The sequence below is a fragment of the Micromonospora sp. MA102 genome (genome assembly GCF_025460765.1).
In the GTDB taxonomy this organism is placed as follows: Bacteria; Actinomycetota; Actinomycetes; order Mycobacteriales; family Micromonosporaceae; genus Micromonospora; species Micromonospora halotolerans.
On the sequence record NZ_JAMWEG010000024.1, the window covers coordinates 56,564 to 97,599 of the forward strand.

The 41,036-nt window shown below is 73.9% G+C and carries 36 protein-coding genes; 16 read left to right on the forward strand and 20 right to left on the reverse strand.

Features of this window, described 5'->3' with window-relative positions; all coding sequences use genetic code 11:
* Positions 1-160: 160 nt before the first annotated feature.
* A complete protein-coding gene (locus NFX44_RS30660; protein ID WP_262287081.1) occupies positions 161-853 on the forward strand; it encodes a hypothetical protein in 693 nt (230 codons plus the stop codon).
* Positions 850-1,728 carry an NAD(+) diphosphatase gene (locus tag NFX44_RS30665; RefSeq protein ID WP_262287082.1) on the forward strand — a complete coding sequence of 293 codons (879 nt, stop codon included), beginning with the start codon at positions 850-852 and terminating at the stop codon, positions 1,726-1,728. Before NFX44_RS30660 ends, NFX44_RS30665 begins: the two co-directional genes overlap by 4 nt.
* Positions 1,729-1,731: 3 nt before the next feature.
* On the opposite strand, the gene NFX44_RS30670 is transcribed toward NFX44_RS30665, so the two are convergent.
* The 4 genes from NFX44_RS30670 to mfd all read right to left on the reverse strand — a co-directional run bounded on the left by NFX44_RS30670 (position 1,732) and on the right by mfd (position 8,995).
* Positions 1,732-3,351, reverse strand: coding sequence for a DUF885 domain-containing protein (locus NFX44_RS30670; RefSeq protein WP_262287083.1), 1,620 nt, complete (start codon positions 3,349-3,351; stop codon positions 1,732-1,734).
* A 93-nt stretch (positions 3,352-3,444) separates the two neighbouring features.
* Complete coding sequence (locus NFX44_RS30675; RefSeq protein ID WP_262287084.1) at positions 3,445-4,440, reverse strand: nucleoside triphosphate pyrophosphohydrolase; 996 nt, start codon at positions 4,438-4,440, stop codon at positions 3,445-3,447.
* Between the two features lie 2 nt (positions 4,441-4,442).
* The gene (locus tag NFX44_RS30680; protein WP_262287085.1) at positions 4,443-5,258 is read right to left on the reverse strand and encodes a hypothetical protein; all 816 of its coding nucleotides are present in this window, start codon (positions 5,256-5,258) and stop codon (positions 4,443-4,445) included.
* 80 nt (positions 5,259-5,338) lie between these two features.
* Positions 5,339-8,995, reverse strand: a complete 3,657-nt coding sequence (mfd, locus tag NFX44_RS30685; protein ID WP_262287086.1) for a transcription-repair coupling factor — start codon at positions 8,993-8,995, stop codon at positions 5,339-5,341.
* A 164-nt stretch (positions 8,996-9,159) separates the two neighbouring features.
* Here mfd and NFX44_RS30690 point away from each other — a divergent pair, with 164 nt between their 5' ends.
* Entirely contained in the window at positions 9,160-10,068 is a 909-nt protein-coding gene (locus tag NFX44_RS30690; protein WP_262287087.1) for a cyclase family protein, read from the forward strand.
* A gap of 30 nt (positions 10,069-10,098) precedes the next feature.
* Here NFX44_RS30690 and NFX44_RS30695 read toward each other — a convergent pair whose 3' ends face one another.
* Positions 10,099-10,704 carry a PadR family transcriptional regulator gene (locus tag NFX44_RS30695; protein ID WP_262287088.1) on the reverse strand — a complete coding sequence of 202 codons (606 nt, stop codon included), beginning with the start codon at positions 10,702-10,704 and terminating at the stop codon, positions 10,099-10,101.
* Between the two features lie 89 nt (positions 10,705-10,793).
* On the opposite strand from NFX44_RS30695, the gene NFX44_RS30700 reads away from it, so the two are divergent.
* The gene (locus NFX44_RS30700; protein WP_262287089.1) at positions 10,794-11,966 is read left to right on the forward strand and encodes an FAD-dependent monooxygenase; all 1,173 of its coding nucleotides are present in this window, start codon (positions 10,794-10,796) and stop codon (positions 11,964-11,966) included.
* Here NFX44_RS30700 and NFX44_RS30705 read toward each other — a convergent pair.
* Positions 11,960-13,000, reverse strand: a complete 1,041-nt coding sequence (locus NFX44_RS30705) for a S66 peptidase family protein (protein ID WP_262287090.1) — start codon at positions 12,998-13,000, stop codon at positions 11,960-11,962. The genes NFX44_RS30700 and NFX44_RS30705 overlap by 7 nt on opposite strands.
* An 83-nt stretch (positions 13,001-13,083) precedes the next feature.
* Here NFX44_RS30705 and NFX44_RS30710 point away from each other — a divergent pair, with 83 nt between their 5' ends.
* A complete protein-coding gene (locus NFX44_RS30710) occupies positions 13,084-14,139 on the forward strand; it encodes a hypothetical protein (protein WP_262287091.1) in 1,056 nt (351 codons plus the stop codon).
* 124 nt (positions 14,140-14,263) lie between these two features.
* A complete protein-coding gene (gene ppc / locus NFX44_RS30715; RefSeq protein ID WP_262287092.1) occupies positions 14,264-17,050 on the forward strand; it encodes a phosphoenolpyruvate carboxylase in 2,787 nt (928 codons plus the stop codon).
* A gap of 61 nt (positions 17,051-17,111) precedes the next feature.
* Here ppc and NFX44_RS30720 read toward each other — a convergent pair whose 3' ends face one another.
* On the reverse strand, positions 17,112-17,960 hold the full coding sequence (locus tag NFX44_RS30720) for a hypothetical protein (RefSeq protein ID WP_262287093.1): 849 nt from the start codon (positions 17,958-17,960) through the stop codon (positions 17,112-17,114).
* A gap of 55 nt (positions 17,961-18,015) precedes the next feature.
* On the opposite strand from NFX44_RS30720, the gene NFX44_RS30725 reads away from it, so the two are divergent.
* Both NFX44_RS30725 and NFX44_RS30730 read left to right on the forward strand, forming a co-directional pair.
* A complete protein-coding gene (locus tag NFX44_RS30725) occupies positions 18,016-19,194 on the forward strand; it encodes a DNA recombination protein RmuC (RefSeq protein WP_262287116.1) in 1,179 nt (392 codons plus the stop codon).
* 148 nt (positions 19,195-19,342) lie between these two features.
* Positions 19,343-22,651, forward strand: coding sequence for a S8 family serine peptidase (locus NFX44_RS30730; protein ID WP_262287094.1), 3,309 nt, complete (start codon positions 19,343-19,345; stop codon positions 22,649-22,651).
* A gap of 66 nt (positions 22,652-22,717) precedes the next feature.
* Here the strand turns inward: NFX44_RS30730 and NFX44_RS30735 are convergent, their stop codons facing one another.
* Entirely contained in the window at positions 22,718-23,170 is a 453-nt protein-coding gene (locus NFX44_RS30735; RefSeq protein WP_262287095.1) for a hypothetical protein, read from the reverse strand.
* 41 nt (positions 23,171-23,211) lie between these two features.
* A complete protein-coding gene (locus NFX44_RS30740; protein ID WP_262287096.1) occupies positions 23,212-24,198 on the reverse strand; it encodes a 4-hydroxy-3-methylbut-2-enyl diphosphate reductase in 987 nt (328 codons plus the stop codon).
* A gap of 131 nt (positions 24,199-24,329) precedes the next feature.
* Here NFX44_RS30740 and xseA point away from each other — a divergent pair, with 131 nt between their 5' ends.
* Together xseA and NFX44_RS30750 are read left to right on the forward strand one after the other, a co-directional pair.
* Positions 24,330-25,544 (forward strand): exodeoxyribonuclease VII large subunit, encoded by a 1,215-nt coding sequence (xseA, locus tag NFX44_RS30745; protein WP_262287097.1) that lies wholly within the window; start codon positions 24,330-24,332, stop codon positions 25,542-25,544.
* 14 nt (positions 25,545-25,558) lie between these two features.
* The gene (locus NFX44_RS30750; protein WP_262287098.1) at positions 25,559-25,771 is read left to right on the forward strand and encodes an exodeoxyribonuclease VII small subunit; all 213 of its coding nucleotides are present in this window, start codon (positions 25,559-25,561) and stop codon (positions 25,769-25,771) included.
* Positions 25,772-25,806: 35 nt separating this feature from the next.
* On the opposite strand, the gene NFX44_RS30755 is transcribed toward NFX44_RS30750, so the two are convergent.
* Both NFX44_RS30755 and NFX44_RS30760 read right to left on the reverse strand, forming a co-directional pair.
* Entirely contained in the window at positions 25,807-26,646 is an 840-nt protein-coding gene (locus NFX44_RS30755) for a hypothetical protein (protein ID WP_262287099.1), read from the reverse strand.
* 205 nt (positions 26,647-26,851) lie between these two features.
* On the reverse strand, positions 26,852-27,547 hold the full coding sequence (locus tag NFX44_RS30760) for a DUF4245 domain-containing protein (protein WP_262287100.1): 696 nt from the start codon (positions 27,545-27,547) through the stop codon (positions 26,852-26,854).
* A 159-nt stretch (positions 27,548-27,706) separates the two neighbouring features.
* On the opposite strand from NFX44_RS30760, the gene glpX reads away from it, so the two are divergent.
* Positions 27,707-28,738 (forward strand): class II fructose-bisphosphatase, encoded by a 1,032-nt coding sequence (gene glpX / locus NFX44_RS30765; RefSeq protein WP_262287101.1) that lies wholly within the window; start codon positions 27,707-27,709, stop codon positions 28,736-28,738.
* A gap of 14 nt (positions 28,739-28,752) precedes the next feature.
* Complete coding sequence (locus NFX44_RS30770; RefSeq protein WP_262287117.1) at positions 28,753-29,736, forward strand: DMT family transporter; 984 nt, start codon at positions 28,753-28,755, stop codon at positions 29,734-29,736.
* On the opposite strand, the gene NFX44_RS30775 is transcribed toward NFX44_RS30770, so the two are convergent.
* Positions 29,705-30,622 carry an NAD-dependent epimerase/dehydratase family protein gene (locus NFX44_RS30775; RefSeq protein WP_262287102.1) on the reverse strand — a complete coding sequence of 306 codons (918 nt, stop codon included), beginning with the start codon at positions 30,620-30,622 and terminating at the stop codon, positions 29,705-29,707. The genes NFX44_RS30770 and NFX44_RS30775 overlap by 32 nt on opposite strands.
* Before the next feature lie 136 nt (positions 30,623-30,758).
* On the opposite strand from NFX44_RS30775, the gene NFX44_RS30780 reads away from it, so the two are divergent.
* Complete coding sequence (locus tag NFX44_RS30780) at positions 30,759-31,451, forward strand: TetR/AcrR family transcriptional regulator (protein ID WP_262287103.1); 693 nt, start codon at positions 30,759-30,761, stop codon at positions 31,449-31,451.
* Between the two features lie 19 nt (positions 31,452-31,470).
* Here the strand turns inward: NFX44_RS30780 and NFX44_RS30785 are convergent, their stop codons facing one another.
* The 6 genes from NFX44_RS30785 to NFX44_RS30810 all read right to left on the reverse strand — a co-directional run bounded on the left by NFX44_RS30785 (position 31,471) and on the right by NFX44_RS30810 (position 36,839).
* Entirely contained in the window at positions 31,471-32,439 is a 969-nt protein-coding gene (locus NFX44_RS30785) for an NAD(P)/FAD-dependent oxidoreductase (RefSeq protein WP_262287104.1), read from the reverse strand.
* A 103-nt stretch (positions 32,440-32,542) separates the two neighbouring features.
* Positions 32,543-33,202 carry a rhomboid family intramembrane serine protease gene (locus NFX44_RS30790; protein ID WP_262287105.1) on the reverse strand — a complete coding sequence of 220 codons (660 nt, stop codon included), beginning with the start codon at positions 33,200-33,202 and terminating at the stop codon, positions 32,543-32,545.
* 100 nt (positions 33,203-33,302) lie between these two features.
* On the reverse strand, positions 33,303-33,983 hold the full coding sequence (locus NFX44_RS30795; RefSeq protein WP_262287106.1) for a lytic transglycosylase domain-containing protein: 681 nt from the start codon (positions 33,981-33,983) through the stop codon (positions 33,303-33,305).
* A gap of 334 nt (positions 33,984-34,317) precedes the next feature.
* Positions 34,318-35,730, reverse strand: a complete 1,413-nt coding sequence (locus tag NFX44_RS30800; RefSeq protein WP_262287107.1) for a PhoH family protein — start codon at positions 35,728-35,730, stop codon at positions 34,318-34,320.
* 342 nt (positions 35,731-36,072) lie between these two features.
* Entirely contained in the window at positions 36,073-36,501 is a 429-nt protein-coding gene (locus NFX44_RS30805) for a hypothetical protein (RefSeq protein ID WP_262287108.1), read from the reverse strand.
* Positions 36,498-36,839, reverse strand: coding sequence for a hypothetical protein (locus NFX44_RS30810; protein WP_091260344.1), 342 nt, complete (start codon positions 36,837-36,839; stop codon positions 36,498-36,500). Before NFX44_RS30810 ends, NFX44_RS30805 begins: the two co-directional genes overlap by 4 nt.
* A 264-nt stretch (positions 36,840-37,103) precedes the next feature.
* Between NFX44_RS30810 and NFX44_RS30815 the strand changes: the two genes are divergently transcribed.
* The 3 genes from NFX44_RS30815 (at position 37,104) to otsB (ending at position 38,956) form a co-directional block, all read left to right on the forward strand.
* A complete protein-coding gene (locus tag NFX44_RS30815) occupies positions 37,104-37,544 on the forward strand; it encodes a helix-turn-helix transcriptional regulator (RefSeq protein WP_262287109.1) in 441 nt (146 codons plus the stop codon).
* 163 nt (positions 37,545-37,707) lie between these two features.
* The gene (locus NFX44_RS30820; protein ID WP_091314007.1) at positions 37,708-38,061 is read left to right on the forward strand and encodes a hypothetical protein; all 354 of its coding nucleotides are present in this window, start codon (positions 37,708-37,710) and stop codon (positions 38,059-38,061) included.
* 70 nt (positions 38,062-38,131) lie between these two features.
* On the forward strand, positions 38,132-38,956 hold the full coding sequence (otsB, locus tag NFX44_RS30825) for a trehalose-phosphatase (protein WP_262287110.1): 825 nt from the start codon (positions 38,132-38,134) through the stop codon (positions 38,954-38,956).
* A 9-nt stretch (positions 38,957-38,965) separates the two neighbouring features.
* Here the strand turns inward: otsB and NFX44_RS30830 are convergent, their stop codons facing one another.
* Complete coding sequence (locus tag NFX44_RS30830; RefSeq protein ID WP_262287111.1) at positions 38,966-39,736, reverse strand: isoprenyl transferase; 771 nt, start codon at positions 39,734-39,736, stop codon at positions 38,966-38,968.
* Between the two features lie 113 nt (positions 39,737-39,849).
* On the reverse strand, positions 39,850-41,022 hold the full coding sequence (locus NFX44_RS30835; protein WP_262287118.1) for a geranylgeranyl reductase family protein: 1,173 nt from the start codon (positions 41,020-41,022) through the stop codon (positions 39,850-39,852).
* Between the last annotated feature and the right edge of the window lie 14 nt (positions 41,023-41,036).

Below are 41,036 nucleotides of genomic sequence, written 5' to 3' on the forward strand. Positions count from 1 at the left end.
GGGCCGCACCCGGTGACTGAACGCGAGGAAGCGCGCCCCGCGACGGACCCGGGCGCGAATCCCGCCCACCACGGCCGGTGACACGGACATTCCCGGATTCTCCGGCCTCAACCGACAACGGGTTTGCGAGAGGTTGCGTCGATCGACAAGGCTGGGCGGCATGCCCGCCGCCTCGACGACTCTCCGCGTGCTCGCCGCCTCGGCCCTCGCGTCGCTCTCGGTCACCGGCTGCCAGGCCCTCGACGACACCGGGGTCGCCCTCGGACGGGCCGATCTGGTCAACGACCTGACCGCCCGCATGGACCGGGCGCTCGAGCAGACCTGGGCCGCCGACTACCAGCTCAGCGGCGGGCGCACCGCGTCGATCGCGCAGACCAAGGAGCCGCTGCGCTCCTCGTACACCTGGCCGGATGGCAAGATCACGGTCACCCAGGAGGCGGTGACCCGGTGCGCGAACACGGCCGGGCGCACCTCGTGCACGGTGTCGCCGCCGGTGCTGACCGCCGGCAAGCCCTCGGTGGTCGTCTACGGCGAGGTGGGCAAGCTCGGCCTGGTCACCCCGCCCGCGGTGATCCGGCTGCTCACCGACGCGGCGCTCGACCCCGAGGCGACCATCGAACAGAGCGACACCACGCTGGCCGGGCACCACGCCACCTGCGTCGACGTCACCCGGGCCGGCAACCGCTTCGACGCCTGCGTGACCACCGAGGGGGTGCTGGGCAGCTTCACCGGCACCCTCGACGGCAAGCCGGCGGAGGTCACCCTGAGCCGCTACACCGACACGGTCGAGTCGGCCGCCTTCGACGTGCCGGCCGGGGCCGGCGTGGTCGACCGCCGCCAGTCGACCTCGTGACCGACCGGCTCCACCTCCCGGCCGGCCGGAACGGTGCCGTCGCCGGCCGGGCCGGCTTTCTGCCCGCCGCCGATCACGGCCGCCCGCCGCACCCGGACGACCTGGCCCTGGCGGTGGCCGGGCGCAGGCTGCTCACCGGCGCCGACGGGCGGTTCCCCCGGATCGGCGAGCTGCCCGGCACCCTCGACTGGGTGCCGGTCGGCACGCTGGACGGGGTCCCGGCCTGGGCGGCCGAGGTGGCCGACGACACGGCGCTGAACGGGCGCTGGCGCGGCTGGCGGGGCCTCGCCGCCGAGCTGCCCGCGACCTGGGCGGACCTGGCCGGGCGGGCGCTCGCCGTGGTCACCTGGCGGCGTACGCACCGGTGGTGCGGGGCGTGCCGGGCCGAGCTGACCGACGTGCCGGGCGAGACGGCCCGGCGCTGCCCCGCCTGCGGGCTCACCACGTTCCTGCCGCTCTCCGTGGCGGTGCTGGTGGCGATCACCCGCCCCGGCCCGGCCGGCGGCCCCGGCGAGCTGCTGCTGGTCCGGCACGCGTACGGGCCGACGGAGCTGTGGGCGCTGGTCGCCGGGTTCGTCGAGGCGGGCGAGTCGCTGGAGGCGGCCGCCCACCGGGAGGTCGCCGAGGAGGTCGGCCTGACCATCGGGCGGCCCACCTACGTGGACAGCCAGCCCTGGGCGATGTCCGGCCCCGGCACCCTGCTGGCCGGCTTCACCGCCACCGTGAGCGACCTGGCCGCCGAGCCGGAGGTCGACCCGAGGGAGCTGACCGAGGCGCGCTGGTTCCCGGTGGACGCGCTGCCGGCGGAGCTGCCCCCGGCGTACTCCCTGTCGCGCTGGCTGGTCGACGCGGTCGCCGGCGGCGGCCCGCGCTGACGGTCAGATCCCCAGCAGCGTCCGAAGGTGCCGGGGCGGCGGGCAGTCGTGCGCCAGCATGGCGTCGTGCCAGTCGCGCGTCGACACCCCGTCGGGCCGGGCGCGGGCGATGTCGGCCATCTCGCTGTAGCCGACGAAGTAGGTGGAGAGCTGGGTCGAGGTGAGCAGCGCCCGCCGCCACTTGCCGGCCGCCTCGCCCTCCTCCTGGAAGCCGCGCCCGGTCATCAGCGCCATGGCCTCGGCCTCCGGCAGGTCCTCGCAGTGCACGAGCTGGTCGAGCAGCGCGTTGATGGTCATCCGGAGCTGCATCTTGAGCTGCTGGAGCCGGACCGGCAGGCCGCCGAAGCCCAGCCCGGCCATCAGCTCCTCGGTGTAGACCGCCCAGCCCTCGATGAACACACCGGACTCGGTCAACGCGCGGACCCGGGTCGGCCCGGCGTAGCGGCGGGCGTGGGCGAGCTGGAGGAAATGGCCGGGCATCGCCTCGTGCACGGTCAGGTTGCGGATCATGTGGTCGTTGTACTCGCGGTAGAACGACTCGACCCGCTGCGCCGGCCACTCCGCCGGGGTGGGCGCGATGCAGTAGAAGGTCGGCACGTCCGCCGTCTCCAGCGGGCCGGGCGAGTCGCAGTAGGCCACCGCCACGCCCCGGGCGAACTCCGGCATCTCCTGGATCACACACGGGTCGTCGACCAGGCTGACCAGGTCGTGGGCCCGGACGAAGTCGCTCGCCTCGTCGAGCGTGACCGTGGCGAGGTCGACGATGGTGGCGTCGTCCGGGTGCTCGGCGGCGAGCAGGTCCAGCGCCCGGCGGACCGTCTCGTCGTCGGCCGGGCCGCCGACCAGCTCGACGGCCGCCGCCCGGATCTCGGCGGTCACCCGGTCGAGGTTGGCCCAGGCGCGGCGCTGCACCTCGGCGGCGCTCAGCTCGGTGTCGAGGGTGTGCCAGAGCCGCGCCTCCCACCGGCGTCGACCGAGCCGGGGGTCGCGCCCCGGGCCGGCGTCGGCGGCCAGGCCGATCCGCAGCCACGCCACGAACTCCTCCAGCGCGGCGATCGCCGCGGTGGCGGCCGGCTCCACGCGGTCGTGCAGCGCCGGTGCCTCGGCGAGCAGCCCGGGCACCTCGTCGCGGATCAGCGCGGCCGTGCCGGTGAACTGCCCGACCGCCGTCTCGGCGTGGATCCGCGGCATGTCGCGCAGCGTCGCGCGCGCGGTCGCCAGGGCGTCCGGTACGGCCGCCAGCCGCCCGGCCAGGTGGGTCAGGCGCTCCTCGACCGGCGCGTACGGGCGGGCCATGAGGGCGTGCAGCAGCGGGCCGGGGTTGTGCCGCAGCGGGTCCCACTCGTGGCCGCGGATCTCGGTGGCCTCGAACAGGCCCCGGTCGACCAGGCTGCTGAGCAACGCGTGGTCGACCCGCTCCTCGACGTCGAGCGAGTCGGGGTCGATCTCGGAGAGCGCGTCGGCCGCGTCCTTGAGCATCGCCTGGTCGGCGGCGAGGGCGTCGGCGGACAGGTCGGGCAGCCGGTCGTCGTACCGGTGGTCCCCGGCCGAGGTGGCCAGCCCGGGCCGGCTCTCCAGCAACGCCTCCACGATCCGCTCGGCGAGCGGCACGAACGACTCCATGCCGACGACCTTACCGATCTTCCCGCGCCGACCTTCCGTTGATCATGAGGTTGGCGGTACGGAATGCGCGTTCCGGCACCGCTAACCTCATGATCAATGCTCAGGGACGTCGGGCGGGGCGGCGCGTTCGGCGGCCCGGACGGCGTCGGCGTACGCCAGGGTGGCGCGGCGCAGGGCCGCCTCGGGGTCGATGCCGGCCTGCCGGGCGGCGGCGACCGTGGCGAGCAGGCCGGCGCCGAGTCGCGCCTCGGGGTCGACCTGGGATTCCGCCAGCGGCGGGGGGACGGCCAGGCCGACGCGGCCGGCGCGGTCCAGGACCTTCGCGGCCAGGGCGAGCGCGGGCTGGCTCAGCGCGATGCCGTCCAGCACCGACTCGCGGGTCTTCTCGGCCCGCTTGATCCGCTCCCAGTTCGCCTCGATCTCCTCGATCGAGCCGGCCTGCGCACCGGAGAAGACGTGCGGGTTGCGGCGGACCATCTTGTCGACCAGCCCGCCGGCCACGTCGTCGACCGTCCAGCGCTTCCCCTCCGGCAGGTTCTCGGCCAGCCGGGCGTGCAGCAGCACCTGGAGCAGCACGTCGCCCAGCTCCTCGCGGAGCGCGTCGGTGTCGTCGGCGCTGATCGCGTCGTACGCCTCGTAGCACTCCTCCAGCAGGAACCCGGCCAGGCTGCGGTGGGTCTGCGCCCGCTTCCACGGGTCACCGCCCGGTGCGGCGAGCCGGTCCATCACCTCGACGGCGTCGAGCAGCCGGGCCCCCGGCGGGTCCCACGAGCCGTACATCAGCTCCAGCTCGGCGAGGCCGGGCTGGCGGGCCAGCCGCAGCCCCAGCTCACGGGCGAGCGCCTCGTCGCCGGCCGGCCCGGCCAGCCACACCGCGCTGCCGTGCGCGGCCGCCGCGTCGAGCAACGCCTGGGTGGCGCCCTCGGTCACCACCGTGACCTCGGCGCCCGTCGACCGGACCGCCGTGGCCAGTTCGCTCTCGGCGCCGGCCAGCACCGGCGCGGAGCGGACGACGTCCCAGGCGGGCGCGGTCATCAGGCCGGCGGGCAGCCGGGGCGAGGTGACGAGCAGGACGATGCGCGCGGTCATGCTCAGGGCGCCACCGACGCGCTCGGCTCGGCCGAGCCCGGCTCGGTCGACTCCGACTCGGTCGACTCCGGCTCCGGGGTGGAGATGTCGGTGACCTGGTCCGCGCCGTCCACGTACGGCAGGTCGTAGAGGTTGACGTTCTGCGACTGGATCTGGAGCAGGGCGGGCACGGCCAGGGTCGGGTAGCGGGGGTTGACCCGGACGTCAGCCCGGTCGACCTGCTCCTTGAGCGCCTCGCTCAGGCCCACCACCGCCGAGACCTGGGGCGCGATGGAGGGGTCGGAGAACGCCTGGCGCTGCTGCTCGGTCGACCAGCCGGGACGTGCCACGTTCGCCTTCACCAGCGCGTCGTAGACGGCGGCGGTGTCGGCGTCGGAGAGCTCGGCCTTCGGCAGCCCATGGCCCAGCGCGTTGAAGACGTCGTACCACTCGGCGGCGAGCTTCGCGTACTCGGTGTCCGGGACGCGCAGCGCCTGGCCGATGTCGGCCGGGCTGATCTCATCGGACACCTGGAGCTTCTTGTCGGCGACGATCCGCTTGCCCAGGTCGAGGCCGACCAGCAGGTTGACCACGTCCTGGCCGTCCAGGCTGAGCTGGCGCAGCTCGGCCGGGACGGTCTGGCCCTGCTCCTCGGCGGCCTTGACCACCCCGGCGTACGCCTGCGCGGCCTCGTCGCGGATGGCGTTGACCCGGTCGATCGAGTAGCTCGTGTCCCCGACGTACGCGGCGACGCTCGGGGCGGACCGCCCGCAGGCGGCGAGGGAGAGTGCAGCGAGGGCCGCGACGCTGGCGGCGGCGATGAGACGGCGAGCACGCATGACGGCCACTCTCTCACGCCCCGGGGCCGGCTGTGACGCCGCCCACCTCACCGCGCGCCCGCCCCGCCGGCCGCGCCGCGTCACCTTCCGCCCGCCATCGCGGGGCTGGCCGAACCGGCCAGCGCCGCGGGCTCGCCCAGGACGTCGGAGAGGAGCTGGGCGCACCACTCCAGCAGCGCCTGGTCGCGCAGCGGCTCGCCGCCGACCCGGCGGGTGCTCGGCCGGGGCACGCTGACCTGGTCGAGCGCCTGCTTGTAGACCGAGTCCGGGTGGTAGCGCTTGAGCCGCAGCTGCTTCGAGTCGGGCAGCGGCAGCGGCCCGAACCGGATGTGCTTGCCCTGCATCGACACGTCGGTGAGGCCGTACCGCCGGGCCAGCAGCCGGAACCGGGCCACCGCGACCAGGTTCTGCACCGGCGTGGGCGGCTCGCCGTAGCGGTCGGTCATCTCGGCGACCACCTCGCGCAGCCGCTCCTCGTCGCGTGCCTCGGCCAGCTTGCGGTACATCTCCAGGCGCAGCCGCTCGACACTCACGTAGTCGTGCGGCAGGTGCGCGTCGATCGGCAGGTCGACCTTGACCTCGGTCTCCTCCTCCGCGTGCTCACCCTTGAACGCGGAGACCGCCTCGCCGACCATCCGGACGTAGAGGTCGAAGCCGACCCCCTCGATGTGGCCGGACTGCTCGCCGCCGAGCAGGTTGCCGGCGCCCCGGATCTCCAGGTCCTTCATGGCCACGTACATGCCGGCGCCCAGCTCGGTGTGCTGGGCGATGGTGGCCAGCCGCTCGTGCGCGTTCTCCGTGAGCGGCTTGTCCGACGGGTAGAGGAAGTACGCGTACGCCCGCTCCCGGCCCCGGCCCACCCGGCCGCGGATCTGGTGCAGCTGGGCCAGGCCGAGCAGGTCGGCCCGCTCGACGATGAGGGTGTTGGCGTTCGGGATGTCGATGCCGGACTCCACGATCGTGGTGCAGACCAGGACGTCGAACTCCTTCTCCCAGAAGCCGACCATCACCTTCTCGAGCGCTTCCTCGCCCATCTGGCCGTGCGCCACCGCGACCCGGGCCTCGGGCACCAGCTCGCGGATCCGGCGGGCCGCCCGGTCGATCGACTCGACCCGGTTGTGCAGGTAGAAGACCTGCCCGTCGCGGAGCAGTTCCCGGTGGATCGAGGCGGCCACCTGCCGGTCGTCGTACGCCCCGACGAAGGTGAGCACCGGGTGCCGCTCCTCCGGCGGGGTGGCGATCGTGGACATCTCCCGGATGCCGGTGATCGCCATCTCCAGGGTGCGCGGGATCGGGGTGGCCGACATGGCCAGCACGTCGACCGAGGCGCGCAGCGTCTTCAGGTGCTCCTTGTGCTCGACGCCGAAGCGCTGCTCCTCGTCGATGATGACCAGCCCGAGCTGCTTGAACCGGGTGGCCGCCTGGAGCAGCCGGTGGGTGCCGATGACGATGTCGACGGTGCCGTCGGCGACCATCTCCAGCGTCCGCTCGCTCTCCTTCGGGGTCTGGAACCGGGAGAGCTGCCGGATGGTGATCGGGAACTGACCCATCCGCTCGGCGAAGGTGTTGTAGTGCTGCTGCACCAGCAGGGTGGTGGGCACCAGCACGGCCACCTGCTTGCCGTCCTGCACGGCCTTGAACGCCGCCCGCACCGCGATCTCGGTCTTGCCGTAGCCGACGTCGCCGCAGATCAGCCGGTCCATCGGGACGGTCTGCTCCATGTCCCGCTTGACCTCCTCGATGGCGGCCAGCTGGTCGGGCGTCTCCTGCCAGGGGAAGGCGTCCTCCAGCTCCCGCTGCCAGGGGGTGTCCGGGCCGAACGAGTGCCCCTTGGACGCCTTGCGGGCGGCGTAGAGCTGGATCAGCTGCGCGGCGATCTCGCGGACCGCCTTGCGGGCCCGGGCCTTGGACTTCTGCCAGTCCGAGCCGCCCATCTTGTGCAGGGTGGGCTGCTCGCCGCCGACGTAGCGGGAGAGCTGGTCGAGCTGGTCGGTGGGGACGAAGAGGCGGTCGCCGGGCTGGCCGCGCTTGCTCGGCGCGTACTCGATGACCAGGTATTCCCGGCTCGCGCCGTTGACCGTCCGCTGGACCAGCTCGACGTAGCGGCCGATGCCGTGCTGTTCGTGCACCACGTGGTCGCCGGCCTTGAGCTCCAGCGGGTCGATGGTGTTGCGCCGCCGGCTCGGCATCTTGCGCATGTCACGGGTGGAGGTGCCCCGGCCGCCGGTGACGTCGTTGCCGGTGAGCAGCACGAACCGGGACGCCTCGTCGACGAAGCCGGCGGTCAGGCAGCCGCAGGAGACCAGCACGTCGCCCGGGGTGGGCGCGGCCGGCACCTCCTCGGTGAGCCGGGCGCCGAGGCCGGCGTCGCGGAGCACCTCGACGGCCCGCTGGGCGGGGCCGTGGCCCTCGAAGACCAGGGCGATCGACCAGCCCTCGCCGGCCCAGCGCTTGAGGTCGTCGACCACCCGGGCGGTCTCGCCGTGGTAGAGCGGGGCGGGCTGCGCGGCCAGGGTCACCGCGATGGCGTCGTCGGGGGCCACGTCGACCTCGGTCGGCTCGTCCTCCCACGGCTGCCGGGCGGGCGCGGCCTCGGCCTCGACGAGGCCGAACGGGGCAAGGGTCCACCAGGGCTGGCGCAGGGCGCGGGCCGCCGTGCGCACGTCGGCCAGGGTCCGGAAGGCGGCGGCGCCGAGGTCGACCGGGGCCTGGCCGCCGACCGCGGCCGCGGCCCAGCTCGCCTGGAGGAACTCCTCGGAGGTACGCACCAGGTCGTGGGCCCGGGTGCGGATCCGCTCCGGGTCGCACAGCAGCACGTGGGTGCCGGCCGGCATGCAGTCGACCAGCAGCTCCATCGAGTCGGCGCCGATCAGCGCCGGGGCGAGGGACTCCATGCCCTCGACCGGGATGCCCTCGGCCAGCTTGTCGAGGATCTCGGTCAGCTCCGGGTGCTCCTGTGCGAGCGCGGCGGCCCGCTCCCGCACGTCGGGGGTGAGGAGCAGCTCGCGGCAGGGCGGCGCCCAGAGCTGCGGGACGCCCTCGATGGTGCGCTGGTCGGCGACGGCGAAGGTGCGGATCTCCTCGACCTCGTCGCCCCAGAACTCGACCCGGGACGGGTGCTCGTCGGTGGGCGGGAAGACGTCCAGGATGCCGCCGCGCACGGCGAACTCACCGCGCTTGGTGACCAGGTCGACCCGGGCGTACGCCATGTCGATGAGCCGGCGGGCGACCTCCTCCAGGTCCGCCTCGTCGCCGGCGGCGAGCTGCACCGGCTCCAGGTCGCCGAGCCCCTTGAGCTGCGGTTGGAGCAGGGAGCGGACGGGCGCCACGACCACCCGCAGCGGGCCGGTGCGCCCGTGCGCGTCGGCCGAGCCGGGGTGGGCCAGCCGGCGCAGCACGGCCAGCCGCCGCCCGACGGTGTCGGAGCGGGGCGAGAGCCGCTCGTGCGGCAGCGTCTCCCAGGACGGGAAGACCGCCACCTGCTCCGGGGGCAGCAGGCTGCCCAGCGCGGAGGCCAGGTCGTCGGCCTCGCGGGTGGTGGCCGTCACGGCCAGCACGGGACGGCCCGCGCCGCCGGCCGGCTCGTCGGCCGCGACGGCGGCGACGGCGAACGGCCGCAGCGCGGCGGGGGCGGTCAGGTCGAGGCCGTCGACCTGGGCGGCACCGGAGCGCGCCAGGTCACGCGCCCGGGCCAGCCCCGGGTCGGCCAGGGCGGCGGAGAAGAGTCCGGTGAGCATCTGCGATCACTTCCAGGAGGTCGACGCACGGCGACGACCCCTCGTCCAGCCGGACGGGGGGTGCACCGTTCGAGACTATCCCGCTGCCCGGACATTCCGGGCCGCAGCCGGGCCGCCGGCATCGATCTTGACGGCGTCCGGGCCGGCATGGTGCGGTGGGGCGCATGACGGGTGAGTACCGGGCGGTCTTCGACGCCGAGGTGATCTTCGCGAACGGCGGCGGGCTGCGGACCGAAGGATTCCGGCTGGACGTCCCGGGCCCGGAGGTCACCGACGACCAGCTGGCCGCGCTCCTCGTTCGGCACCTCGGGCTGCTCATGGTCGGCGAGGTGCGGATCACCAACCGGACCGTCGTGGCGGAGCCGCACAAGGGCGGTCGCGGGCTGGCCGCCCCGGCGGCCGGCGAACGGCGGCTGGTCGAGCTCAGCCACGTGATCACCGACGGCATGGTCACCCTGCCCGGCTGGCAGCCGCCCCGGATCACCGACTGGCTGACCCGTGAGGCGTCCCGGGAGCGCTACGCGCCGGGCGTCGAGTTCCACGTGGCGCGGATCGACATGATCGCCAACACCGGCACGTACGTGGACGCGCCGGCGCACCGCTGGGCGGACGGCCCGGATCTGACCGGCGTCCCGCTGGACCGCCTCGCCGACCTGCCCGGGGTGGTGGTGCGGGTGCCGGCCGGCACCCGGGCGGTGGACCGGCTGATGCTCGCCCCGTACGAGGTGGCCGGCCGCGCGGTGCTGCTGCACACCGGCTGGGACGCGCACTTCGGCACCGACCGGTACGCCGGCCCCGACGCGCCCTACCTGACCGCCGACGGCGCGGACTGGCTGGTCGAGGCGGGGGCGGCGCTGGTCGGCATCGACTCGGTCAACATCGACGACATGACCCCGGCCGCCGCCGGGCAGCGTCCGGCGCACAGCGACCTGCTGGCGGCCGGCATCCCGATCGTCGAGCACTTGACCGGCCTGGCCGGCCTGCCACCGGAGGGGTTCCGGTTCACCGCCACCCCGCCGCGGGTGGCCGGCATGGGCACCTTCCCGGTGCGCGCCTTCGCCGTCGTCGGCTGACAGCCGGCCGCCTCCCGCCCGTTCCCCGGGTCAGGCCGGGGCGGGGCCGTCCGATGGTTCGGCCGGCTCCGGAGCCGTCCAGGTGAGCCGGCCGGTGCGCAGGTCCTCGACCACCGACCTCAGCCACCGTTCCTCGGCGCCGGCGACGGCGTCCAGGTGCTCGTCCTCCAGGTGGAACACCCGGGGCAGGTCCGCGTGCGCGCCCAGCGCGGCGGCCCGGTCGGCCCGCGCCCGCCCGAGGCGCTCGGCCCGCTCCGCCAGCACCTCCGCCGCCTCCGCCGGGCTGAGCATCGCGAGGTGGGACAGGGCGGCCGGGAACTGCGGGAACTCCTGCTTCGGTTCGGCGAGCATCCGCCTCAGCCACTCGCGGGCGACCCGCCGGCCGGCGTCGGTCAGCTCGTAGACCGTGCGCTCCGGGTACGCCTGGTCCCGGCCGGTCTCGCGCACCGCGATCAGGCCGTCGGCGTGCAGCCGCTCGATGGTCCGGTAGAGGCTGGCCCGCTGCCCCACGTTGACCACCTGGTCCTTGCCCCACTGCCGGATGAGCCGCTGCACGCCGTACGGGTGCAGCGGCTCGTGGTGCAGCAGGGCCAGCACGGTCAGGGCGAGGGGCGAGCTTCGTACGGCGGTGTCCACGGCACCGATCCTAGAGCCAACCAAACTAGTTGACACGGACTAGTTGCAGTGAAACTATTCTCCTTGTTACTGACGGAGGGAGTGGGCACATGGGCTCGGTACGGACGGCACTGGTGATCGGCGGCGGCATCGGCGGCACGGTCACCGCGATGGCACTGGCCAGGGCGGGCATCGAGGCGACGGTCTTCGAGGCTTACCCGGGCGGCGCGGACGGGATCGGCGCGATGCTGAGCCTCGCGCCGAACGGCCTGGCGGCACTGGGGATCGTCGGGGCGGAGGAGGCGGTCCGGGCGGCCGGCCATCCCGTCCCCGGCGTGGTCATGGCCGACGGCGCGGGAAACCGGCTGGCCGAGTTCCACGGCTTCCCCGGGCTGCCGGCCACCCACGTGATGGCCCGCGCCGACCTGTACCGGGCGCTGACCGACCAGGCGCTCGCGCGGGGTGTGAAGATCGAGTACGGCAGGCGACTCGTCGGAGCCGAGGACAGCCCGGACGGTGTCACCGCCGTCTTCGCCGACGGCAGCACCGCCGGCGCCGACGTGCTGATCGGCGCGGACGGCATCCGGTCCACCGTCCGCACACTCATCGACCCGGCGGCACCCGGCCCCGAGTACGCCGGCGTGCTCGGCTTCGGCGGGATCGTCCCGGCGGACACCGCGCCCGTCGACCCCGCCACCATGCACTTCGCCTTCGGCAGTTCCTTCATCGGCTACTGGCGGCTGCCCGACGGGCGGCTCTGCTGGTTCGCCAGCCTGCCGCGCACCGAGCCGCTCACCTGGCCGGAGGTCCGGCGGATCCCGGCGGAGCGGTGGCTGACGCGGTTGCGCGAGCGCTACGCGGGCCACGTCCCCGGCGAACGGCTGCTGGCGCACACCGCGCCCGACACCCTGATGGCGACCGGGCCGATGGAGCGCATGCCGTCCGTGCCGCACTGGCACCGGGGACGCCTGGTCCTCGTCGGCGACGCGGTCCACGCACCCTCGTCCAGCTCCGGGCAGGGCGCCTCACTGGCCATCGAGAGCGCCGTCGAACTGGCCCGTTGCCTGCGCGACCTGCCCGACCACACCGCCGCGTTCGGCGCCTACGAGCGGCTGCGCCGGAGCCGGGTGGAGCTGATCGGGGGCAACGCGGCCGCCACCAACCGCGCCAAGGCCGGGCAGGCGGGCGCCCGGCCCGCCATGCCCACCCCGGAGCAGATGTTCGGCCCCGTCCACCGCCACCACATCGACTGGCACGCGACCGTGCCCCCCGAGGGTCAGTAGCGCACGCGGATCCGGCGCTCCACGGCGTCGACCTGGACCTCCCCGCCGTACGGGATGATCAACTGCGGGTCGGTGTGGCCCAGGTCGACGTCGAAGACCACCACCGGGTCGTCGGCGTACGGCGCGAGGGCCCGGAGGATCGCCTCCCGCTGCGCCTCGCCCCAGGCCCGCCGCTCGTCCAGGGTGTGCGGCCGGTCGAAGTCCCACGCCTTGGGCCGGCCCACCACGATCGCCGGGAAGGCGGCGAGCAGCCCGCGCTCGCCCAGGTTGCGCACGATCCGGAAGACCTCCTGCGCGCCGGGCAGCTCGTTGGACGTCTCGACGACCAGCACCGACCCGGCCAGGTCGGCCGCCGGCGGGACCCGGTCGGTGGCCAGCAACCATCCCACGATCTCCAGGCAGCCACCCCAGGTGCGCCCCTGGACCACCCGGGCCGGCCCGTGCCAGCGCCAGCCCTCGCCGGGGAACATCACCGGCTCCTCGGCGAGCGTCGCCGGGTCGCGCCAGTCGCGCGGCTCGTCGCCCCACTCGGGAGCCGGGGTCAGCTCGTACCAGCCGGAGGTGAACAGCGCCGCCCGCAGCGAGTCGAAGGTCAGCGGGTGCGGTGCGCCGGACCGGCCGAGGTGCACCAGCACCGACCCGCCGTGGTAGGCGACGATCCCCAGCCGGTGGAGGTGGTTGAGGACGTTGGTGTTGTCCGAGTAGCCGAAGTAGGGCTTCGGGTTGGCCCGCAGCACCGCGTCGTCCAGGAACGGCGTGACCGTGATCAGGTCGTCCCCGCCGACGGTGGCGAGCACGGCGGTGACGCTCGGGTCGGCGAAGGCGGCGGTCAGGTCGCGTGCCCGGTCCCGCGGGTCGGCCCCCATCTGCCGGGTGGTCGGATACTCCACCGGCTCCAGCCCGAACTCCTCGCGGAGCCGGCGCAGGCCCAGCTCGTACACGTGCGGGAAGAGGCCGGGCAGGCCGGCGGAGGGCGAGACGACCGCGACGCGGTCGCCGGGCTTCGGCTTCGGGGGGTAGCTGGGCGACACCATGATCCGAAGCTATCGGGCCGGGCCAGCGAATTCCGCCGGAGAAAGCGCCCGAGGCGGACATATGCGGGCAATAGGCTGAGCGCGTGGACGAGGCGCAGCGGGACCTTCCGGTACGCGACTGGCTGCCCCGCACGGCCGCGCTGCTGCTCGGCACGCTCGCCCTGGCCACCGCGTTCATCGCCGCCTACGTCGGCGCGCTGCACCAGCCCAGGCCCCACGACGTGCCCGTCGGGGTGGTGCTCGGCGACCAGCGCGCCCAGGCCGTGCTGGCCGCCGTCCGCCAGCGCACCGACAAGATCGAACCCATCGAGTACGACGACCCGGCCACCGCCGACGACGGCCTGACGACCCGCGAGGTGTACGGCCTGCTCACCTCCGGCCCGGACAACGGCCTGCGCCTGGTCACCGCCAGCGCCTCCGCCCCGGCCGCCACCGAGCTGGTGACCCAGGTGCTCCGGCAGGCCGCTCAGCAGGCGAACCTGCCGATCCAGGTCACCGACGAGGTGCCGGTGGAACCGACCGACCCGCGCGGGCTGGTCCCGTTCTACCTGGCCGTCGGCCTCGTGCTGGGCGGCTACCTGGCCTCCACCGCGCTGGGCCTGAGCACCGGCACCGCCCCGGTGAGCCTGCCCCGGGCCGGGCTGCGGCTCGCCGCCCTGGCCGTCTACTCCGCCGTGCTGGGCATCGTCGGGGCCGCCGTCGTCGGCCCGGTGCTCGACGTCTGGCACCACGACATCCCGGCGGTCGCGGCGGCCGGCGCGCTGGCCGTCTTCGCCGCCGCCATGGTGGCCAGCGCCGTGCAGGCGTGGCTCGGGCTGCTCGGCACCGGGCTCGTGATCCTGCTGCTGGTGGTGCTTGGCAACCCCGGCTCCGGCGGCATCTACGCCCCCGAGTTCCTGCCGGACTGGATGCGCGGGATGCACCGCTGGAACCTGCCCGGCCTGACCACCGACCTGATCAAGTCGGCGGTCTACTTCGACCGCCGCTCGACGGGCTGGACGCTGTCCGGGCTCACCCTCTGGGCCCTGCTCGGGATCGTCGGGCTGCTCACCGCGACCATCTTCCGGAGCCACCGGCGCGCGGTGCGGGCCGCCCGCGCCCGCCCGGACACCTCCGCCGGGCCGCCCGCCCATGGCTGAGCCGGTCCACGGGTCCCAGAGTGCAGATCGTCACGCGATCCCCCTCCTTCCGCCGGGGCCCGCGCGGATACCATCCAGGGAGTCGGACAGCGCTGTCCTTCGTACTCGCGTAAGGAGCGCACCCGTGACCGACCAGCACGACCACGACGGCCCCGACGCCGCTCTCCGGGCCGACATCCGCCGCCTCGGCACGCTGCTCGGGCAGACCCTCGCCCGGCAGGAGGGCCGCCCCCTGCTCGACCTGGTCGAGGAGATCCGGGCCCAGGTCCGCTCCGACCCGCCGGCCGCCGCCCAGCGCCTCGGCGGGCTCGACGTCACCACCGGCACGAAGCTGGCCCGGGCCTTCTCCACCTACTTCCACCTGGCCAACATCACCGAGCAGGTGCACCGGGCCCGCGACCTGCGCCGGCGGCGGGCCATGCACGGCGGCTGGCTCGACCAGGCGGCCAAGATGATCGCCGAGCGCGGGGTGCCGGCCGAGGAGATCGCCGCCGCCGCCCGCCGGCTCGCGGTACGCCCGGTGTTCACCGCCCACCCCACCGAGGCGGCCCGCCGGTCCATCCTGTCCAAGCTGCGCGCGGTCGCCGACGAGCTGGACGCCGAGACCGCCAACGCGATCCTCTACGGCGCCAGCGACGAGGGGCCGGCCAACCGGCGCCTGGCCGAACTGCTCGACCTGATGTGGCAGACCGACGAGCTGCGGCTGGACCGGCCGGACCCGACCGACGAGGCCCGCAACGCCATCTACTACCTGCGCGACCTGCACGCCGAGGCCGCCCCGCAGGTCCTCGACGACCTCGCCGACACGCTGCGCACCCTCGGCGTCGAGACCTCGCCGACCGCGCGCCCGCTGACCTTCGGCACCTGGATCGGCGGCGACCGGGACGGCAACCCGTTCGTCACGCCGGCGGTCACCCGCGAGGTGCTGCGCATCCAGCACGAGCACGGCATCGCGGCCACCGAGAAGGCCATGGACGAGCTGATCAGCGAGGTCAGCGTCTCCCGCCGGCTGCGCGCGGTCTCCCTCGACCTCTCCGCCAGCCTGGCCACCGACCTGGACGCGCTGCCCGAGGTGGCGCCCCGGTTCCGCCGGGTCAACGCCGAGGAGCCCTACCGGCTCAAGGCGCGCTGCGTGAAGGCGAAGCTGGCCAACACCCGGGAGCGGCTGCGCACCGCCACCCCGCACGTGCCGGGGCGGGACTACCGCGGCTCGGCCGAGCTGATCGCCGACCTGGAGCTGCTGCGCGCCTCGCTGGCCCGCAACTCGGGGCAGCTCACCGCCGTGGGCCGGCTCGCCTCGACCATCCGTACGGTCTCCGCGTTCGGCCTGCACCTGGCGACCATGGACGTGCGCGAGCACGCCGAGGCGCACCACGCGGTGCTCGCCCAGCTCTACGCGGCGGTCGGCGAGGTGTCCGACTACCCGTCGCTGACCCGCCTGGAGCGCACCAAGCTGCTCGCCGACGAGCTGGCCGGCCGCCGGCCGCTCTCCACGGTGGACAGCCCGCTCACCGAGGCGGCGCAGAAGACGTTCGACGTGTTCGGGGCGATCCGCGAGGCGCAGGACCGGTTCGGCACCGAGGTCATCGAGTCGTACATCATCTCGATGACCATGGGCGTCGACGACGTGCTCGCCGCGGTCGTGCTGGCCCGCGAGGCCGGCCTGGTCGACGCGCACAGCGGCCGGGCGCGGATCGGCTTCGTGCCCCTGCTGGAGACCCCGACCGAGCTGAACGCCGGCGGCGAGCTGCTGGACGAGCTGCTGTCCCTGCCGGCCTACCGGGCGCTGGTGACGGCCCGCGGCGACGTGCAGGAGGTGATGCTGGGCTACTCCGACTCCAACAAGGAGGCTGGCATCACCACCAGCCAGTGGTCCATCCACCGGGCCCAGCGGGCCCTGCGGGACGTGGCCGCCCGGCACGGCGTGCACCTGCGGCTCTTCCACGGCCGGGGCGGCACGGTCGGCCGGGGCGGCGGCCCCACCCACGAGGCCATCCTGGCCCAGCCGTACGGCACGCTCGACGGCGCGATCAAGGTGACCGAGCAGGGCGAGGTCATCTCCGACAAGTACACGCTGCCCGCGCTGGCCCGGGAGAACCTGGAGCTGACCGTGGCGGCGGTGCTCCAGGCGACGCTGCTGCACACCGCGCCCCGGCAGCCGGCCGAGATGCTGGAACGCTGGGACGCGACCATGGACGTGGTCTCCGAGTCGGCCTTCCGGTCCTACCGGTCGCTGGTCGAGGACCCGGACCTGCCCGCCTACTTCTGGGCCTCCACCCCGACCGAGCTGCTCGGCGCGCTCAACATCGGCTCCCGGCCGGCGAAGCGGCCGAACACCGGCGCCGGGCTGTCCGGCCTGCGGGCCATTCCGTGGGTGTTCGGCTGGACACAGACCCGGCAGATCGTGCCCGGCTGGTTCGGCGTGGGCTCCGGGCTGGCCGCCGCGCGGGCGGCCGGGCTGGAGGACGTGCTGGCCGAGATGAACCGGAACTGGCACTTCTTCCGCACGTTCCTGTCGAACGTCGAGATGATGCTGACCAAGACCGACCTGTCCATCGCCCGGCGCTACGTGGAGACCCTGGTCCCGAAGAAACTGCACCCGATCTTCGAAAAGATCGAGCAGGAGTACGAGCTGACCAAGCAGGAGGTGCTGGCGATCACCGCCTCACCCGCCCTGCTGGACAACTCGCCCGTGCTCCAGCGCACCCTCGCCGTGCGGGACACCTACCTGGAGCCGCTGCACCACCTCCAGGTGGCGCTGCTGCGCCAGTACCGGGAGTCCGGCGCCGCGGGCCGCGCGGTGGCCACCGCGCCGGGCGGCCGCCGCGCCCCCAACGACGGCACGGCGCTGGAGCGGGCGCTGCTCACCACGGTCAACGGCATCGCCGCCGGCATGCGCAACACCGGCTGACCCCGGTCGACGAGAAGGCCCCGGTCGCGCGGACCGGGGCCTTCGTCATCCGCGCGGCGGGCTACCAGTCACCCCCACCGAAGTCCCCGCCGCCGAAGTCGCCGCCACCGAAGTCACCGCCGAAGTCCCCGCCGCCGGCGTAGTCGCCCTGGCCGGCGAAGTCCTGGCCCTGGTCACCGAAGTCCTGCCCCTGGTCGCCGAAGTCCTGGCCCTGATCCTGGCCCTGGTCGCCGCCCTGGTCCTGGCCGTCGTCGAAGCCGTCGTTGAAGCCCTCCTGGTAGCCGGCCTCGTAGCCGTAGCCCGGGTCGGCGAAGGCGGGCGAGAAGAGCGCGTCGGCGATCAGGATGCCGCCGAGCACGCCGGCGCCGGTGCCCAGCGCGGTCTTCCACCACGGCGTCGAGTACCAGCCGGCCGGCACCGGGCGGCCCTGCCAGTTTCCGCCCGGATAGTAGTAGGGAGTCTGGTTTCCCGGCTGGGGGCCGGCCCGGTAGGTCTGCCCCTGCACGTTCACCTCGCGCTCCTTGGTGAGCATGCCCGCGCCGCGCGCGGCGGCCAGCGGCGGCAGCTCCGGGCCCGGGTCGATGCCCATGGCGGTGCGCGCCGCCCGGATGTACGCCAGACCCTCCAGCGCGGTCTCCCGGGCCAGCGCGAACTGGTGCGGGGTGCCCGCCTGCTCCAGCTGGGAACCGGCCGCGTTGTAGCGCTCACCGGCGTCGGCCAGCGCCTGGCGGACCGCCGGGGCGTCCCCGTGCAGGTTCATCAACTGCCCGCCGAGCCGCTCGTACCAGCGCTGCGCCTCAGCGCGGGCGTCGGCCAGCTCGGTGGCCCGCCGGGACCTGCTCCCCCACCGCCAGAACACCAGGGCACCTCCGAGCATCAGGACCAAGACCACCCACAGGGCAACCTCCATGACCTCGAACGTACCCAGCGGGCGCACGTCGTACCCGTTTGGCAAGCTCTTCGGCATGAGCTTCTCGACGCTGGCCGTGGTGGTGCTCTGCCTCGCCGCGGGCGGCGCGGTGGGCTGGCTGGCCGCCCGGTCCCGCTCGGCGGCGGACATCGCCCGGCTGGAGGCGACCCTGGCCGCCACCCGGGAGGGCGAGGGGCGGCTGGAGCAGTCCATGCGGGCGCTCAGCTACGAGGCGACCGCGCAGTCGCAGGAGGCGGTGGCCCGGGCGGTGGCCCCGCTGCACGACACCCTCCGCCGCTACGAGCAGCGGGTCGCCGAGCTGGAGCGCGACCGGGTCGACGCCTACGCCGAGCTGCGCGAACAGGTGCGGTCGATGAGCGCGGTCTCCGGTGAGCTGCGCACCGAGACCAAGCAGCTCGTCGCGGCGCTGCGCGCCCCGCAGGTGCGCGGCCGCTGGGGTGAGCACCAGCTCCGCCGCATCGTCGAGGCCGCGGGAATGCTGGAGCACTGCGACTTCAACGAGCAGGTCACCGCCGCGACCGACCACCAGGGGGTCCGTCCCGACCTGGTGGTCCGGCTGCACGGCGGCCGCACCGTGGTGGTCGACGCCAAGGCGCCCTTCGACGCCTACCTGACCGCCATGGAGGCGCGCGACGAGCGGGGGCGCGACACCCACCTCGACGCGCACGCGCGGCACCTGCGGGCGCACGTCGACGGGCTGGCCGCCAAGAACTACTGGGCGGCGTTCGACCAGACCCCGGATTTCGTGGTGCTGTTCGTGCCGGCCGACCCGTTCCTCGACGTGGCGTTGCAGCGCGACCCGTCGCTGCTGGAGCACGCCTTCGCGCGCAACGTGGTGCTGGCCACGCCGGCCACCCTGGTGGCGCTGCTGCGCACCGTGGCCTACTCGTGGCGGCAGGAGGCGCTGGCCCGCAACGCGGCCACCGTCCACTCGCTGGCCCGCGAGCTCTACGGGCGGCTGTCCACCCTGGGCGATCACGTCGGCAAGCTCGGCGGCGCGCTGGGCGGGGCGGTGACCGCCTACAACCGGGCGGTCGGCTCGCTGGAGGCGCGGGTGCTGGTCAGCGCCCGCAAGCTGGCCGAGCTGGGCGTCTCCGACCAGGAGCTGGCCGCCCCGGCCCAGGTCGAGCTGGCGCCGCGCCAGCCGCAGGCACCGGAGCTGGTGGAGGGGGCGTCCACATCGGTCGAACGGCCGGCGGCCGTCGACGGCTGACACTCGCAACGTGACGACGACCGCCGATCGGAGTCACGGAGTGGTCACAACCTACTCGGGAGTAGTGACACCGACAGGGCCAGGCCGAAGGATCGCTGGCACGCGCGCCCTGTCTCCTGAAGGGCCCTGTTCTCTGGAGGAAGAGAACGTGAGTCAACCCCGTAACCGGAGCCGGCGTACCTCCGCCGCGCTCTTCGCCTCGGTCCTGGCGGCCGGCGCCATGACCGTCGGGGGTGGTGCCGCGACCGCGAGCGCAGCCCCCGCCGCCGCCCCCGACGCCCCGCAGGCAACCGCCGCAGAGGCGCTGGGCGCCCACGACGCCAAGCTTCTGGACGAGGCGGAGGCGAAGCACGCCCCGACCGTCACGCTGATCATCGCCGCCAAGAAGGGTTCGGCCAAGAAGGTCGCCGACGGACTGGCCGGTCTGGGCGCCACGGTCAGCCAGCGCTACGACCAGGTCGGCTACCTGCTCGCCAAGGTCCCCACCGCGAAGGTCCTCAAGGCCGCGACGCTCCCCGGCGTCTCCGCCGTCGACCTCGACGAGACCATCAAGCTTCCCGACCCGGCCCCCGAGACCGCCCCCGCGGGCGCGAAGGCCGCCGCGCAGGGCGCGACGCTGGCCGGCCCGGGCGCCGACACCGGCGCGGTCAACCCGTACATGCCCACCAACGAGACCGGCGCGGAGGCCTTCAAGGCCGCGCACCCGGAGTGGGACGGCCGTGGCGTCACCATCGGCATCATGGACTCCGGCATCGACCTGGACCAGCCGGCGCTGCAGACGACCACCACGGGCGAGCGCAAGATCGTCGACTGGGTGACCGCGACGGACCCGCTGGAGGACGCCACCTGGCGCGCGATGATCACCGAGGTGGCCGGGCCCTCCTTTACCACCGGCACCGGCGCCTCCGCCGTCACCTGGACCGCTCCCGCCGGCAGCTACCGCTTCAACACCTTCCGCGAGTCGATCACGGCCGGCAGCGACCCGGCCGGTGACGTCAACCGGGACGGCGACACCACCGACTCCTGGGGCATCCTCTACAACCCGGTGAACCACGACATCCGGGTCGACGTCAACCAGAACCGCGACTTCACCGACGACGAGGTGATGCGGCCGTACAAGGAGAAGTTCCAGGTCGGCCACTTCGGCACCGACAACCCGGCCACCGCGGTGCGGGACCAGATGCCGTTCGTCGTGGAATACCGCGAGGACGTCGACACCACCCCGGCCGGCGGCCCCGGCCTGGTCGACTACGTGAACATCGGCATCATCGAGGCCACCCACGGCACCCACGTCGCCGGCATCACCGCCGCCAACGACATGCTGGGCAACAGCGCCTTCGACGGCGCCGCGCCGGGCGCCAAGCTGGTCTCCGCCCGGGCCTGCTCGTGGGGCGGCGGCTGCACCGCCGCAGCGCTCACCACCGGCATGGTGGACCTCGTCGTCAACCGCAAGGTCGACGTGGTCAACATGTCGATCGGCGGCCTGCCGGCGCTCAACGACGGCTCCAACGCGCGCGCCAACCTCTACGACGAGCTGATCAGCACCTACGGCGTGCAGATGTTCATCTCGGCCGGCAACTCCGGCCCGGGCCTGAACACCGTCGGCGACCCCTCCGTGGCCAGCAACGTGGTCAGCGTGGCCGCGAACATCAGCAAGGACACCTGGCTGGCCAACTACGGCTCGGTGGTCCGCAAGGGCAACGCGCTGTTCAACTTCTCCTCCCGCGGCCCGCGTGAGGACGGCGGCTTCAAGCCGAACGTGACCGCCCCCGGCTCGGCCATCTCCACCGCGCCGACCTGGCAGCCCGGCAACCCGGTCCCCGAGGCCGGCTACCCGCTGCCCCCGGGCTACCAGATGCTGAACGGCACCTCGATGGCCTCGCCGCAGGCCACCGGCGCCGCCGCGCTGCTGCTCTCGGCGGCCAAGGCCACCGACAAGGGCGTCACCCCGGCCGCGCTGCGCCGGGCCATCTACACCTCCGCCAAGCCGATCGCGGGCGTCCCGACGTACGCGCAGGGCTACGGCATGTTCAACGTGCCGGGCGCGTGGGGCCTGCTCGCCGCCGGCGTGCAGACCCGGACGTACACCTCCGAGGCGCCGGTCTGCACCGAGCTGTCGGGCAACCTCACGAGGTACAACAAGGACTCCGGCCAGTTCGAGCCGAACCCGAACGTCGGCACCGGCATCTTCAACCGCTGCGCGGCCGGCAAGGGCGGGCAGAAGGTCAAGGAGAGCCGCAACTACGAGGTCAAGCTGACCCGCACGAGCGGCCCGAACAAGAGCCTCAAGCACACCGTCGCGTTCCGCGGCAACGACGGCACCTTCTCGGCCCCGCAGGTCGTGTGGCTGCCGCTGAACAAGACCGTCACCGTCAAGGTGAAGGCCAAGCCGCTGACCGCCGGCGCGCACGGTGCGATCATGACCGTCGACGACGCGTCCACCTCGGTGGTCGACTTCGAGGTCGCCACCGTCGTGGTCGCCTCGAACGCGGTCTCCGCCCCGGCGTACTCGTTCTCCACCGAGGGCTCGATCGAGCGGAACGGCTTCACCTCGTACTTCGTGACGGTCCCGGAGGGCGCGGGCGCGCTCCAGGTCAACCTCTCCGGCATCGCCACCGGCTCGCAGACCCGGTTCATCGCCATCAACCCGTACGGCGTGCCGGTCGAGAGCACCGCGAGCACCGCCTGCTACACCAACTTCTCCGACGCCGCCGCCTGCAAGCCGCAGGAGCGGGACTACCAGAACCCGATCCCGGGCGTCTGGGAGATCGAGGTCGAAGCCCGGCGCACGTCGCCGGCGCTGGACAACCCGTTCCAGCTGCGGGCGCGGGTGCAGGGCGTCACGGTCGAGCCGGCCGTGGTCGAGCTGCCGTCGGTGACCGCCGGCGAGCCGACCGAGGTGAGCTGGGGCCTGACCAACGCGTTCGGCCCGGTCCAGGTGACCGGCGTCGGTGGCCCGCTGGCCAGCGTGCACGCCGAGCGTCCGAGCATCGCCACGGGCGGTCGCCAGGAATACACGGTGGACGTCCCGGCGGGCGCCACCTCGTTCACCGCGCGGATCGGCAACCCGTCCGACCTGAGCGCCGACCTGGACCTGTCGGTCTTCCTCGGCGCGACCCGGGTGGGCCAGTCGGCCGACGGTGACTCGGAGGAGGCCGTCACCCTGTCCAACCCGGCCGCCGGCACCTACCGGGTGGTCGTTGACGGCTACGCGGTCAGCGACCCGACCACCGCGTACGACTACCGCGACTCGTTCGCCGCCCCGGCGCTGGGTTCGCTCTCCGCCCCCAGCACTCCGCTGGCCCTGGCCAACGGCGCCACCACCACCCTGACCGGCACGGTGACCGCCAAGGCCACCCCGGCCGCCGGCCGGGAGCTCTACGGTGACCTGGCCGTCACCACCGTCGAGGGCGCGGTCGTCGGCCGCGGCTCGGTGGAGGTCGGTGCGGTCAACTGACCCGCTGAACCCAGGAGCCCCGTCCCCCGATCAGGGGGGCGGGGCTCCGTCGTTCGCGGGCTCGGGTCAGGCGCGGCGGGCGGACTCGACGACGAAGGGGGTGCCCTGCTGGCAGGTGGTCATCATGCCGGGCTCCGAGCGCCCGGTGACCTCCACGCGGGTGCCGGGCTTGAGCAGGTCGCGCGGGCCGCCGATCAGCAGGTTGTCGTCGATCAGCACACAGTTCGGCTCGACACCGGCGCGGATCGTCCCGCTGAGCGTGGTGGCGCCGGGGCCGGGCGGCTTCGACGGGCCGCCCTTCCAGGGGGGATTCGGGCGGCTCGGGCCGACGCTGGGGCCGGGGTCGGGATGGCTGGTCACCGGGGCGGCTCCTGTCGGGCTGAGGCCGGGAACGGGCTGGCTGGTCACCGGGGTCGGCCCCGTCGGGCTGGGGCCGCCGGGCTCGCTGCCGGGGCCGGCGCAGGCGGTCAGCGCCGCGCCGGCGAGCAGGGCGACGAGCACCGTCCGAGGAGTCTTCATGACCGGTTGGACGTGGTCGGCGGCGGTTTCGTTCCGGCCGGTCAGCCGCGGGCCGCCGCGGCCTTCAGGTCGCGCTTGAGCTCCTGCGGCAGCGAGAAGGTCAGCCGCTCGTTGGCGGTCGTGATCTCCTCGACGTCGGCGAAGCCGCGCTCGGCCAGATGCGCGAGCACCTGCTGGACCAGCTCGTCCGGCACGCTGGCGCCCGAGGTCAGGCCCACGGTGCGGGCCCCCTCCAGCCAGGCGTCGTCGATCTCGTGCGCGAAGTCGACCAGGTGCCCGGCGCGGGCGCCGGCGTCCACCGCCACCTCGACGAGGCGCACGGAGTTGGAGGAGTTCCGCGAGCCGACCACGATCACCACGTCGCAGTCCGGGGCGATCTCCTTCACGACGTGCTGACGGTTGGAGGTGGCGTAGCAGATGTCGTCGCTGGGGGGCGACTGGAGCAGCGGCAGTCGCTGCTTGAGCCGGGCCACGGTCTCCAGGGTCTCGTCGACCGAGAGGGTGGTCTGGGAGAGCCAGACGACCTTTTCCGGGTCGCGCACGGTGACCTTGTCGGCGCCGTCCGGGCCGTCCACCAGCTGGATGTGCGCGGGCGCCTCACCGGCGGTGCCGACGACCTCCTCGTGCCCCTCGTGGCCGATGAGCAGGATGTCGTAGTCCTCGGCGGCGAACCGCCGGGCCTCCTGGTGCACCTTGGTGACCAGCGGGCAGGTCGCGTCGATCGCCCTGAGCGACCGCACCCTGGCCTGCTCGTAGACCTCGGGGGCCACGCCGTGCGCGGAGAAGATGACGGTGGCGCCCTCCGGCACCTCCTCGTTCTCCTCCACGAAGATCGCGCCCTTGGCCTCCAGCGTCTGCACCACGTGCTTGTTGTGGACGATCTGCTTGCGGACGTAGATCGGCGCGCCGTAGAGCTTCAGCGCCTCCTCGACGGTCTGCACCGCCCGGTCCACGCCCGCGCAGTAGCCGCGGGGCTTGGCCAGGAGCACGCGCTTGCCGGTCCGGGGAGTCGTCTCAGCATCAGTCACCCGACCATCGTACGTGCCGGCTTCCGGCCGGGCTGTCGATCATGAGGTTGGCGGCGGTCCCGGAGATCGACACCGCCGTCAACCTCATGATCGACGCGGGCCGCGTCGGGGGTGGGCCTTAGGGTGGGCGGGTGAGCGAAGCGGATCGGAGCACGTCCGAGGAGCCGTGGCCGGTCCGGGTGGTCAGCCAGAAGATCGGGGCCTGGATCGCCCGGCTGGGGTGGGTGTGGGTCGACGGTCAGATCGCGCAGATCAGCCGGCGGCCCGGCGCGAGCACGGTCTTCCTGACGTTGCGTGACCCGTCGGCGGATCTCAGCCTGACCGTCACCACCAACCGCGACGTGCTCGACGCGGGCGCACCGGAGCTGAGCGAGGGCGCCCGGGTGGTGCTGCACGCCAAGCCGGAGTTCTACGCCGCGCGGGGCACGCTGAGCCTGCGCGCCGACGAGATCCGCCAGGTCGGGCTGGGCGAGCTGCTGGCGCGGCTGGAGAAGCTCAAGAAGCTGCTGGCCGCCGAAGGGCTGTTCGACCGGGCCCGCAAGCGCCGGCCGCCGTTCCTGCCCGGCCGGATCGGGCTGATCACCGGCCGCGCCTCGGCCGCGGAGCGGGACGTGCTGACGAACGCCCGCCGCCGCTGGCCGGCCGTGGAGTTCCGCACGGTCAACGTGGCCGTGCAGGGGCCGAGCGCGGTGCCCGACATCGTCGGCGCGCTCAAGGTGCTCGACGCCGACCCGACCGTCGATGTGATCATCATCGCCCGGGGCGGCGGCGGCATCGAGGACCTGCTGCCCTTCTCCGACGAGGCGCTCTGCCGGGCGGTCTTCGCGTGCCGCACGCCGGTGGTCAGCGCGATCGGCCACGAGACCGACACGCCGCTGCTCGACTACGTCGCCGACGTGCGGGCCTCCACGCCGACCGACGCGGCCAAGCGCATCGTGCCCGACCTGGCGGAGGAGGTCCGCCTCATCGGCCAGGCCCGGTCCCGGCTGGAGCGGGCGGTGCGCAACCTGGTCGACCGGGAGCAGCATCGGCTCGACCTGCTGCGCTCCCGGCCGGTGCTGGCCCGCCCGCAGGTGATGATCGACCAGCGCGCCACCGACGTCACCGCGCTGCGCGACCGGGCCGGCCGCTGCCTGGACCACCGGCTCGGCGCCGCCGGCGACGACCTGCGGCACACCCTGGCGCGGCTGCGCGCCCTCTCCCCCGCGGCCACCCTCGACCGGGGCTACGCCATCGTCCAGCGCGGCGACGGGCACGTGGTGCGCGCCGCGTCGGAGGTGGCCAAGGGCGACCCGCTGCGGGTACGCCTCGCCGAGGGCGAGCTGGCCGCCACCGTGGACGGCTGATGGAATGGGACCCGATGACTGACACGACGAAGGACGAGCGGCTCAGCTACGAGCAGGCCCGGGCCGAGCTGGCCTCGGTGGTCGAGCGGCTGGAGGCGGGGGGCACCTCGCTGGAGGAGTCGCTGGCGCTCTGGGAGCGCGGCGAGCAGCTCGCCGGGATCTGCCAGCGCTGGCTGGACGGCGCACGGGCCCGCATCGACGCCGCCCGGCAGCGCGCGGAGGACTGAGCGGCGGGACGGCCGGAGCCGTCCCGCCGGCACGGTCAGTTGAACAGGTTGTAGAGCTCGGCGGGCGCCTCGGCGACCTGGTCGGCCGGAGGCTTCTGCGCGGCGGCGGCGTTGCCGTAGTCGGTGTAGGTGATCTTCACGTCCTGCGCGGCGCTCTGCCCGGCGGCCGGGATCTGGAGCACCAGCTCGCTGAGCCGGCCCTGCGGGTCGACCTTGGCGGTGAACGGCACCGACTGCGCCTGCGCGCCGAGCGCGGTGATCACGGCCGGGTCGAGCGAGCCCGCCTCGGCCGCCTTCGACACGTCGACGGTGCCCGCGTACGTGCCCTCGCCGGTCTTCCGGACCTCGGTGACGCCCTGGGTCAGCACCGCGCTGCCGGCCGGGTCGACCTTGTCGAAGTCGAAGCCGAGCGCCCGGTTGCCCTTGATCCGGGTCTGGTCGAGGTGCTGGTACTTGCCGAGGTTGAGGTTCTTCAGCCCGGGCACGCTGGCGGCGGCCTTGCCACCCAGCTCCAGCTTCACCCAGCTGTCCGGCTTGTAGTGGATCAGGTCGAGCTTCATCATCAGGTCCGACGACGGGTCGCCGATCGTCATCCGCATCTCGGCGCTCTGGCTGGGCTCGTGCACCTGCCCCTCGGCGGTGGAGCCGGCGCCGGACATGGTGAACCGGAAGTTCCCGTCGCGGATCGCGTTGGTGGAGTCGAGCAGGGCCTGCTTGGCCTCGCCGGCGGGCGTGCCGCTCGGGGCGATGCTGCCGGAGGCCGCCGGGGTCGCGGAGGCGCCCGCGCCGGCGGTCCCGGTGTCGTTGCACGCGGCCAGGCCGGGAATGAGCAGCGCCGCGGCGAACGCGGTGGCGCTGAAGCGTCGAATCGTCACGTCAACCTCTCCAGGTGGGTCGTCCGGCCCACGGAGGTGCCGGAGTCGGGACGCCGCAGCCCGGACGCCGGCTCCGGCGCACGAGCCCGTCCGGCCGGTGTGGTCGGCTCCGGCGGGCTCGTGCCCTCTTCTGTTCCCTGAAGCGGTGTTCCGCAATCCCTGTCCGGTGCGGGAGAAACGACCCTCGCCCGGCGGCGGGGGCGGGTCAGCGCAGCGCGGTGACGAGTTCGCGCAGCTCCGCCTCGCCGGCGTCGCCGACCACGAGCACGGTGCGGTTGGGCTCCAGCAGGACGAGGGCCTGCTCGTTGCCGCGGGCGGTGTACCGCTGCCAGCTCGCGCCGCCGGGCAGGTCGGCCGGGCCCTGCGGCTGGCCACCGCTCAGCTCGGCCGGCAGCAGCTTCTCCGCCGGCACGTTGCTCTCCACCAGCTGCGCACCCCGGCCCTCCGGGGTCACGTAGCCGATGCGCAGGGTGCCGCCACCGGACTCGGTCTGGTAGCGGGCGCTGACCGTACGCCAGTCGGAGCCCAGCCTGCGCGGCTCGGCGACCGGGAAGGCGTTGGCGGCGCGGGCCTGCTCGAAGGCCGGCGCGGGGTCGACGCGGACCGGCTCGTCCCCGCCGAGGAAGCCCCGGTAGAAGGCGAGCAGCAGGGCGATCGGGACCAGCAGCACCAGCAGCGACAGGGCCATGTCCTTCGGCGACCGCTCGGACCGGGCCTTCTCCTTCCGCGCGGGCGGCGCGGGCTGCTCCCCGGCGTCGGTCAGTGGCGCGGGCCCGGTCGACTCGACCAGGGCCGGCTCCCCGGCCGGCGGGGTCGCCCCGGCGGCCGGCAGCACCGGCGGCTGGCCGTCGGGCGGGGTGGCGTCGGTCGGTACGCGGTCGGCAGGCTGTGCGGCTTCCACCCGCCCATTCTCGCAGCCGTCCGGATGACGTGATCCTGGCCTCCTCCGCCCCGCTCCGGCGGCGAACCTGAGATCGTGTGAGGATCAGCGACAAAACCGGCGGCGGCGACGGCCGCATCCCGCCGGTCCACCCCGCAACGTCGCGAGGAGGAAGCCGTCATGACAACCACCAGGACGCGGACGCCCCAGGATCTCGACCGCAACCTTGCCCTCGACCTGGTCCGGGTGACCGAGGCCGCGGCCATGGCCGCCGGCCGCTGGGTCGGCCGGGGCGACAAGGAGGGCGGCGACGGAGCCGCCGTCGACGCCATGCGCAAGCTGATCAACTCGATCCCGATGCGCGGTGTCGTGGTGATCGGCGAGGGCGAGAAGGACAACGCCCCGATGCTCTTCAACGGCGAGGAGGTCGGCGACGGGACCGGTCCCGAGGTGGATGTGGCGGTCGACCCGATCGACGGCACCACGCTGATGAGCAAGGGCATGCCCAACGCGCTGGCCGTGCTCGCGGTGGCCGAGCGGGGCGCGATGTTCGACCCGAGCGCCGTCTTCTACATGGAGAAGCTCGCCGTCGGCCCGATGTACGCCGACGTGGTCGACATCAACGCCGGGGTGGCCGAGAACATCCGCCGGATCGCGAAGGTCAAGGGCACCGACCCGACCGAGGTGACGGTCTGCGTGCTGGACCGGTCGCGCCACGACGACCTGGTGAAGCAGATCCGGCGCACCGGGGCGGGCATCCGGTTCATCTCCGACGGCGACATCGCCGGCGCCATCGCGGCGGCCCGGGGCGAGTCCGACGTCGACGTGCTGATGGGCATCGGCGGCACGCCGGAGGGCATCACCGCGGCCTGCGCGCTGAAGTGCATGGGCGGCATGATGCAGGCCAAGCTCTGGCCCAAGGACGCCGAGGAGCGGGAGAAGGCGCTGGCCGCCGGGCACGACCTGGACCGGGTGCTCTTCACCGACGACCTGGTCACCGGCGACAACTGCTTCTTCGTGGCCACCGGCGTCACCTCCGGCGACCTGCTGCGCGGCGTGCGCTACCGGGCGGGCGGGGCGTACACCCAGTCGATCGTGATGCGCTCGAAGAGCGGCACGATCCGGGTGATCGACTCCTACCACCGCCTGGAGAAGCTGGCGCTCTACTCGGCGGTCGACTTCGACGGGCGCCCCCTGGCCGAGCAGGAGTGACCGAGACCGGGACGGTGGCGCCCCCGACGCTGCCGGCCACGCGGCGGATCGCCGGCACCGGGCTGGCCACCGCCTCGGGGCTCGCGGTGGCCGTCCAGTCCCGGATCAACGGCGAACTCGGGGTACGGCTGGCCGACGGGATCGCCGCCGCGGTGGTCTCGTTCGGCCTCGGCCTGCTGGTGTTGCTGGTGCTGGTCCCCGCCACGCCCGGTGGCCGGCGAGGGCTGGCCGCACTGCGAGCCGCGCTGCGGGATGGCTCGCTGCGGCCGTGGCAGTGCCTCGGCGGGGTCTGCGGCGCCTTCCTGGTCGCCACCCAGGGGCTGACCATCGGCACCCTGGGCGTGGCGGTGTTCACGGTCGCCGTGGTGGCCGGCCAGTCCGGCAGCAGCCTGCTCGTCGACCGGGCCGGGATCGGCCCCACCGGGCGGCAGGCGGTCACCCCGAACCGGCTGGTCGGCGCGGCGCTCACCGTGCTGGCCGTGCTGCTGGCGGTGGGCGACCGGCTCGGCGATCCGGGTGCCCTGGCGCTGGCCCTGCTGCCGCTGGCCGCCGGGGTGGGCATCGCGTGGCAGCAGGCGGTGAACGGCCGGGTCCGCGGGGCCGCCGGCAGCGCGATGACCGCCACGCTTGTCAACTTCACCGTCGGCACGGTGGCGCTGCTCGCCACCTTCGCGGTGGATGTGGCGGTCCGGGGGCGCCCGACCGGCGGTTTCCCGAGCGAACCGTGGCTCTACCTGGGCGGCCCCATCGGCATCGTGTTCATCGCGCTGGCCGCCGCCATCGTCCGGTTCACCGGTGTGCTGCTGCTCGGCCTGGCCACCATCGCCGGGCAGGTCGTCGGCGCCGTCCTGCTGGACCTGCTGCTGCCCACCGCGGCCTCGCACCCCACGCCGACCACCCTGCTGGGGGCGGCGCTGACCCTGGTCGCGGTGCTGGTCGCCGCGGTCGGGCCGCCCCCGCGGCTGGTCAGCCGCGCAGCGCCGCCACCGTCTCCTTGACCGCCCGGTCCAGCGGCGTCGCCTCGACGCCGAGGGTGGTGGTGGCGGGGCCGGAGTCCATCACGAAGGGCCGGTCGAACTGGTAGGCGGTCTCCCGCAGCTCCCGCGCCATGGGGTTGGCCAGCCCGCCGAGCCAGAGCACCGGGTACGGCATCCGGGTCAGTCGCGGCGCGGGGGCACCGACCAGGGCCGCCGCGCGGGTGGCCAGGTCCCGCATCGGGACGGCGGGCGCGCTGGGCACGTGCCAGGCCCGCCCCCAGGCCCGCTCGTCGGTCGCGGCGGCGACCAGGGTGCGGGCGACGTCGGGAATGTACGTCCAGGTGTGCGGGGCGTCCCAGTCGACCGGGAGGAACACCCGCTGCCCGGCGAGCGCCCGGGGCAGGACCATCATGGCCAGCGAGGTGCCGCCGGCGCCGAGGTAGTCGGAGCCGCGTACCTCGGTGATCCGGGCCTGGCCGGCCCGGTGCGCGGCCAGCGCGTCGGCCCACATCCGGTTGCGCACCCGCCCCTTGGTGCCGGTCGAGGCGAGCGGGGTCGCCTCGGTCATCGGGCCGTCGACCGGGCCGTACCCGTAGAGGTTGCCGACCGTGGCGAGGACGGCGCCGGTCCGCCCGGCGGCGGTGAGCAGCGCGGCGGCCAGCGGCGGCCAGTCCAGCGGCCACCGGTGGTACGCCGGGTTGGCGCAGTTGTACAGCGCCGTCGCGCCCTCGGTCAGGGCGGTCAGCCGCTCCGCGTCGGCCGCGTCGGCGGCGATCCGCTCGATGGCGGGGTGCGTGGGCCCGGTGCCACGGCGGGTCACCACCCGCACCTGGTCGCCGCGCTCGGCGAGGAGACGGGCCGTGGCGGTGCCGACGGGTCCGGCGCCGACGATCACGTGCAGGGCCATGAGGGCCACCCTTCGAAGCAGTAATCCGATGCGAGAGCACCGCTCTCGCAACAGAGCATGCACGACACGGCGCCCGTTCGTCAAGAGCGGTGCTCTCTGTTTTGATTGGCGCTCTCATCCGTGGCAGGGTGGAGGCATGGTCGCTCACACGCTCCGCGCCCGGGTCCGCGCCGGCATGATCGACGAGATCAAGGCGGTCGCCCGCCGCCACCTGGCCACCGACGGCGCGAACCTGTCGCTCCGCGCGGTCGCCCGGGACATGGGCATGGTCTCCTCGGCGATCTACCGCTACTTCCCCAGCCGGGACGACCTGCTCACCGCGCTGATCCTGGAGGCGTACGAGGCGCTCGGCGACGCGGTGGAGTCGGCCGACGCCGGCGTCGACCAGGCGGACCTGCGCGGGCGCTGGCTCGCCGCGTGCCGGGCCGCCCGAGCCTGGGCGCTGGCCCACCCCGCCGAGTACGCCCTGCTCTACGGCAGCCCCGTCCCCGGCTACGCGGCCCCGGACGACACCGTGGCACCGGCCCAGCGACCGCCGGAGACCCTGGTCGGCATCCTCCGCGACGGGGTGGCCACCGGCCGGCTCCACCCGTCCGGCGAGGAGCTGCCCGAGCCGCTGCGGTCCGACGTGGCCGAGCTGGCGGCACTGATCCCCGTGGACCTGCCGCCCGCACTGCTGGCCCGGGGCATGGCCGGCTGGACCCAGCTCTTCGGGCTGATCAGCTTCGAGCTGTTCGGCCGGATCAACCGGGCGCTGCCGCACCGCGACGAGTACTTCGACCACCAGATCGGGCTGATGGCCGACCTCGTCGGGCTGCCCACCTCCTGAGCCCGGCGGCGGCCGCCGGTCAGGTGCCGTCGGAGGAGTGGCCGGGGAAGAGGTGCGCGCTCGGGTCGATGACGACCGCCGCGTTGTTGACGGCGGTGGCCGCCTCGCCGAAGCCGGTGGCGATCAGCCGCACCTTGCCCGGGTAGTCGGTGATGTCGCCGGCCGCGAACACCCGGGGCAGGTTGGTGGCCATGGCGCTGTCGACCACGATGTGCCGCCGGTCGAGGTTCAGGCCCCACTCGGCGAGCGGGCCCAGGTCGGCGGTGAATCCGAGCGCGGCCACCACGGTGTCCACCGGCAGGGTCTCCACGGCGCCCCCGCGCACGGTCAGCTCGGCGCCGGTGACCCGGTCCTCCCCGTGCAGCCGGCTCACCTCGGCGTTGACCACCACCCGCACCGGCAGCGCCCGCACCCGGTCGACGGTCGAGGCGTGCGCGCGGAACCGGTCGCGCCGGTGCACCAGGGTCACCGAGCGGGCGATCGGGGCCAGCGTCACCGCCCAGTCGAACGCCGAGTCGCCGCCACCCACGATGAGCACGTCCCGGCCGGTCAGCTCGGTCGGCTGCGGAACGAAGTAGACGATCCCGGCGCCCACGAAGCTGTCCGCCACCGGGAGCGGCCGGGGCGTGAAGCTGCCCAGCCCGCCGGTGACCAGCACCGCGCCGCAGTGCAGCTGGTCGCCGCCGGCCAGTCCGAGCACCGGCCGCCCGTCCAGGTACGACAGCTTCTCCGCACGGACCCCCAGCAGGTATTCCGGGCGGAAGGGCGCGGCCTGGGCGACCAGGTTGGCGACCAGCTCCCGCCCCTTGATGGCGGGAAACCCGGCGACGTCGAGGATGAGCTTCTCCGGGTACATGGCGGTGACCTGGCCGCCCGGCTCGGGCAGCGCGTCGATCACGGCCACGGAGAGCCCGCGGAACCCGGCGTAGTAGGCGGCGAACAGCCCGGCGGGGCCCGCCCCGATCACGGCGACATCGACCTCGCGCATGGCGTACCGTCACTTTCGCCAAGGGATCAACGCGTGCTGATCCCGACGGTAGGCGGGGCGGTGGCCGCGGGCAAGCACGTCCCGCCGGCGGGTGGACGTGCCGTCAGGGCAGCGTGACCGGGGGTGACCCGAGGGAGTCCCGCGTCCCGCCCTCCACCCGGCGGCGGAACAGCACCGCCGCGACGACCCCGCCGAGCAGCCCGAACAGGTGCCCCTGCCAGGAGATGCGCTCGTCGGTGGGCAGGATGCCGAGCAGCTGCCAGCCGTAGAGCAGGCCCACGAGGAGCACCACGGCGAAGTTCCACCAGCTGCGTTCGACGATGCCGCGGGTGAGCAGGATGCCGAGGTAACCGAAGATGACGCCGCTCGCGCCGACCACCACCGAGTTGGGCGAGCCGGTGAACCACACCCCCAGGCCGCTGACCAGGATGATCACCAGCGTGGACCAGAGGAACCGGCGGGTGCCGGCGGCCAGCACGAAGGTGCCGAGCAGGATCAGCGGGATGCTGTTGCTGTAGAGGTGGTTCCAGCCGGCGTGCAGGAACGGCGAGAAGAACACGCCGTCGAGCCCCTGGATGCGGTGCGGGATGATGCCGGCGGTGACGTCGAGGTCGGCGCGCAGGCCGACGTCGACGGCCTCGATGAGGAACAGCACCGGCACGACCGCGCACATGGCGACGAAGGCCCGGCCGAGCGAGGCGTAGAACGCCTCGGTGCCGAACCGGTGGGGGTCGCCGCCCGTGCGGCCGTCCTGCCAGGTCACCCGTCAAGTGCTATCAGTAATCGGGGCGCACCGCCACTCGGGGGCGACACGACGACGGCGGGGCGTGCGAATCTCCGCACGCCCCGCCGTCGATGTCCGATCAGTACCAGCCGGAGTTCTGCGAGTGCCGCCAGGCGCCGCACGGGTCGTCGTACCGGCCCTCGATGTAGCCGAGGCCCCACTTGATCTGGGTGGCCGGGTTGGTCTTCCAGTCGTCGGCCACCGAGCCCATCTTGCTGCCCGGCAGGGCCTGCGGGATGCCGTACGCGCCGGACCCCTCGTTGTACGCCTTGTGGTTCCAGCCGCTCTCCTTGGTCCAGAGCTTGTCCAGACAGGGGAACTGGTCGATGCCGAAGCCCTCGTCGAGCATGATCGCGCAACCGATCTTGCGGTTGCCGCTGAACTCCTCGCAGGACGCCGGGATCGGGCCGTCGTAGGGCTTGGCCGCCGCCTTCTCCGCGGCCTCGCGCTCCTTCTTGCGGGACGCGGCCGCCGCCTCGGCCTCCTTGGCGCGCTCGGCGGCCTCCTTGGCCGCCGCCGCGGCGCGCAGCCGCGCCTGGTACTCGGCGGCCCGCTGCTTGGCCGACGCCAGGCGGTGGTCGGCCTGGCGGTCGCGCTGGTACGCGTACTCCGTCCGGTCGACCTCCAGGCCGACCTGCGCGGTCAGGCCCTGTTGCTGGGTCTGTCGGTCTTCACCCAGATAGAAGCCGCCGGCAACGCCCACGGAGAGCAGTGCGACGGCGGCCGTACGGGCGCCGAACCGGCTCCACAGCCGACTCACGAAGTGTCCCTTCGTCGGGGGCAAGGACACGGCGCGACGCGTGGCCCTGGAGCGGCCGCGCCGGCGCCGTGAGCGCCCCGAGACCGTCGCGGTCGCAGCCGACGCACCGGTGCTCGCCGCCTCTCCGCCGTGTCGTGGCGAACGATGCTCGACGATCTTCCTGGTGCGTGCGACGCCTCCAGGTTGCGGCGCATCGTGGGACGCGTCGAGCTTGGAGGTGTCGAAAGCGCTCGTTGGACACCATTGCGCACAGTGAGGCGGTTGGGAAACCAAGGACGCCGATTGTGATCTGCACCACAAGGCGAATGCCGCCAAAACCGGGCAAAGACCCACCTCAGAGCGGGATGTCCTCCAGCAGATCGGTGACCATCGCGGCGATGGGCGAACGCTCCGAACGGCTGAGAGTGACGTGCGCGAAGAGGTGATGGCCCTTCAGCGTCTCGATCACGGCGGTCACCCCGTCGTGCCGACCGACCCGGAGATTGTCCCGCTGGGCCACGTCGTGGGTCAGCACCACCCGCGACCCCTGGCCGATGCGGGACAGGACGGTGAGCAGGACGCCGCGCTCCAGCGACTGCGCCTCGTCGACGATGACGAAGGCGTCGTGCAGGCTCCGGCCGCGGATGTGGGTGAGCGGCAGGACCTCCAGCAGCCCTCGCGAGGTGACCTCGTCCAGCACGTTCTCGTGCACCACCGCGCCGAGCGTGTCGAAGACGGCCTGCGCCCAGGGCGACATCTTCTCCGACTCCGAGCCGGGCAGGTAGCCCAGCTCCTGGCCGCCGACCGCGTACAACGGGCGGAACACGACCACCTTCTTGTGCCGCCGGCGCTCCATCACCGCCTCCAGGCCGGCGCAGAGGGCCAGGGCGGACTTGCCGGTGCCGGCCCGGCCGCCCAGCGAGACGATGCCGATCGACTCGTCCAGCAGCAGGTCCAGCGCCACCCGCTGTTCCGCCGAGCGCCCGTGCACGCCGAACGCCTCACGGTCGCCCCGCACCAGGCGGACGGTCTTGTCGGGCAGCACCCGGCCGAGCGCCGAGCCCCGCGCCGAGTGCAGCACCAGGCCGGTGTGGCACGGCAGGCCGGAGGCGGCGTCGAGGTCGAGCGTCTCGCCCGCGTACAGCCGGCCGATCTCCTCCTCGGCCAGCTCCAGCTCGGCCATGCCGGTCCAGGTCGGGTCGCTGGCCTGGCCGTGCCGGTACTCGTCGGCCCGGAGGCCCACCGAGGCCGCCTTCACCCGCAGCGGCATGTCCTTGCTGACGAGCGTGACCTCGCGTCCCTCGGCGGCCAGGTTGAGCGCCACGGAGAGGATCCGGGCGTCGTTCGACTCGTTCCGGAACCCGGGCGGCAGCACCCCGTCGTCGGTGTGGTTCAGCTCCACCCGGAGGGTGCCGCCCTGGTCGTTGGCGGGCACGGGCCGGTCCAGCCGGCCGTGCCGCACCCGCAGCTCGTCCAGCATGCGCAGCGACTGCCGGGCGAACCAGCCCAGCTCGGGGTGGTGGCGTTTGCCCTCCAGTTCGGAGATCACCACCAGCGGCAGCACCACCTCGTGCTCGGCGAAGCGGTGGAACGCCGCCGGGTCGGAGAGGAGGACCGAGGTGTCGAGGACGAAGGCCGGGCCGGCTGGTCGGGGCTCCTCGGTGCCGGCGGCCGGTGCGGCCACACGGCGGCTGCGGGTGGTCCGGCGGGTCGGGGCGGTCGCGGCCGGGGTCTGGTCGGCACCGGCGGGGGTACGGCGAGTGGTCACAGGCCTGCTCCGCGGATGGGCACCCGGCCACCCGAGTTCCGCCTCTTCCGGTGCCCGGTGGGACACGGGGTCGGATGCGGGCCCCGTGCGCGAGGTCGCAGGTCCGGGCTGTCCGGCTGGCCCGGGAAAACCCCGCGCCATGCCTAGACGCTAATGGCCGCGGGCCCGGTCGGCTAGTGGTGCGAGTGGATCACCCGTACGAGGGATGACCGGCGCGGCGGTACCGGCCGGGATGCATGCCCCCTGCGCGCATCCCGGCCGGTGGGGCCGCCGTCACCGGTCTGACTGCGGCTCCGACGGTGCGCGTCCGCCGCGGACGGCACACCGTGTCCTGGGCGGGCCTCAGCCCTGCCGCCGGACCAGGGTCCCGGTCCGCGGCCCACCGCCCGCCGTGCCGAACGACGAGCCGGTGTACGTGGTGCCCTGCCGGGTGGCCAGGCCGCCGAGCTGGGCGGTGGCGGTGGTCCGCCGGGCCGGGCCGGTGGCGGTGCGGGCGGTGACCGCGGCGGGGACGGCGGTGCCGGCGAACGGCGCGGTACGCCCGGCCGGTGCGGTCACCGCGGCCGGGGCCGGGCCGGCCAGCGCCGAGGCGATCGCGGCCTGGGCGTCCCGGCGGCGCCGGTTCCAGGCGCCCCGGTCACCGTCGAAGTAGCCCTGGCGGTAGCCGAACCGGTAGCCGATCCGGTAGCTGAGCTGGCCGTGCAGCCGGCCGGCCGCGTAGCAGGTCGAGCCGAGCACGAGGACCAGCACGACGGCGAGAAATGGGCTCATCGCTCGTCCGCCCCGGGCAGCGGGTCGACGACCAGCAGCCGCTCCAGGTCGGCGGTGCTGACCTCCTCGACCAGCTCGACGCTGATCCGGCAGCCGTCGACGATCACCTCGGCCACCGAGGCCCGGCGGATCTCACCGCCCGCCTCGTAGACCCGGACGCTCAGCTCGGGACAGCCGAGGTGGGTCCGCCAGGCGTCCCACTCGTCGCGGTCGCCGACGCTGAGGGAGAGGTAGCGGCAGCCCCGGGCCAGGTAGAGGCGCCAGGGGGCGCTCAGTCCTGCGGTCACCCCCTCCGCGATCAGGCCGAAGGCCTGCGCACGGGTCGCGAGCTCGGTCATGAGACCCCCTCGACACCCGCGGAGTGACGCATGTGAGCACTCGTCGTCTCATGCACGTGACACACCGTAAGTTGTCTCATGAGCGTGACAGTATCAGCTTTTCGTCTGTTTACCGCCGTACTGGCGTCGATCTATTCTGCCCGGGTGACACCCCTCAGAAAGAGCTCTGGATCGTTTACCGGAAACGGTGGATCACCGTCACGTCGGCGTGACAGCAGCGTGCCGGGCGGTGCCCCGGAGACCGACTGGCCGTACCGTCACGGGGTGACCGAGACCGCGAACGCACGGAAGATCGCCTTCGCCACCTTCGTCCGCCGCGCTCTGGAGGACGCGCGCGCCATGCGGGCCTGGAGCGGCACGGAGGTCTCCCGGCGCACCGGCGTCTCCCGCCAGACCATCAACCGCTGGGTCCGCGGCGACTGGGCCAGCGACCCCGAGGCCGAGCGGGTGGTCGCGTTCTGCGAGGGGCTGGGGCTCAACCCGGCGGTCGCGTTCGTCGCCCTCGGCTGGGACCGCGCGGCCGCCCCCCGCGCCACCCCGACCCCGCCGCCCATGGACCCCGACGTCGAGGCGCTGCTGCGCCGGCTGGTCGACCCGGACGTCTCCGACGCGGAGAAGTTCCACATTCGAGAAACCATTCGTTATCTCGCTTATCGCCCAACCCTCCCGGTCGATGTCCGAAATAGGGGTAAACAAGCCGGGTAGTTCCTCAGATGGCGAAAGAACGGAAGGCCAGACCCGATCGTTTCGCCTCGGGGCCGGATCGGACACGCTAGCGTCCACGTTTGTACTGCTAAGGGCTCGTCATCGGCGGGGGGACGGGACACAGCCGAACCCAGCCCTGCGGGACAGAAGGAGGGGTCTGTCCATGACCCTGAAATGGTTGGCAGTCGTGGTCGCGGTGGTGTCGGTGACATCGTGCGTGACCGGCAACGTGGTGGTCGGCGTACTGGACGGCGGGCAGCTTCCCCTGGTCGTCAACCTCTTCGCGCTCATCACGGCCGGAACCGCGGTGGTCCTCGCCGTCGTCGCCGAGCTGCACGACCGGCTCAACGACCGGGTCAGCGCGCTCACCGAGTTCCTGGTGGCGCGGCTCAACGAGATCGAGGCGCACACCGGCGACCGGAACACCGGCTTCGTGGAGGGCTACCTGCTGAGCCACGGGCAGGAAGCGGCCGTGGTGCCGTTCGGGCGCCGGGGACGGGGAGCCGCCGAACGCTGATCATCCGCGTCGTCCGGACGTCACATCTCGGCCACGAATACGCCGCTGTGACCGGGGTACGCTGTCGCGCGTGCCGCCGTTGAATCTGGGCAACCAGCAGCCGAAAACCCCGTTGGACGCCGCGCACGCGTGGCGCGCCACCGCCGCCCGCGCGCGCGACGTGGTGCTCTTCTTCGACTTCGACGGCACCCTCGCCCCGGTCGACGACGACCCGACCGCGGTCCAGCCCGCGCCGAAGGTGCTCGCCGCGCTGGAGGCCCTGGCCTCCCGGGTACGCCGGATCGCCATCGTCTCCGCGCGCCCGGTGGAATTCCTCCGCGACCGCCTCGGCGGCCTCGCCGGCATCGACCTGTACGGCCTCTACGGCCTGGAGCACAGCCACTCGGGCGGCGAGACCGTCACCGAGCCGGCCGCCCTGCCCTGGGTGCCCACCATGGCCGAGCTGGCCGAACGGGCCCGCGCCGAGTTGCCGCCCGGCGCCCTGGTGGAGTTCAAGCGGCTCTCCGTCGCCCTGCACTGGCGCACCGCGCCGCAGCTCGGCGACCTGGTGCAGGAGTGGGGCCGGGACCAGGCCGAGCGGCTGGGCCTGCGCTGCCAGGCCGGGCGCATGGTGCTGGAGCTGAAGCCCCCGGTCGACCGGGACAAGGGCATGGTCATCGGGGAGGCGGTCCGGGACGCCGGTGGCGCCTGGTACTTCGGCGACGACGTCTCCGACATCAAGGCCTTCTCGGCGCTGCGGGCCCGGGCCGCCGCCGACCCGGAGTTCATGGGCGTCTGCGTCGCGGTGGCGAACCCGGAGACCGGTCACGAGGTCGCCGACGCCGCCGATCTCACCCTGGACTCCCCCGCCGCGCTCGGCGACTTCCTCACCGAGGCGCTCCCCCACCTGCGCTGAGGCCCGGCCTCAGGCGCCGTAGCGGCGCTGCCGGGTGGCGTAGGAGCGCAGGGCGCGGAGGAAGTCGACCCGGCGGAAGTCGGGCCAGTTGAGTTCGCAGAAGTAGAACTCCGAGTGCGCGCTCTGCCAGAGCATGAAGCCGGAGAGCCGCTGCTCGCCGCTGGTCCGGATGATCAGATCCGGGTCGGGCAGGCCCTTGGTGTAGAGGTGCTCGGAGATGTGGTCGACGTCGATCGAGTTGGCCAGCTCCTCCACCGTGCCGCCGGTGGCGGCGTGTTCCAGCAGCAGCGAGCGGACCGCGTCGGCGATCTCCCGCCGGCCGCCGTAGCCGACCGCGATGTTGACCTGCGCGCCGCCGCTGCGCTGCCGGGTGCGTTCCTCGGCGGCCTTGAGCGCGGCGGCGTGGTGCGCGGGCAGCACGTCGAGAGCGCCGACCATCCGCAGCCGCCAGGGGTTGCCCTCCTCGGCCAGCTCGGTGGTGAGGTCCTCGATGATCTGGAGCAGCGGGTCCAGCTCGGCGGCCGGCCGCGAGAGGTTGTCCGTGGAGAGCAGCCAGAGCGTGACGTGGCCGACACCGGCGGCGTCGCACCAGCGCAGCAGCTCCTTGATCCGCTCGGCGCCCATCCGGTGGCCGTCGTTCGGGTCGACGAAGCCCATCTCCCGGGCCCATCTGCGGTTGCCGTCGCACATCACGCCGACATGCCGGGGCACCGGTTTGCCCGCGAGCTTCGCGGTGAGCCGGCGCTCGTACACGGAGTAGAGGAGTTTCCGCAGAGTCATCACCTTGCAGGGTAGCGACCCGCGCGGAAGATCAGTGTCTCGGTGGCGCATGGCGGACGGCTTCAGGTCGCAGCCCGGCGTCAGAGCGGCCTTCATTCGGTCCGGAGCGCCGCTCAGCGGCGCGGAGGCCGGATTGTGGCCGCCGGCCGAGCTGACGCCGTCGTGCCGGTGAGACCCGCACCGATCATGGCGAGGGTGCGGGCGTCGAGACGTCCGTCACCCAGCCCCAGCTCGACCACGGTCCGGTAGACCCGCTCGTCGCGGCGGGCGGCGCGCACCGCCGCGTCCACCACCCACCGCCGCCGGGCCAGCCAGGCCGCCACCGAGCTGTGCCGCAGGTGGGTGCCGAGCCGGCGGCGCAGCGCCTCGGCGTACCGGCGGGCCGCGGCGGCCGGGGCTCCGGCCGCCGCGGCGCCGGCCAGGGCACCGGAGCGCAGCGCGTAGAAGATGCCCTCGCCGGTGAACGGGTTGATCAGCGAGAGCGCGTCGCCGGCCAGCACCACCCGGCCCCGCCCGGGAGCCGGCCGGTGCGTGGAGAGCGGCAGGTGGTGGGCGCGCAGGTCGGTCACCGCAGCCGGGTCGGTGCCGGGGAGCAGGGCCGCCAGCCGGTCGAGCAGGTGGGCGCGGGTCAGTGGCTCGCCCCGCAGCACCTCCCCGTACCCGACGTTCGCCCGGCCGTCACCGATCGGGAACGACCAGGCGTACGCCGGCCAGCGCGGCGACGAGGTGACGATGAGCTGCTCGGGCGGGCCGGGTCGGGCCGGCGCGTAGCCCCGGATGGCGAGCGCGAGGTGCCGGTCGGGGTTCACCGGGTGGCCGAGCGTCCGGCGCAGCACCGAGCCGGCCCCATCCGCCCCGACCACCGCCCGGGCGGCCAGTTCCCCGTCGAGCACCACCCGGTCCTCGCGCACCTCCACGGTGCGTACGGTGTGCCGCCGCAGCTCCGCCCCGGCGGCGGTCGCCGCGGCCACGAGCCGGGCGTCGAACACCTGCCGGGGCACCGTGTACGCGGGCCGGGGCAGCGCCCGGGCCACCGTCTCGCCGCCGGGGCCGACGAGGCGCAGCGCGGGCAGCGGGGCGTACCCGTCGACCGCCCCGGTCACGCCCAGCTCGGCGAGGACGTCCAGCGCGTGCGCGGCGATGCCGTCCCCGCACGCCTTGTCCCGCGGGAAGTCGTACCGGTCGAGCAGCAGGACCCGCTCCGCGCCGGCGCGCCGCGCCCCGAGCGCGGCGGCCGCCCCGGCGGGCCCGGCCCCGACGACGATCACGTCGTACTCGTCCCCCACCCCGCCATCCTCCC

Excerpts from the sequence above, each read along its gene's own strand:
- NFX44_RS30690 (WP_262287087.1), top strand. The coding sequence starts at position 9,160 with ATGACGGGTGAGTACCGGGCGGTCTTCGACGCCGAGGTGATCTTCGCG.
- NFX44_RS30780 (WP_262287103.1), top strand. The coding sequence starts at position 30,759 with ATGGTCGCTCACACGCTCCGCGCCCGGGTCCGCGCCGGCATGATCGAC.
- NFX44_RS30675 (WP_262287084.1), bottom strand. The coding sequence starts at position 4,440 with ATGACCGCGCGCATCGTCCTGCTCGTCACCTCGCCCCGGCTGCCCGCC.
- NFX44_RS30735 (WP_262287095.1), bottom strand. The coding sequence starts at position 23,170 with ATGAAGACTCCTCGGACGGTGCTCGTCGCCCTGCTCGCCGGCGCGGCG.
- NFX44_RS30725 (WP_262287116.1), top strand. The coding sequence starts at position 18,016 with ATGAGCTTCTCGACGCTGGCCGTGGTGGTGCTCTGCCTCGCCGCGGGC.
- NFX44_RS30700 (WP_262287089.1), top strand. The coding sequence starts at position 10,794 with ATGGGCTCGGTACGGACGGCACTGGTGATCGGCGGCGGCATCGGCGGC.
- NFX44_RS30670 (WP_262287083.1), bottom strand. The coding sequence starts at position 3,351 with ATGGAGTCGTTCGTGCCGCTCGCCGAGCGGATCGTGGAGGCGTTGCTG.
- NFX44_RS30810 (WP_091260344.1), bottom strand. The coding sequence starts at position 36,839 with ATGACCGAGCTCGCGACCCGTGCGCAGGCCTTCGGCCTGATCGCGGAG.
- NFX44_RS30750 (WP_262287098.1), top strand. The coding sequence starts at position 25,559 with ATGACTGACACGACGAAGGACGAGCGGCTCAGCTACGAGCAGGCCCGG.
- NFX44_RS30660 (WP_262287081.1), top strand. The coding sequence starts at position 161 with ATGCCCGCCGCCTCGACGACTCTCCGCGTGCTCGCCGCCTCGGCCCTC.
- NFX44_RS30805 (WP_262287108.1), bottom strand. The coding sequence starts at position 36,501 with ATGAGCCCATTTCTCGCCGTCGTGCTGGTCCTCGTGCTCGGCTCGACC.
- mfd (WP_262287086.1), bottom strand. The coding sequence starts at position 8,995 with ATGCTCACCGGACTCTTCTCCGCCGCCCTGGCCGACCCGGGGCTGGCC.
- NFX44_RS30820 (WP_091314007.1), top strand. The coding sequence starts at position 37,708 with ATGACCCTGAAATGGTTGGCAGTCGTGGTCGCGGTGGTGTCGGTGACA.
- NFX44_RS30785 (WP_262287104.1), bottom strand. The coding sequence starts at position 32,439 with ATGCGCGAGGTCGATGTCGCCGTGATCGGGGCGGGCCCCGCCGGGCTG.
- NFX44_RS30830 (WP_262287111.1), bottom strand. The coding sequence starts at position 39,736 with ATGACTCTGCGGAAACTCCTCTACTCCGTGTACGAGCGCCGGCTCACC.
- NFX44_RS30720 (WP_262287093.1), bottom strand. The coding sequence starts at position 17,960 with ATGGAGGTTGCCCTGTGGGTGGTCTTGGTCCTGATGCTCGGAGGTGCC.
- NFX44_RS30775 (WP_262287102.1), bottom strand. The coding sequence starts at position 30,622 with ATGGCCCTGCACGTGATCGTCGGCGCCGGACCCGTCGGCACCGCCACG.
- NFX44_RS30705 (WP_262287090.1), bottom strand. The coding sequence starts at position 13,000 with ATGGTGTCGCCCAGCTACCCCCCGAAGCCGAAGCCCGGCGACCGCGTC.
- NFX44_RS30680 (WP_262287085.1), bottom strand. The coding sequence starts at position 5,258 with ATGCGTGCTCGCCGTCTCATCGCCGCCGCCAGCGTCGCGGCCCTCGCT.
- glpX (WP_262287101.1), top strand. The coding sequence starts at position 27,707 with ATGACAACCACCAGGACGCGGACGCCCCAGGATCTCGACCGCAACCTT.